41 protein-coding genes, 4 tRNA genes and 2 pseudogenes (1 of these 47 only partly in view) are annotated in these 57,671 nt (G+C 61.9%); 5 read left to right on the top strand and 42 right to left on the bottom strand.

The features are described from left to right. Window positions 1–71: 71 nt before the first annotated feature. From BMOU_RS08405 to BMOU_RS08370, 8 genes are all read right to left on the bottom strand, one after another. Complete coding sequence (locus BMOU_RS08405) at window positions 72–1,271, bottom strand: FAD-binding protein (protein ID WP_034876673.1); 1,200 nt, start codon at window positions 1,269–1,271, stop codon at window positions 72–74. Window positions 1,272–1,332: 61 nt separating this feature from the next. Then, window positions 1,333–1,503, bottom strand: a complete 171-nt coding sequence (gene rpmG, locus BMOU_RS08400; protein WP_003814458.1) for a 50S ribosomal protein L33 — start codon at window positions 1,501–1,503, stop codon at window positions 1,333–1,335. Window positions 1,504–1,554: 51 nt separating this feature from the next. Continuing rightward, window positions 1,555–1,628 (bottom strand) — tRNA-Met (locus BMOU_RS08395). Between the two features lie 5 nt (window positions 1,629–1,633). Beyond that, window positions 1,634–1,705 (bottom strand) — tRNA-Thr (locus BMOU_RS08390). 1 nt (window position 1,706) lies between these two features. Beyond that, window positions 1,707–1,788: transfer RNA gene (locus BMOU_RS08385), tRNA-Tyr, on the bottom strand. 284 nt (window positions 1,789–2,072) lie between these two features. Beyond that, window positions 2,073–2,366 carry a co-chaperone GroES gene (groES, locus tag BMOU_RS08380; protein WP_034876669.1) on the bottom strand — a complete coding sequence of 98 codons (294 nt, stop codon included), beginning with the start codon at window positions 2,364–2,366 and terminating at the stop codon, window positions 2,073–2,075. A gap of 217 nt (window positions 2,367–2,583) precedes the next feature. Next, entirely contained in the window at window positions 2,584–3,759 is a 1,176-nt protein-coding gene (locus BMOU_RS08375; protein ID WP_034876667.1) for a hypothetical protein, read from the bottom strand. A gap of 61 nt (window positions 3,760–3,820) precedes the next feature. Continuing rightward, complete coding sequence (locus tag BMOU_RS08370) at window positions 3,821–4,474, bottom strand: GNAT family N-acetyltransferase (protein WP_034876665.1); 654 nt, start codon at window positions 4,472–4,474, stop codon at window positions 3,821–3,823. Window positions 4,475–4,542: 68 nt separating this feature from the next. Here BMOU_RS08370 and BMOU_RS08365 point away from each other — a divergent pair, with 68 nt between their 5' ends. From BMOU_RS08365 to BMOU_RS08355, 3 genes are all read left to right on the top strand, one after another. Beyond that, the gene (locus BMOU_RS08365; RefSeq protein ID WP_034876663.1) at window positions 4,543–5,187 is read left to right on the top strand and encodes a 5-formyltetrahydrofolate cyclo-ligase; all 645 of its coding nucleotides are present in this window, start codon (window positions 4,543–4,545) and stop codon (window positions 5,185–5,187) included. Window positions 5,188–5,316: 129 nt separating this feature from the next. Then, complete coding sequence (locus BMOU_RS08360) at window positions 5,317–5,499, top strand: FmdB family zinc ribbon protein (protein WP_034876661.1); 183 nt, start codon at window positions 5,317–5,319, stop codon at window positions 5,497–5,499. A 112-nt stretch (window positions 5,500–5,611) separates the two neighbouring features. Then, on the top strand, window positions 5,612–6,253 hold the full coding sequence (locus tag BMOU_RS08355; RefSeq protein WP_034876659.1) for a flagella basal body P-ring formation protein FlgA: 642 nt from the start codon (window positions 5,612–5,614) through the stop codon (window positions 6,251–6,253). Window positions 6,254–6,321: 68 nt separating this feature from the next. Here the strand turns inward: BMOU_RS08355 and BMOU_RS08350 are convergent, their stop codons facing one another. From BMOU_RS08350 to rplJ, 6 genes are all read right to left on the bottom strand, one after another. Further along, window positions 6,322–6,525, bottom strand: coding sequence for a hypothetical protein (locus BMOU_RS08350; RefSeq protein WP_051428965.1), 204 nt, complete (start codon window positions 6,523–6,525; stop codon window positions 6,322–6,324). Window positions 6,526–6,590: 65 nt separating this feature from the next. Further along, window positions 6,591–10,214 (bottom strand): helicase, encoded by a 3,624-nt coding sequence (locus BMOU_RS08345; protein ID WP_034876655.1) that lies wholly within the window; start codon window positions 10,212–10,214, stop codon window positions 6,591–6,593. Window positions 10,215–10,222: 8 nt separating this feature from the next. Then, window positions 10,223–11,698, bottom strand: coding sequence for a variant leucine-rich repeat-containing protein (locus BMOU_RS08340; RefSeq protein WP_235143754.1), 1,476 nt, complete (start codon window positions 11,696–11,698; stop codon window positions 10,223–10,225). Between the two features lie 139 nt (window positions 11,699–11,837). Further along, the gene (locus BMOU_RS08335; RefSeq protein WP_171001997.1) at window positions 11,838–13,160 is read right to left on the bottom strand and encodes an MATE family efflux transporter; all 1,323 of its coding nucleotides are present in this window, start codon (window positions 13,158–13,160) and stop codon (window positions 11,838–11,840) included. Between the two features lie 248 nt (window positions 13,161–13,408). After that, window positions 13,409–13,789 (bottom strand): 50S ribosomal protein L7/L12, encoded by a 381-nt coding sequence (gene rplL / locus BMOU_RS08330; protein ID WP_034876649.1) that lies wholly within the window; start codon window positions 13,787–13,789, stop codon window positions 13,409–13,411. Between the two features lie 111 nt (window positions 13,790–13,900). Then, window positions 13,901–14,422, bottom strand: coding sequence for a 50S ribosomal protein L10 (rplJ, locus tag BMOU_RS08325; RefSeq protein WP_034876647.1), 522 nt, complete (start codon window positions 14,420–14,422; stop codon window positions 13,901–13,903). A gap of 451 nt (window positions 14,423–14,873) precedes the next feature. Between rplJ and BMOU_RS08320 the strand changes: the two genes are divergently transcribed. Next, a complete protein-coding gene (locus tag BMOU_RS08320; protein ID WP_034876645.1) occupies window positions 14,874–16,262 on the top strand; it encodes an NCS2 family permease in 1,389 nt (462 codons plus the stop codon). A gap of 124 nt (window positions 16,263–16,386) precedes the next feature. Here the strand turns inward: BMOU_RS08320 and BMOU_RS08315 are convergent, their stop codons facing one another. The 17 genes from BMOU_RS08315 to BMOU_RS08230 form a co-directional block, all read right to left on the bottom strand. Next, window positions 16,387–17,292, bottom strand: coding sequence for a metal ABC transporter solute-binding protein, Zn/Mn family (locus BMOU_RS08315; RefSeq protein ID WP_034876643.1), 906 nt, complete (start codon window positions 17,290–17,292; stop codon window positions 16,387–16,389). 213 nt (window positions 17,293–17,505) lie between these two features. Then, window positions 17,506–18,285: a phosphate ABC transporter ATP-binding protein PstB gene (gene pstB, locus BMOU_RS08310; RefSeq protein WP_003837442.1), complete on the bottom strand. Its 780-nt coding sequence runs from the start codon at window positions 18,283–18,285 to the stop codon at window positions 17,506–17,508. Window positions 18,286–18,356: 71 nt separating this feature from the next. Next, window positions 18,357–19,355, bottom strand: coding sequence for a phosphate ABC transporter permease PstA (pstA, locus tag BMOU_RS08305; RefSeq protein ID WP_034876638.1), 999 nt, complete (start codon window positions 19,353–19,355; stop codon window positions 18,357–18,359). Further along, window positions 19,352–20,305, bottom strand: a complete 954-nt coding sequence (gene pstC, locus BMOU_RS08300; RefSeq protein WP_034876636.1) for a phosphate ABC transporter permease subunit PstC — start codon at window positions 20,303–20,305, stop codon at window positions 19,352–19,354. The genes pstA and pstC overlap by 4 nt, the downstream gene beginning before the upstream one ends. Before the next feature lie 149 nt (window positions 20,306–20,454). After that, window positions 20,455–21,579 carry a phosphate ABC transporter substrate-binding protein PstS gene (gene pstS / locus BMOU_RS08295; protein ID WP_034876633.1) on the bottom strand — a complete coding sequence of 375 codons (1,125 nt, stop codon included), beginning with the start codon at window positions 21,577–21,579 and terminating at the stop codon, window positions 20,455–20,457. 161 nt (window positions 21,580–21,740) lie between these two features. Beyond that, window positions 21,741–22,445 (bottom strand): response regulator transcription factor, encoded by a 705-nt coding sequence (locus BMOU_RS08290; RefSeq protein ID WP_034876630.1) that lies wholly within the window; start codon window positions 22,443–22,445, stop codon window positions 21,741–21,743. After that, window positions 22,445–23,815, bottom strand: a complete 1,371-nt coding sequence (locus BMOU_RS08285) for a sensor histidine kinase (protein WP_034876628.1) — start codon at window positions 23,813–23,815, stop codon at window positions 22,445–22,447. Before BMOU_RS08285 ends, BMOU_RS08290 begins: the two co-directional genes overlap by 1 nt. 207 nt (window positions 23,816–24,022) lie before the next feature. After that, window positions 24,023–24,730 (bottom strand): 5'-methylthioadenosine/S-adenosylhomocysteine nucleosidase, encoded by a 708-nt coding sequence (gene mtnN, locus BMOU_RS08280; RefSeq protein WP_034876624.1) that lies wholly within the window; start codon window positions 24,728–24,730, stop codon window positions 24,023–24,025. A gap of 50 nt (window positions 24,731–24,780) precedes the next feature. Next, window positions 24,781–25,965 carry a 3-deoxy-7-phosphoheptulonate synthase gene (locus tag BMOU_RS08275; protein ID WP_034876621.1) on the bottom strand — a complete coding sequence of 395 codons (1,185 nt, stop codon included), beginning with the start codon at window positions 25,963–25,965 and terminating at the stop codon, window positions 24,781–24,783. A gap of 112 nt (window positions 25,966–26,077) precedes the next feature. Next, a complete protein-coding gene (locus BMOU_RS08270) occupies window positions 26,078–27,214 on the bottom strand; it encodes a 3-deoxy-7-phosphoheptulonate synthase (protein ID WP_034876618.1) in 1,137 nt (378 codons plus the stop codon). Between the two features lie 190 nt (window positions 27,215–27,404). Next, on the bottom strand, window positions 27,405–28,745 hold the full coding sequence (locus BMOU_RS08260; protein WP_034876612.1) for a C1 family peptidase: 1,341 nt from the start codon (window positions 28,743–28,745) through the stop codon (window positions 27,405–27,407). A gap of 131 nt (window positions 28,746–28,876) precedes the next feature. Continuing rightward, the gene (locus tag BMOU_RS08255) at window positions 28,877–30,337 is read right to left on the bottom strand and encodes a coiled-coil domain-containing protein (RefSeq protein ID WP_034876610.1); all 1,461 of its coding nucleotides are present in this window, start codon (window positions 30,335–30,337) and stop codon (window positions 28,877–28,879) included. 143 nt (window positions 30,338–30,480) lie between these two features. Further along, complete coding sequence (locus BMOU_RS08250) at window positions 30,481–31,170, bottom strand: pyroglutamyl-peptidase I (RefSeq protein WP_034876609.1); 690 nt, start codon at window positions 31,168–31,170, stop codon at window positions 30,481–30,483. A 57-nt stretch (window positions 31,171–31,227) separates the two neighbouring features. Then, on the bottom strand, window positions 31,228–32,085 hold the full coding sequence (locus BMOU_RS08245) for an IspD/TarI family cytidylyltransferase (protein ID WP_034876607.1): 858 nt from the start codon (window positions 32,083–32,085) through the stop codon (window positions 31,228–31,230). 82 nt (window positions 32,086–32,167) lie between these two features. Next, window positions 32,168–33,184 carry a polyphenol oxidase family protein gene (locus tag BMOU_RS08240; RefSeq protein ID WP_034876605.1) on the bottom strand — a complete coding sequence of 339 codons (1,017 nt, stop codon included), beginning with the start codon at window positions 33,182–33,184 and terminating at the stop codon, window positions 32,168–32,170. A gap of 55 nt (window positions 33,185–33,239) precedes the next feature. Then, window positions 33,240–34,784: a peptidase U32 family protein gene (locus BMOU_RS08235; protein WP_034876603.1), complete on the bottom strand. Its 1,545-nt coding sequence runs from the start codon at window positions 34,782–34,784 to the stop codon at window positions 33,240–33,242. A 164-nt stretch (window positions 34,785–34,948) separates the two neighbouring features. Beyond that, entirely contained in the window at window positions 34,949–36,478 is a 1,530-nt protein-coding gene (locus tag BMOU_RS08230; RefSeq protein ID WP_034876600.1) for an aminotransferase-like domain-containing protein, read from the bottom strand. A gap of 248 nt (window positions 36,479–36,726) precedes the next feature. Here BMOU_RS08230 and BMOU_RS08225 point away from each other — a divergent pair, with 248 nt between their 5' ends. After that, window positions 36,727–37,386 (top strand): LysE/ArgO family amino acid transporter, encoded by a 660-nt coding sequence (locus BMOU_RS08225; RefSeq protein ID WP_034876597.1) that lies wholly within the window; start codon window positions 36,727–36,729, stop codon window positions 37,384–37,386. 44 nt (window positions 37,387–37,430) lie between these two features. On the opposite strand, the gene BMOU_RS08220 is transcribed toward BMOU_RS08225, so the two are convergent. From BMOU_RS08220 to BMOU_RS11850, 11 genes and pseudogenes are all read right to left on the bottom strand, one after another. Continuing rightward, on the bottom strand, window positions 37,431–38,294 hold the full coding sequence (locus BMOU_RS08220; protein WP_034876594.1) for an aldo/keto reductase: 864 nt from the start codon (window positions 38,292–38,294) through the stop codon (window positions 37,431–37,433). Window positions 38,295–38,422: 128 nt separating this feature from the next. After that, window positions 38,423–40,711 carry a DUF2207 domain-containing protein gene (locus BMOU_RS08215; protein ID WP_034876592.1) on the bottom strand — a complete coding sequence of 763 codons (2,289 nt, stop codon included), beginning with the start codon at window positions 40,709–40,711 and terminating at the stop codon, window positions 38,423–38,425. 86 nt (window positions 40,712–40,797) lie between these two features. After that, complete coding sequence (locus BMOU_RS08210) at window positions 40,798–41,361, bottom strand: LemA family protein (protein WP_034876590.1); 564 nt, start codon at window positions 41,359–41,361, stop codon at window positions 40,798–40,800. Window positions 41,362–41,568: 207 nt separating this feature from the next. Then, on the bottom strand, window positions 41,569–44,211 hold the full coding sequence (locus tag BMOU_RS08205) for a polyribonucleotide nucleotidyltransferase (protein ID WP_034876587.1): 2,643 nt from the start codon (window positions 44,209–44,211) through the stop codon (window positions 41,569–41,571). Between the two features lie 231 nt (window positions 44,212–44,442). Then, window positions 44,443–44,712, bottom strand: a complete 270-nt coding sequence (rpsO, locus tag BMOU_RS08200; RefSeq protein ID WP_003807806.1) for a 30S ribosomal protein S15 — start codon at window positions 44,710–44,712, stop codon at window positions 44,443–44,445. A 157-nt stretch (window positions 44,713–44,869) separates the two neighbouring features. Further along, a complete protein-coding gene (locus tag BMOU_RS08195; RefSeq protein WP_034876585.1) occupies window positions 44,870–45,556 on the bottom strand; it encodes a hypothetical protein in 687 nt (228 codons plus the stop codon). A 133-nt stretch (window positions 45,557–45,689) separates the two neighbouring features. Continuing rightward, a tRNA-Gly gene (locus BMOU_RS08190) sits at window positions 45,690–45,763 on the bottom strand. 91 nt (window positions 45,764–45,854) lie between these two features. After that, window positions 45,855–47,669: an alpha-amylase family protein gene (locus tag BMOU_RS08185; RefSeq protein ID WP_034876582.1), complete on the bottom strand. Its 1,815-nt coding sequence runs from the start codon at window positions 47,667–47,669 to the stop codon at window positions 45,855–45,857. A gap of 149 nt (window positions 47,670–47,818) precedes the next feature. Continuing rightward, window positions 47,819–48,274, bottom strand: coding sequence for a holo-ACP synthase (locus BMOU_RS08180; RefSeq protein WP_034876580.1), 456 nt, complete (start codon window positions 48,272–48,274; stop codon window positions 47,819–47,821). Window positions 48,275–48,496: 222 nt separating this feature from the next. Further along, window positions 48,497–51,418 (bottom strand): annotated as a pseudogene (locus BMOU_RS11855) (beta-ketoacyl synthase N-terminal-like domain-containing protein); the annotation flags it as partial. 1,178 nt (window positions 51,419–52,596) lie between these two features. After that, window positions 52,597–57,671 (bottom strand): annotated as a pseudogene (locus BMOU_RS11850) (fatty acid synthase subunit beta domain-containing protein); its annotated part runs 152 nt beyond the window's last position; the annotation flags it as partial.

The raw sequence follows: 57,671 nt of genomic DNA, 5'->3' as shown, positions 1-57,671 counted from the left end.
CTTCCATACGGCCGGTCATTCCGGCCGCTCTCAACAAGGGGCAAGTATAGAACGATACCGTCACATTGACGTCATCTGAGATCCATACCGATGACGACCGGTTCGGGCACCAAGCGGATGCCATAGGCCGTTTCGACACCGTCCTGCACGGTTTTGGCGAGGTCCGCGATATCGGCCGCGCTGGCGCCACCCCGGTTGGTCAGCGCCAACGTATGCAGTGTGGACAGGCCCGCGGCCGCATCCTCGGCGGTTTTGAAGCCCTTGTGGAACCCTGCATGGTCGATGAGCCATGCGGCGGAGGTCTTGATACCCGGATCGCCGTTCGGCAAAGTCGTTTCGAAGCGAGGCGCATCTTCGGGAAGGCCCGCCGCCTGTTCGACCGTCAGCATCGGATTCATGAAGAAACTGCCGCAGCTATGGCGGTTGAAATCAGGTTCGTCGTTACCGGATTGGGTACGCTGTGCGTCATGGGCGATGGCGACCAACCCGGCCTTCTTGGTGCCTCGCATGGATTCGGCGAAGTAGCGGTGGGAATCCTCCAACATGCCTTTGGAGGCACGCACCCTGAGTACGGCGTTACGGATGTCTTTGGTGCTCATACGGTCTCCGACCCCGACGCCAAGTGCCTTGGCGAGCTGGCCATAGCCGACCACGCCGGTGTCGCTGTGATGCAGGGCGAAGGTGACGGAGAGCACCACGTATCGGGGGGTCGGGAAGAATTCGGCGGCGGGAGTGGCCGGAGCCGCATACATGCTGGCCTTGAGCGCACTCATGCGGTAGCCGAACCGCAGATTCTCGGCGGTGAGGTCGCAGGTGCGTTTCTCCTTGCGGTCCCAGACCTCCACGCTCTGTACGTTGGAACCGACCTCCTGGCCGTAGGCCCCGATGTTCTGCACCACCGACGCGCCGACGGTTCCGGGGATTCCGGATAATCCCTCCACGCCCTCCAGTCCGAGCCCTACGCAGAAATCCACGAAATCATCCCAGTTGCAGCCGGCCTCGGCATTGACATGCACGATTCTTTCGCCATTCTCCACCGGAGCGGCCTCGTCAAGCACGTTGACGGCGCGGCGCGCATCGCGGACGACCACGCCATTGAACGGCGTGTCGGCCACCAGCATGTTGGAGCCACCGCCGATCACGCATAGGGGCAGTCCCTTGGCATCCGCATCTTCGACGGCTTCGATGACGCCGACACGCGAAGTGGGTTCGAGAAAGATGGCGATAGGGCCGCCAACGCCGATGGTGGTGAGATCTGCAAAACTTGTCATAGTGCTCCAGAATAACAAAAAACCCGACCGAAGTGGTCGGGTTTGAAAGTGTTGAACTCGCTCAGCGGGTCTCGCGATGCACGGTCTGCTTGCCGCAGCGCGGGCAGAACTTCTTGAGCTCAAGACGATCCGGCGTGTTACGGCGGTTCTTCGTCGTGATGTAGTTACGTTCCTTGCACTCGGTGCATGCCAGCGTGATGCCCGGACGAATGTCGGCGCTCTTGCTTGCCATCTAGTTCACCTCTTGTGGTTCGTTGCTATACCGACATTCCGTCGGTCTTTGTAGCGAGAAAGAGACTCGAACTCTTGACCTTACGATTATGAGTCGTACGCTCTAGCCAGCTGAGCTATCCCGCCATGAGAGCCTCGAGTGAGAATCGGACTCACGACCTCTTCCTTACCAAGGAAGTGCTCTACCACTGAGCTATCGAGGCGTGGCGGATAGTGGATTCGAACCACTGAAGCACGAGGCGACTGATTTACAGTCAGTTCCCTTTGACCGCTTGGGAAATCCGCCGTGCTGCCTGTTCGGTTTGAACCCCAACCGGCAACCCGTTTAGTATGCCACGGACCCTCCAATAAACGCAAATACGGCGTGTCGCACATGGCCAAAGTCCTTATAAACGTTGGAATTCCGCCATTTTTCGCGGCCTGGCGCCCCTTTATTCCAACACGAAGGCCAACATCATCCTTCAGGTCTTCCAGTCAAATCCGGGAGCGGATACGCGAAAGGTCCCGGTCCGGATGGGAACCCCTTCGGACCGGGACCTTTCACAAGGCCTTTATGCGCTACGCGTATGCTCAGCCGAGAATGGCCAGAATGTCGCGGGCGGCCACGATGAGGTAATCCTCACCCTGGTAGCGCACTTCGGTGCCGCCGTACTTGGAGTACAGCACCTTGTCGCCGACCTTGACGTCGACCGGAATGCGTTCACCGGCGTCGTTGCGGCGGCCCGGGCCGACGGCCAGGACTTCGCCCTGCTGCGGCTTCTCCTTGGCATTGTCCGGGATGAACAGACCGGAAGCGGTCTGGGTCTCGGCTTCCGCCTGCTTGACGATGATCTTGTCTTCCAACGGTGTGAGTGAGATCGACACTGTGGACCTCCTCTTTCTTAAGAGAAATCAATACTTACCGCGCCGGGACCCGCTAGCAAGAGGCTGACGATCACTTACGGCGTCGTCCTTTTCGCGCTGGGATATACTCTAGCGCGATTATTAGCACTCTGCCAACTCGAGTGCTAATGCTGAGAGAGAAACCTCAAAGAAAAGCCTGAAACCACGCGGTTTCAGGCTTCGACACGTTTATGTACCCTTACGCGCCACGGCGGGCCAGAATGGCCTCCAAACCGGTGCCTAGGGAATCCGAGGTGGCATCGGGGGCCTTCACTTCGGCACTGACTTCCGTATCGTGAAAGTCCTTGACGCTGACCTCGTTGAGCTGCACGCCCGCCTCGACACGCGCCCCGCTCTCGTCTTCGTCCATGTCGCTCATGCCATCGGAGGGCACGATCAACGGTTCGACAGGTTCAACCGGCGGCACGGCCTTGGCGACCTGCCTGGTGGACTTGATCTCCATGCTTTCCGGCGCGGCCTGCTTGACCTCGACGCCGTTGCGCGGGGCGCCCAACGAGAAGGAAATCAGATCCTGCGCGGACTGGTCCAATACGGAAATCTCCGTGGAAATCGGCTTGTCTTCGACGCCTTCAGACACGTCCCGTCGCTCGTCGCGTTCGTCATGAATGGACAGACCGGCATTCTGTTGGTCCGCATCCTGCGCGGCCCCGGCTTTCGCCGTGGCTTCCTGCCTACGCTTATTCAGCGCTCGATCACGATCCGCCTTGCTTCGTTCGACGGCCTGTCGAATCTCACCCTCCGGCATCACATCGGTCGGCGCCTGCGCCTCGGCGATCCGACGGGCTTCCGCCAGTTCCGCATCATGCAATCTCTTACGCTCCGCCTGTTCGGCACGTGCGCGCTCACGTTCGACGGCGGCCTTCTTCTTCATTCGGGAACGATACCGGGCGACTTTCCGCTCCCAATCCCTCGCCTGCTTGGACGCACGTACGCCAAGGGCCATTACCCCGGCCAGAGCGACCGCAGGGATAAGCGCGAACCACGCGCTGAAACGCAACGTAACCGCTGCGACGATCACTACGATCGTCGCCACGGCCAGTGCGATGACGATGATCCGGCGTCTGCGAACCGCGGCTCGGCGAAGGGCGCGCACCTGGGCGATATGCTCTTCGGACATCTTGCCCTCCTGAGCTTCGGAAGACTGCATTATAGCCCCTTTCGCCTGCGGTGTGTTCACGTCGGAGAACCTCGTTCCGCTGTCGGCATCCACAAGATGCAATGACGGCGAAAACCGGTCTTCGCGATGTTCGATCACTCGCTTCATGCCCTTGACCGTCCGTCTGGGCAGCCATCCAACCATGAGAATCACGACGATCGCAAGCACGACCACCGTGCTCAGCGACTCGTAACCCATAGGTCACAAGAATAGGTGACTTTCTGACAATCCGGCCACATCCGTTTCGGGCGTGTCGAATCTATGCGGCCATCACTCTGGCCGTGAAGCCGTTAGGCGCATCCTCGGACGTCAGGGCGTAGGTCTCATGGTCGCGCCACCGGCCGTTGACATACATATAGGCACGGCGCACCCCCTCGAAACGCGCCCCTACCTTGATGGCGACCCGTCTGGAGCGAACGTTTTCAGGCAACAGTGCGATTTCCAACCGGTGCAAATGCGGCCCATCGGGATTGAACATGGCCCAATCCGCCAACAATGCCACGGCCATTGGCGTGAATCCACGGCCTGCATAACGTTCATCTACCCAATATCCGACCACTCCGGTGCGCATCGCACCATAACAAATCGCTCCAAGCGAAATCTGTCCGACGATCCGTTGCCGATACTCCATGACAAACACCACTCCGGTGCCGTCGCGTTCGTTGTCGCGCAACCGTCGTATCCACGTATCGAACGACATCGGCTGGCCATGCAGCGGATCACCTGACTCCCAGGGGCTCAGCCAGGCATCATTGCGCCATCGCACCTCACTCCACTCGTCGCCGTCCTCCACGGTGAGCGGACGCAGCCTGATCGGCACCTGAAGGGCCCGTGACTGTATGAACTGCGGCACAGCGATGGCATTGGCCCGTGCGTGGCATATCATGTCGCGGAATGCTTGGAAAACGGTCACGCCCCTATTGTGCCACCACCGCACCGCCGCCACGGTTCACGCAACCATGCCGTGGTACAACAGGCGGTATGAACACGACCGAAACAACCGAACCCTCGAAGACAGACGAACGATTGCGCGCCGCGAAACGGGCCATGCGTCATCAGGCCATCGCCGAACGCCAACGGACCACGCCTGAAGAACGCCTTGAGGCAGGCCGGAGCATCGCCCGACACGCCCGTGCCGCAGGTCTGATCCATTCCTTCGGCACGGTGGCCGCCTTCGTTTCCATGGGCAGCGAGATCGCGATGGCCCCACTGCTGCAGACGTTGCTCGACTCGCAATGCCGAGTGCTGGTGCCCCGATTGGGATCCGGCATGGACATCGGCTGGAGCGAACTCGATAATCTGGAGGGATTGCACGGCATCAGCCACGATGACGGTTCACCGAACACGCGCCGCCCGCAGGAGCCGGATAATCCTCCCAACGGTCCTGAGGCGCTCAACGATGCCGGATTGATCATCGTGCCGGCCTTTGCGGTGGATGCCTCCGGCATTCGCCTGGGCCGTGGCGGGGGTTGGTATGACCGCGCACTGGGGTACAAGGCGGTCGGTGCCCGAGTGGTGGCGGTTTGTTGGCCGTGGGAGGCCACGGGCGCGCCGGTGCCGTACGAATCGCACGATGTTCCCGTTGATGCCGTGCTTACCCCGGACGGCTATACGGCCATCCGTTGAAACGCCGTATCCATACGCCCACCGCGCATATTCCGCGAGATGCCCCGTCAAACCGTCTCAGGGCGCGTACTAGGATATGGTCACGTTACGAAACCGTGTGAACCTCATCTGAAGTTGTGGAGGGAAACGTTGCCTACCTATCATTACCGTTGCAAGAACTGCAACTACGATTTCACCGAACAGCAGTCGTTCAGCGACGACCCGATCACCGTGTGCCCGAAGTGCGGCGAGGAGCAGGTGCGTAAGATCTACTCCGCCGTTCCGATCGAGTTCAAGGGTTCCGGCTTCTACCGTACGGACAAAGCCAAGTAGACAGGTCCCGGAATCAGGCGCGACACGCCGAGGATGTGGATAACCCACGTCCTTCGACCACAACCCCTGATCCGGCTTGCATAATCATATTCCCGCAGGTCATCATGCTCGCATGATGACCTCTTTTCATGATCTGGCGGACCGGCTGAACGTGCGTCGCCCGCCCAAAAATCCGCTGAGGAGTGCGCAACTGCGCCGCCTCTTGGCCGCATTATGCGCCGGATTGGCGGTTTTCATGGGATTGCAGTGCCTACGATCGACAATCGCGACCCGCCCCGCGGTCGTGGCGACGCAACACATCCACCGTGGCGGCACGATCACGGCCTCCGCCATCGCCATGAGGAACATCCCATACGATGCCGCTTGGGATAACGCATTCCATACAATCGATGACGTCACCGGCATGGTGGCGCGGATCGACATTCCCAGCGGCGGCATCGTCACGACAACGATGGCACGCGCCTCCCCCACGGTCCCGCAAGGATACACGGCGGTCGAAGTACGGCTGGCCAGTGCCATCGACGGGCTTGACGTCGGCGATGAAGTGACGCTCTCCAGTGCCGTACTTGCCGAAGGAGACGCCCACAATGATGGCGAGGCCTTGTGCGAGCTTGCATTACAGGCGGTTATGTTGGGCAAACCCACCAAAGATGCCAATGGCATGGTCACGGCGACGTTCGCCATGCCGCCGGCCGAGGCCGCCGCCGTACTACAGGCCCAGGAGTACGCCGCCATCATCGCAGTCATCCGGTAGCCCGGCCTCGCATGCGCCGAACCTTCGCTCGCGTGGAGGCTCGGAACGCCGCGGGCAGGCGATCGGAATCAGCGACCGCGTTCGGAGAAGACGGCCCAATGAGGGGGCAGCTCGGTGAGAATGCGTTTGTCGTCATCGGCCGCGCGCTGACGGTCGGTGAGCACGTCCGAGGGCTCGAGCTTCACGCCATCGGCATCGAAGAGCTCAGTGCCCTGCCGCACCACGCGCCTATGCTTGCGCGGGGTGTGACGAGTGGCGGAATAGCCGGACACCACCCGCACGGCAGGCTCGTCGACGGATCCCTGCCCGGAATGCCCCTTGCCCGAGACCTCCTCGTTCACTTGCCCTCCTGGTAGATGTCGCTCAGACGTGCCACGATGCGATCGACTTCCTTATCGGGATTGACGAACGCACCAACGCTCCACACGGTCATCACCGACCATCCCAAGGACTCGATGTCCTGCAGCAGCACACGGTGGCGCTGCCTGGTGGACTGCAGCCCCATGAACTGCGCGTCATCGGTCAGCACGGCCAGCGAGAACGGCTTATCGGGCAATCCTACGACCAATGGCAACCTGGTGCCGCGTTCGAATCCGTAATCGACGGCGACCTTCAGACCGCGGGCACGGATGCGATCGGCCAGATCGTTGAACAGGATGTTGGCGCCGGACTCGCTTTCCGACGGGCGCACCGGGCGATCATCAAGCTGTTCGGCCCAACGCAGCACGGTTTTGAGCATCTTCGGACCGGATTGATGCAGACGTTCGTCATCCATGTCCGCCGAAGAAAAGGCGGAGACGATATCGACATGGCGATCGGCAACGGCCAGCGCGTCCAACAACAGGCCGCGTCCGCCTTCGGCTTCAAGTGCGCCGAATTGCTGTAGCAGACGACCATGGGAGGTCTTTGCATAGCACATCGACACGATGGCGTCGGTGGTGTGGGCTCCGGCGACATCGGTGATGTCCACGATACGCACATGGCGCAGGAACAGCCCCATCGCCTTGTTCCTGGTGGCCATTGCCTTGAGCTCGGCCCCCAGTCGTGTACGGAACGTGTGGGTAAGCGCCACCACCGTCAGGGTGTAGGAGGCGGGCACGATGGTGAACGAGGAGGCACGCTGTATGATGATGCGGACCACCTCGTCGATCTCCTGCTGGCTGCTTTCCACCAGTCCGGAGGCCATGACTGGCACGCCATTGGCATCTTCGATGTGATGATAGGCGACTTCGCCCTGGGAACCTTCGCGGGCCACGTCAAGCGGCACCGATCCATAGCCTTCGGATTCAAGGAAGGCGCCGAGCTTCGGCGCACGACGAACCGGCCTGTCGGCGATCTTCACACTCGGCAACAGTGCAATCAGCAACCGTACGCTGTCGGAGGTGACGGTCTCACGATGCGCGATTACCACGACCTGCTGCGCACGGCAGACGATGCTCATCAACTCCACGGACGGAATATGCGCACCTGCGTCGATGATCACCACGTCGGCAAGCGGAGTCGGATCGGTGACCGCGGCGAGCGTGGCGGGGGTGGCCATAAGAATCGGCTTGGCCGCGGCGAGAATCTGGGCATGCTCCTTGTGCAGGCGATTCAGCGAAACGCTACGGGATCCGGCAAGCGTGGTGTGCAGCAGGTTGGCCTCCTGCGTACGGGAGAACAGCATGTCGCACAGTCGGCGCATGGACTCCTGCGCCACCATGGGTCCAACGGAACGCACATGTTCCACGTCGACCTGCGCGAAACGTTCCGCGGCGGCCTGCAGGGCCGAACCATCCTGATTGGAAATGATCGCGGAGGAACGCACGATATCTTCGAATACGGTGGTCCACCAGGCCAATTGCAGTTCGCCGGCCACGGCATTGTTGTCGATGCCGCGATTGCGTAGATCCTCCACCAGCTCATCCAGTCCGATGTCGTGGAATTCGCGTTCCAAACGCGCTCGCTCCGGCAAGGTGTCGAGCGACTGATGGTCGTCATAGAGGGCCTTGAGACGCTCTTCGACCTGATTGAAGTCCACGGTTTCCAGGCTGCCGCCCATCGGGGTGGTGGCCAGAACCGTATTCAGCGCCGTCATGTCACGGGTCAGTTCGTCCTGGGTTTCCAGAATGTCGTCAAGCTTGGCGGGCAGCACCGGCCAACCACCGTGCGGCACGAACATGTGCCACTGTTCCGACTGTTTGGCCACCACCTGCAGTGCGTCATGCAGGTTCTCCACCTGTGCGCCGACGCGCAGCAGGCCCTTGGCCTCCTTGATATGGCGACGACGCTCCCAGAATCCCATGGAGCTGCCTTCGGCCTTGCGTTCGGCCTTCGGCTTGGTGGCCTCGATCATGGAGGCGATATCACGTTCGAAGATCTCCGGCTGGAACACATCAAGCACTCGACGCAGGTTCTTGAGCACCATGACCTGCCGGCCCCACTCCTGCGCGGTGGTCGGAATCGGGAAGCCGCAGGTCTGCACGGTGCTGGACACCTGCTCACGGGTGGCGGGAAGCACCTTGCGCAACAGCTCGACCACACGCTGGTGGGCGCTGACGGCCTCTTCCTCGGAATAGATGGAAGCCTGGAACCATGCGGTATCTTTCTCGGTGATCGTATACTCGCCAAGCTCGCCGGCACGCTGCAGTTTGGCGGCCCAATCCTCCATCCTGTCACTGATGGCGTGGGCGGTCTGCTTACTTAGGCGTACATGCGTGGTCGGGTGCGTGGGCAACACGGCGATCTGCGCCAGATTCTGAATGGTCTGGTAGGCGGAGACGCCCCACTCCTGACTGACTCCGTGCAGGTCGCCCAGATACCTGGTCAGGCGGGAACGCACACCCACCAGTTCATCCGCCAACTGGTCGAAACGGGAGGTGGCGACGCCAGACTGGAACCCGACCGCCGCAATCAGCTGGCGGTCGATGGTCTCATTGGCACCCTCATCGGCGATGTCAAGCAATTGCCCGCCCATCTCATTGGCGTTGATGGCCTGCGCAAAACGACGCCGCTGGTCGGTGACGCACGGCACGTACAGCACGGACCGGCCGCTCATCACGCACCGCGATGCGATGGCGGCGGCCTGTTCGGCGGTATTGTTGCCGATGGAGCTGTCGACGAACAGCGAATGTCCGGAAGCGGCGATCTGCGCGGCATAACGAACGGTATTGCTGACGTCGCCGACCTCATATTCGCCGTGAGGGTCACCATCAAACGGGCTGTATTCGGCGATATCGGCGTTATTCAAAGCCTCGCGGGCGGCCTTGTCTCCGGCGAGCGCGTCCAGCACGGTATTGCCGGTGGGTCCCTGCGCCAGCTGGTCGATGATCTTCTGGCTTTCCACCAGCATCTGCGCGGACGGATCCATGAAGCAGCCGAGAATGATGTGTCGCTCGATCTCGAAATCCGGGAACGCCGAAGTCGCGCGTGCGGTGATGGCCGCAAAGACAGCCGAGGTCTCAGGGGTGCCGCTCTCATAGTTGGAGCCATCAAACAGCTTGGCCTCATCCAGGGTGACGTTATGTTCGCGCATGACGGCGGCGAAGGAGGCATTCAGGCGTACACGACCGGTAAAGGCGATGGTGGTGCCGCTTTCGGCGGTCTTACCGGTCCGTCGCACCTCAACCGGGTACATGAGCACCGGCACCTGGTTGCCCTTCCATGTGGCCACGCCTACGACCAGCGACAATTCGCCCACGCCGCTGATACGGCTTTTCGTCTCACGGTCGTCAATCACTCGTTCCACACGACGGCCTGCCGCACGGAGCATGCCATTGTCGCGAAACAACGAATCCAAAGCGACATGTCCGCTGGCAAAGAGTTGCGCGATGCCGGAAGGATGGGCGTGCGTCAGATCCAACTGCGCGGTCAGCTGCGTCACATCTTCAAGCGCCGAAGGCGACAATCCCAGACGATACTGCTCACGCCAGCCGCGAATGCGGTCCAGCGCAGTGGTGGACCGCTCATTGCTTTCGCTCATGTGTTGACTCACTTCCCTACCGCTTTGCGGTACTCCGCATACCCAGGATTGCGAGACAGGGCTGCGTCGATATCTTGATTGCCCAATGCCGACAGCCATGCGTACAGATCGTCGTACAGCGACGGGTTCATGGCGAGGAACGGCAGCAGCTGCGGATGGCGCGCCATCTCGAACTGCACGGTGAAATCATCAGTGCGCTTGGCCTCGTCGGAGGTCAGGCCATCAACCTCGATGGTCTGTTCCTGCTTGGCGAAGCCGCCCTTGGACACACGATCGAAGACGGATCCCGGTTCGAATACCGGCGTGAAGGTCACGGTCTCGTCAACGGACGGTTCGGCATCACCCTGCGGTTGCGACGCCGACGGGCGGAATCGCTCATCGTCGGCACCCACCTGAGGCTGCGAATCATCGGATTGTTCGGATGATTCTGTCTGCTCGGTCCGCTCAGGCCGCTCGGCAGCGGCTTCCTGCTCCGGCTGCGGCCGTTCAATGGATTCGGCCGATTCCTCCTGACGTTCCTGAATCGGCTCGTCCCGCTCTTCGGCAGGCGAACGTTCCGGCAATTCCGGCTGGAGGTCGGTCTCCCCCTGCCGTCGATCGATGGCTCCGGCACCGAACAGGTCATTCACCGCAATGGTATCGGACTTCAGTTGCGCGAGCGCATCCGACTTCGCGGCATCGGCCGCCAGCGCCTCGTTGATGCCCTGCACGGTGGCGGCCTGCGCCTTGGCACGGTCGATGGCGTCGGTCAGTTCGACATCCTCCCGCTCCTGCTCAGCCTGCGCATCGGCCTCCGCCTGCGCATCGGCGAACAGGTCTCGCGGCGCCTCGTCGCGCGCGTCATTCTGCGGCTGCACCAGCGACACCGACGGAAGGTCCTCATATTCGGACTCACCGGCACGCACCGGTGCGAAGGACTGCCGCTCGGCCCTGTGCAGCGCGTCCACACGGGCGGACACATTACGGGCGTTGAACAGCGCGGTCGGCTCTCCGGCGCGCAGATTCAGAATGTCATCCACCGACATGTCGGCGGCATCGGGTTCCTGCGGGCCCTCATCGGCAAGCGCATAATCAAACAGATCGGCCACCGACGGCTTCGTCTTGGCATCGCCGGAGACCCGCTCACGGCGGAACGTGACCTTCACATCGCCGAACTGCATGGTGATCGGCGAGCTTGGCAGCATGAAATCGACGCCGGAAGGCAGACGCATCAGCTCACCGTTCGGGCGCACCACGAACGAGCCATTGGTGGAGTTCAGATCGCGGATGGTCGCGGTGCCGTTATCGTCCACGGCGAACACCGCATGGCGTTTCGACATCGACTTATTGGCATCCGTGATATCGAGACGGGAATATCCGTCATCCGCCAGCGGCCGTAGCGGCTTGCGCCCAAGTTCGACGCTTTCGCCGGATTTCACCGTTTTCAGGTCATTTCCATCGACCCCGACGATCCACTGCTGCGCCGTTCGTTGATCTTCGCTCACCGTTCCGGCCTTCCTTTCGCACACAACACTACTGCCATTGTGTCATGCTTCACCATGTTATGGAGGATTATGACGCGTCAAATCGACAACTTTCGCCTATTTCCCCCATTGTAGTGGCGATCATCGGCCTCCGGGCCGCCTAGGCTCCGATTTCCTCCCTGTTCAGGCCATCAAGAATGCGCCTATGCACCGGAATGGTGCAGATCAACGTCAGCACATCGGAGACGCATTGGGCGCATTCCACTCCGACGATGCCCAGCATATGCGGCAATATGAGCACGGCCGGCGCAAGGAACAATCCCAAGCGGCAGAAGGCAAGGAAGGAAGCGGCCACGGTTTTGCCGATGGTCTGCTGCATGGTGTTGGCCATCATGTTGTACCCGTTCAATGCCAACGTGTAGCACTGGAACCGCAATGCGGCGGTACCGATCAGCACCACCGCGGTGTCATCGCGGAAAATGCGCACCAGATCGGGTGCCGTGATCCATATGATTGCGGCGAAGGCGAGCATCGCGATGGTCGCGACCTTCACGCAGAACCAGAAGCCTTTCAGCACCCGCTTGTAAAGACCTGCGCCGTAGTTGTAGCCGCACACGGGCTGGAAGCCTTGGCCGAGACCGATCATGATGGAGTTCGCGCCGAGCATGATGCGCATGACGATGGCCATACCGGCGATGGCCGCGTCGCCGAACGGATTGGCGGCGATGTTCACGCAGGTGACGGCGAGCGTACCGGCGGCGTTGCGAATCATGGATGGCAGTCCGCCGCCGGCGATCTCGCGGGCAAGCGGAACGGTGAGTCTGCATTGCCTTAGCGAGAAATGCACCACACCATGCATCATGCTGAGCACCGCAAGAATGACGAAGCTGATGGTCTGGCAGATCGCCGTCGCCAACGCGGCGCCGAACATGCCCATGTGCAGCAGGAAGATGAATACCGGTTCCAGAATGAGATTCAGCGCCGAACCGATGACCAATCCGATCATGGCAAGCGAAGCAAGGCCCTGATAACGCAACAGACAGTTCAGGGCGAAGGAGCCGCACATCATCGGGGCCGCGATAAGCAACGGTATCAGATATGTCACGGCGTACGGCTCGATCGTAGGCGTCGCCCCGAGCATGCGCACCAGCGGATGCAACGTGGACAGCCCCACAAGAGTGATGGCCAGGCCTGAGGCAAGGGCACCGATGAAACCGATGGACAGCAGTCTGGCCGCACGCGTGTTGTTATGTTTGCCGAGCTCGCGGCTCATGGAATTGCCGGCACCGTTGCCGAAGAAGAATCCCATGGCCTGAATCACGGTCATCACACTGAAGGCGATGCCCATGGCGCCGGATTGCGCGGTGCCAAGCCGTCCGATGAAGAAGGTGTCGGACAGACTGTAGATGGTGGTTACGAGATTGGAGATGATTGCCGGGATGGCGAGTCTGATGATCAGTGAGCGGAGCGGGCCCTGCGTCATTTCCGCATATTCGGCATCAGCGTCCTTCTTGGTTTTGGTTTTTTGGGATTGCTTGTTTTTCACGTCGTCACACCATACTCACCCACGCTTCGACGACTCTGTGTTTCCCCGACCGGCGAACAACCGCCGGGCGCGATCCGGTTCCCGGCAACGATGCCAGGTGTGGGCATATATAGCGGAAAACCCCGCTGCCATATGGCAGCGGGGTTTTCTCCAAGCATGGTGACTGCGGCTTGAAGCCGCGCGAATCACTTGAGCTCGACGGTGGCGCCGGCTTCTTCGAGCTGGGACTTGGCCTTCTCGGCGTCTTCCTTCTTGGCCTTCTCCAGAACGGCCTTCGGAGCGCCGTCGACCAGAGCCTTGGCCTCGGCCAGACCCAGGGAGGTGATGGCGCGGACGGCCTTGATGACCTGGATCTTCTTGTCGCCAACGGCGGACAGGATGACGTCGAACTCATCCTTCTCTTCCTCAGCGGCAGCGCCGGCAGCCGGAGCGGCAGCGACGGCGGCGACCGGGGCGGCAGCCTCGACGTCGAACTTCTCTTCGAAGGCCTTGACGAACTCGGAGAGCTCAACCAGGGTCATCTCACCGAAAGCTTCGAGCAGCTCATCGTTGGTGTACTTAGCCATAATGGCTTCCTTTCATTCTTGGTGACGGGGTCAGATTGAAGAGGTAACCGTCACCTGAAAATTTGTTCTTTTCTTTTCAGTTGTCGATTCACGCGGCGGGCCGCAGTGAAATCAGGCAGCCTTTTCCTGCTTCTCGCGCAGCGCATCGATCGTACGCACGGCCTTGGTCGGCAGAGCGTTGAACAGGTACGCGGCCTTGGACATCGTGGCCTTGATGTCGCCGGCGAATTCGGCGAGCAGCTGCGGGCGAGACTTGAGGTCTGCCAGCTTCTGGGCACCTTCAGCATCGTAGACGGTGCCATCAGCATAGCCGCCCTTGACGATCAGTGCCTTGTTGGTCTTGGCGAAGTCACGCAGGGTCTTCGCAGCTTCGATGAAGTCACCCTTCACGAAGGTCACAGCGGTCGGGCCGGCGAGGATCTCATCGAGACCTTCGATGCCAGCTTCCTTGGCTGCGATGCGAATCAGCGTGTTCTTAGCCACAGTGTAGGAAGTATCGCGGCCTAGCTTTTCACGCAGTTCAGAAATCTGCGGAACGGTAAGCCCGCGGTACTCGGTCAGGTAGATAGCGTCAGCGTCACGGAACTTGTCCGTAAGCTGAGCGACCACCGCTTCCTTTTCGGGCCTCTTCATGGCGTTCCTTCCTTAGTCGGCCATTGACTGTGAGGTTCGGAACGTCTCGCCGGGCAACAAAAAAGCCCTGCGCGCAGGCAGAGCAACATTCGACCGCTAAGCGGCATACCCTTGACGGGCGTATGTTCTTCAACCTGCGTTGGCTTGGCGAACCAAACTTCGTGAGTGCTTGCACACTCCAACCAACGGTCTGTGGTTTACAGATAAATAACTTACGGATGGCGCTGGACTAACCCGTCTCGGGCGTGTTGCGACCGGTCGGCCTGATCGAACGCGGACGAAGGGCGAAGAGCCCCTCGCAAAAGATTCACGCAATATTCATGACTTATGGGAGTGCTACGGTTGGCTCGTTCGGAATCCGACGATTCCAGGCGAGTCGCGATTCTCGCCGGAACGCGCCGGCGCAAGTCGGCATGTTCCTACCAACCCAAGAAAGATAGAGATAGAGAATATGGAAAAGTTCTTCCATCTGGAGGAGAACGGCACCACCGTATCCACGGAAATCGTGGCCGGTCTGACGACGTTCTTCGCCATGTCGTACATCATCATCGTCAATCCGCAGATTCTTTCGCAGACCGGCATGCCGTGGGGCGGCGTGTTCCTGGCCACCATTATCGCGGCCATCATCGGCACACTCGTAATGGGCCTGTTCGCCAACGTTCCGTATGCACAGGCCGCAGGCATGGGTCTGAACGCCTTCTTCACCTACACCGTATGCTTCGGCCTCGGCTTCTCCTGGCAGCAAACGCTGTGCATGGTGTTCCTGTGCGGCCTGATCAACATCATCATCACCGTCACCAAGATCCGCAAGATGATCATCAAGGCCATTCCGGAAGTGCTGCAGAATGCCATCGGCGGCGGCATCGGCCTGTTCGTGGCCTACGTCGGCTTCCTGAACGTCGGTTTCTTCACCTTCACCACCAAGGCCGACGCCAAGAGCGGCGACACCGTGGCGGCCACCCCAGGCCTGGCGGTCATGAACAACACGACCATCTGGCTGTTCCTTATCGGTCTGCTGCTCGCCGTGGTCTTCACCGTGCTCAAGGTGCGCGGCGGCATGCTGCTCGCCATCGCCCTGACCGCCATCATCGGCATCCCGATGGGCCAGACCACCATGGCCAACTCCGTGTCCATCTCCGAGACCTTCGCCCAGCTGCCGCAGACCTTCGGCGTGATCTTCACCGCCGACGGCTTCCCGGCACTGTTCTCCGACGTAGCCAAGCTGCCGATGATCATCCTGACCATCTTCGCCTTCTCCATGTCCGACACCTTCGACACCATCGGCACCTTCATCGGCACCGGCCGGCGCACCGGCATCTTCTCCGCGGCCGACGAAGCGGCCCTCGAGAACGGTTCCGGCTTCTCCTCCAAGATGGACAAGGCCCTGTTCGCCGACTCCATCGCCACCTCCATCGGCGCCATCTGCGGCACTTCGAACACTACCACCTACGTGGAGTCCTCCGCAGGCATCGCCGCGGGCGGCCGCACCGGCCTGACCTCCGTGGTCGTGGCCGTCTGCTTCGCCCTGTCCGCATTCCTGTCCCCGGTCATCTCCGCCGTGCCGAGCGCCGCGACCGCAGGCGTGCTCGTCGTGGTCGGCTGCATGATGGCATCCTCACTCAAGGAAGTCGAGTGGGGCGACATCTGCGAGGCCATCCCGGCGTTCTTCGCCTCCGTGTTCATGGCGTTCAGCTACTCCATCTCCTACGGCATCGCCGGCGGCTTCATCACCTACTGCATCGTCAAGACCTGCAAGAAGCAGGCCAAGGACGTGCACCCGGTGATCTGGATCGTGGCGATCCTGTTCATCCTGGACTTCGTGGTGACTGCGATTCTGTAGTCCTCCGAGGACCTTCCACGGTCCCGGACGACCCCGGGTATACGAATGGGCGACCCCACCGCACGGCGGGGTCGCCCATTCGTATGCACGCACATACAGCGGTGCTCGACGAATCTTCGGCGAATCAGCCGGCCTTCTGGATGGCCGCGCTGAATTCGTCGATCAGACCCTCCATCCAAGCAGTCAGCGAATCATACTTGTCCGGCATCTGTTCGGTGAGTTCCACTATCGGCACGTTCGCGGACTTCGCCGCATCCGTGATTTTGCCGGTCAGGTCGGTCTCCTCCTGAGTATTGACGACCAGCAGCTTGATCTCACCGGATTCCAGCGCATCGGTGAACTGCCTGATGTCGGTCGGCGTCGGCTCGCTTTCATTGGCGGTGGCCTGCGCGTACCCCGTCGGCGTAACGTCCTTCAGCCCAAGATCATTCGCCAGATAATCGGCCACGGATTCGGTCGCCGCATAGGTCAGTCCATCGGCGGATTTCTTGACCTCGGCGATTCTCTTCATAAGGTCGTTCTCCTTGGACTGCCATTGCTCATACAACTTGTCGAAATCATCGGCCTTGCTCGGAGCGACCTTCTTATAGGCCGCGGCGATCGCCTTGGCCGTGTCTTCACGTACCTGCGCGGAGAACCAGACATGAGGATTGTCGCCGCTCTTCTTACCGCTCACCTCGGCCGCGTTGACGACGTCCGCGTTGGTGGATTTCGCCGCCTTCACGGCCCATGAGTCGTAGCCGGCGCCATTGACGACGATCACCTGCGCCTTCTGCAGCTTGGCGATATCCGCAGTGGTCGGCTCATAGTCGTGCGCCTCCACGTTCGTGGAGTTGATGATGCTGGTCACGTTGACATTGCCGCCGCCCAGGGCCTTCGCCACGGTGCCCCACTGATTGACGGAGGCTACCACATTGATGGTGCCTTTGGCGGAACCATCCGCAGACTGCCCGCCGCCGCACGCACCCAATGCCGAAAGCATGGTGATCGCCGCAACAACCGCGACCGCCCTTTGTACCATTCGCTTCATGATGATCTTCCTGCTCAAACCTGTATATCGCAATCATCATAACGCAAAATGAGAATGATTCTCAAAAATGCGTGTCGCCGGGGATGCATGCCTTCCCCAACGATTGTTGGGTATGCCCGGATCAGGGATGGAAACCATCCGGGAAACAGGCACGTATGACAAGGCTCCCGCAGGTGGGATTCCTGCGGGAGCCTTGCGAATCGACTGCGTCGATCAGCCGAAACGTCCCGAGACGTAACGCTCGGCCTCTTCGTTCTGGGGGTTGTTAAACATCGTGGTGGTGTCGGTGAAGTACTCGAGGTGGCCTGGCTGGCCGACGGCCTTCAGGTTGAAGAAGGCGGTGTAGTCGGCGATGCGGGCGGCCTGCTGCATGTTATGCGTCACGATCACGATGGTGTAGTCGTTCTTCAGCTCGTTGATCAGGTCCTCGACGGCCAGGGTCGAGATAGGGTCGAGTGCGGAACACGGCTCATCCATGAGCAGCACCTGCGGGTGAACGGCCACGGCGCGGGCGATGCAGAGCCTCTGCTGCTGACCGCCCGACAGGCCAATGCCCGGGTTGTCGAGACGATCCTTGACTTCGTTCCACAGATTGGCGCCACGCAGGGCCCACTCGACCAGGTCGTCCGCATCGGACTTCGAGATCTTGCGGTTGTTCAGACGCACGCCGGCGAGCACATTCTCACGAATCGACATGGTCGGGAACGGATTCGCACGCTGGAACACCATGCCGACGTCACGACGCACGGCCACCGGGTCGATGTCCTTGTCGTACAGGTTCTTGCCTTCGAGCAGCACCTCACCTTCGCAGTGGGCACCCGGAATGATCTCGTGCATGCGGTCGAGCGTGCGCAGCACGGTGGACTTGCCACAGCCGGAAGGCCCGATGAACGCGGTGACCTTGTTGGCTTCGATGTTGATGTTCACATCTTCCACGGCCAGAAAGTCGCCGTAGTAGATGTTCAGATGATTGACATCAATACGTTGTCCCATTTGAGTTCCTTATGGTTTGTTTGCTAAGTTTCAGACTACCCTCAGCCGCGCCTCGCGCGAGCGCCCCGAATTCAGCGCTCCGACTTGACGGCGAAGATCCTCGCCACGAGACGGCCGATGAGGTTGAGGATGAGCACGATGAGGATCAGCACAAGAGCCGCGGCCCAGGCGCGTTCCATCGGGATGGTGGTCACGCATGAGGCGTCGGCGGAGGCCGGGCAGTTCGCGTTGAGCTTGGAATACTCCTGGTAGACGTACACCGGAAGCGTGGTCATCTGACCGGAGAAGAGGTTGACGTTCGTGGAGGCGATGTAGCCCGCAGTCATCAGCAACGGTGCGGTTTCGCCGATCACTCGCGCTACGGCGAGGATCGCGCCGGAAACGATGCCCGGCAGTGCGGTGCGCAGCACGATCTTCGTAATCGTACGCTGCTTGGTGACGCCCAACGCGTAGGAGGCCTCGCGCAAATCGTGGGGCACGATCTTGAGCATTTCCTCGGACGACTTGACCACGGTCGGCAGCATCAGCAGCGAGAGGGCGACGGAGCCTTCGAAACCGTTGATGGTGCCCGGTCCGATCAGAATCGTGAACATCGAGAAGGCGAACAGGCCGGCCACGATGGACGGAATGCCGCTCATCACGTCGACAAGCAGGGTGATCACGCGCGCCAGCGTGCCGCGGTTGGAGTATTCCACCAGGTACACGGCGCACATCAGACCGATCGGAATGGAGATGACCATGGCGCCGAACGTGATCTCCAGCGTGCCGATGACGGCGTGCAGGATGCCGCCGTAACCGCCGGACGGAGTCGGATTGCCGCCGACCACACCGGTCATGTTGTAGCTCAGGAAGTTCAGGTTCAGACGTTTGATGCCGTTGACGATGGTGGTGATCAGCACCGAGAACAGCGGGATCAGGGCCACGATGAAGGCGAGGGCGATGAGGATCCTCATCATGAGGTCCTTGCGCTTGCGTGCGGCGGTGAAGGATCGGGTCGGCTTGAACTTGTCGAAGTCGATGACGGGAGCGCCGTCCATCGGCGAAGCGTTGTTTTGCGCGGCGGACATCATGCACTCGCTTTCTCGGTGAGCTTACGTGCGATGAAGTTCACCACGAAGGTAATCAGGAACAGGACCAGGCCGGTGCCGATCAGCACGGAGACGCCAAGATCGTTGGCCTCCGGATACTGGGCGGCGATGTTCGCGGCGATCGTCTGGTTCTGCGAGGCCTGCAACAGCTTGATGGAATAGTTGAGTCCCGGGGAAAGAATCATGAGCACCGCCATCGTCTCGCCAAGCGCACGGCCCAGACCCAGCATGGAGGCGGACACCACACCGGACTTGCCGAACGGCAGTACGGCGAGCTTGACCATCTCCCACCTGGTGGCGCCGAGGGCGAGGGCGGCCTCCTCCTGCAGGCGAGGGGTCTGCATGAAGATGTCCCTCGACATGGAGGTGATGATCGGCAGGATCATGACGGCGAGCACCACGGCCACGGTGGCGACGGTGCGGGAAGGATTGGCGGCGGGACCTGCGAACAGCGGAATCCAGCCAAGATATTTGGCCACCCAGTTCCAGAACGGGTATATGGCCGGCACCAGGATCAGGCCGCCCCACAGGCCGTAGATCACGGACGGGATCGCGGCGAGCAGATCGACCACATAGCTCAGCGCCGTGGCGAGCTTCTTGGGTGCGTAATGCGAGATGAACAGTGCGATGCCGACCGACACGAAGAAGGAAATCAGCAGTGCCAGGGCGGAGATCAGTACGGTACCGAACAGCAATGGTCCGACGTAGCCCCAGAAGCTGGAGGCCTTGCCGCCGGTGAAGTTGCTGATGGTGGCGCTGTTGGCCTCCTGGTCGCCGCCGATCAGCGGCCACGCACGGAACAGCAGGAACAGCGCGACGGCGGCGAGCACCACGAGGATCAGGATGCCGCAGGCGTAGGCCACGCCTTTGAACACCTTGTCCGCGTTCTTGCCGCTTACCGGCTGCTGAGCCGTTTTGCTTTGCGAACTCACGGGTTCTCCTTAACTTGCGATTGTTGTCAGGACCTTACGATTGGTTCCCGGCCGATGCGCCATAAGTACCGCTTCAGGCCGCAGCCACGTTGTACTGCGGCTGCGGCCTGGATTACGCGGTCATCTGTCGTTCACCGAGAACCGTTCGCTCACTTGGTCTCGATGGCGTCGATGGACTTCATGACCTTCTGGCGCATGGTGTCGGACAGCGGTGCGGAGCCGGCCGCGGAGGCCGCGGTCTGCTGGCCTTCGTCACTGACCACATAGTTGAGCCAGGCCTTGACGAACTTGGCGGTGTCGGTGTCCTTGTATGCCGGGCAGGCGATGTCGTAGGAGACCAGCACGATTGGATAGGCACCCTTTTCGGTGGTGTTGTGGTCGAGCTTGACGACCACGCGGTTGTCGCCCTCGGCGGATTCGTCAAGCGGGGAAGCATCCACCACCTTGGCTGCGGCCTCGGCGGAGAATGGCACGTAGTCATCGCCGACCTTCACCGCCACGGTGCCGAGATCGCCGGCCTGGGAGGCGTCGGCGTAGCCGATGGTGCCATCGGCCTGCTGCACGGTGGAGATCACGCCGGAGGTGCCCTTGGCGCCCTGGCCGACCTCATTCGGCCAGTTCTCACCGACCTCGTAGCTCCAGGCATCGCCGGCGGCGTCCTTGACGTAGCTCAGGAAGTTCTTGGTGGTACCGGACTTGTCGGAACGGTGCACGACGGTGATGTCGAGATCAGGCAGGTCGACCTTCGGGTTCTGCTGCTTGATGGCGTCGTCGTTCCACTTGGTGATCTTGCCGTCGAAGATCTTGGCGATGGTCTCGGCATCCATGTTCAGGGTCTTGCCCTTGCCGGAGATGCCGTTGAGATTGAACACGACGGCGATCGGGGAAATGTAGACCGGGATATCGAAGGCGGTGCCGGAGGCGCATACGCTCTTGGACTGCTCGACCTCGTCATCGCTCAGGGCCGCATCGGAACCGGCCCATGCGGTGGCGCCCGTCAGGAAGGTGGAGACACCGGCGCCGGAACCGGACGGGTTGTAGGCGACCTTGGCGTCCGGGTTGGAGCTCTGGAAGCCGGCGATCCAGGCTTCGACTGCGGCCTGCTGGGAGGAGGCGCCCGCACCCTGGAAGTTACCGGAGATGGCCTCGGTTTTGGTGTCGGACTTGGCCGAGGAGGAATCGGTGGCGACGTTGTCGCCGCAGGCCGCGACGGAAGCCAGCATCACGATGCCGGACACGGCGGCGATGGAGCGTACGAGAATGGAGTTACGCATTGTTCTTTTCCCTCTGTCAACATTCTGATGGCGTACGTTGCTGTTTTCGTTGTCTGTTGCCGCCATCGTTCTTCATGACAGTTTCAAGCCTATTGGCCGTTCGCAGTGCCGAAAACCAAAATCGGTGAACGGTAGATGAACAGTATTCGTCTACTCGCCCTTCACTCGGCGGGGGCGTCGATCTTGTACCCCAGTCCACGCACGGTGGTCAGGTATTTCGGATGCGCCGGGTCCTCCTCTATCTTGGAACGCACACGTTTGACATGCACGTCCAACGTCTTGGTGTCGCCGACGTAATCGGAGCCCCAGATGCGGTCGATGAGCTGATGGCGGGTCATCACGCGGCCCTTGTTCTGCATGAGATATTCCAGCAGCTCGAATTCCTTAAGCGGAAAGAACACGTTCTCACCGCGTACGCTCACCTCATGCTGGCCGATCTTCATGGAGATGTCGCCGCACACGAGCGGAATATCGTCGTCGGAGGCGTTGTCGGATTCGGCGACCATCTGATTGCGGCGCAGCACCGCACGCACGCGAGCGAGCAGCTCACGGAAGGAGTACGGCTTGGTCACATAGTCATCCGCGCCGATCTCCAGACCGACCACCTTGTCGATCTCCGCGCTTTTGGCGGTGAGCATGATGATCGGCACACGGCTTTGCTCGCGGATTCTGCGGCACAGCGCGGTGCCGTCGAGGCCGGGCAGCATCAGATCGAGCAGCACCAGATCGATACCGCCTTGGGTGAACAGTTCCAGCCCTTCCTCACCGGTGGCCGCGGCCGACACGTCATAGCCCTCACGAGTAAGCTGATAGACCAGCGGTTCCCGATACGATTCCTCGTCTTCGACGATCAGAATGCGTGTCATCAGTGGTTCTCCTCCATGTTCCCTGTAATGTTCGGATTCTTCTCTTCGGTCCTGGCTGCCGCGTTTTCCTGCGGTTCCGGCGTTTCCGTGGCCTCTGGCAGGGTGATGGTAAACGTGGACCCCTCCCCCTCGCGCGACCATACGGTGATGGTGCCGCCGCAGTCCCGCACGCAATGCTTGGTGATGGCCAGACCGAGCCCCGTACCGCCGGTTTCGCGCGAACGCGCCGGATCCACGCGGTAAAAGCGCTCGAAGATGCGGTCGAGCGAGGCGGCCGGAATGCCGATGCCCTGATCGACCACACGGATGGTGGCCTTGCCTCCTTCATGCCCTATGCCGACCGCCACGGTGGTGTTAGCCGGCGAGTAGTTGACGGCGTTCTCCACAAGGTTCTTCACGGCGGTCTTGATGGTTTCGTGGTCGGCGTTGACGAACACGTCGCCATCGCCGCCGGATGCCACGACGGCATCGCCTGCCATACCGGCGTGCAACGGCACCGGCCTGCCGTTCAATGACAGCGCCAGATTGATGTGTTTCGATTCGGCCTTCACCTGGTTCTCACCGATCGCCTCGCATGCGATCCGTAGTACGGAAAGCCGTTCGGCATTCAGCATGGCCGACGTGCTCTGCGCCTTCTGCAAGTCGATGAGACGATGCACCAGTTCCGTCAATCGCTCGGATTCCTTCGAGATACGACCTGAGAAATACCGCACCGCATCCGGATCGTCGGCGGCATCGCCGATCGTCTCGGCAAGCAGCGAGATCGCGCCTGCGGGAGTCTTCAACTCATGCGAGACGTTCGTGACGAAATCGCGCCGCATGATTTCGAAACGTCGCTGCTCGCTCATGTCGGACAGGAAGATCGCGAAACGGTCATCGGCTATCTGGCCGACGCGCACATGTAGGTACAGGGTGTCGGCAGGCAGGGTCTTGCCGGCCTCCAATCCCTTGCCGTTCGTGTTCTTCGCGGCGGCGAGGGCGGTGCGGTCGAGCGGAATCGCCAGCTCGCGTTCACGCACCACGCTATCGGCGGCGACGAGTTTCAGGATGTCCCGGATCTCGGCAAGCGTCATCGCACTGTCTTCGATCAGACCGAAACGCTGCGCCCCTGGCGAGACGTATTGCACCGAGGCGAGCGCATCGGTGACGATCAGCGCCTCCGGCATGACGGCGATCAGCTGGCGCTCCGTCTGCTGCACCGGCACGCGCGGGCCGAACAGCGACGTGTTCCTCGAAGCGCCGAACGTACTCGGATCATTCGGCACCGGGCCATCTTCGAAAGTCCGGCCGAGGCGATACGCGATCGCCGCAACCGCCACGATCACAATGACCGCCACAACGGCGAGGAGCGTCCATTGCCCTGACGTCATGCGTTAACCCTCCGATAATCCATTATTCTTCTTCAACAGTAGCGGGTTGACGGGTGCGTTCGCGCCTGTGATTCCCGCATGCCACCGGAAGTTTCCTTACCGTTCATCTTCGTGGAATCGACGATTCCGGAATATGAGACGGCCCGTCTCCACGCCGATACCGGACTGGATGACGGGCCGCATGCGACCATACGGAGGGTTGCCGGACTACATGCGTTTGATGATGTTCACCGTCAGCTTTGCGGCGGTGTCGGCATATTCGGAGATATCGAAGGCCTTGAATTCCTCATAGTCCGTATCGGCGTTGTCGGACAGCGCACGGATGACCAGCGCCGGCACGTCATTGCGGGCGGCCACATGCGCCACGGCGGCGCCCTCCATCTCAACCGCGTCGGCGCCGGTCTCGCGCACGACCTGTTCGACCTTGGCCGGATCGTCGACGAAATAGTCGCCGGTGGCGATGATGCCGACGATATGCGTGATGCCGAGATCGGTCAGTGCCTGGTCGGCGAATTCGATCAGACGATCGTCGGAATGGAACTCCCGCACCGGATCGTCGGCGGTACCGGGCTTCCACTGACCGACCAGACGCATGTCGGTATCGAGGTAGCGCAGGGTGCCGCCGAGCACCACGTCGTTGACGTGCAGGGACGGATTGAGATTGCCGGCGATACCGGAGAAGATCACGGCATCCGGACGGCTTACGTCGATCAGATGCTGCGTGGTCGCCGCGATGTTCACCGTTCCCATGCCGCCAACGGTGGCGATGATGTCGAATTCGTCACCGTTGTCGGTTGTCAACGTACCGCGTGTGATGGTGAGACCGGCTTCGCTGGTGACGGTGACATCGTTCAGAGCGGCCGCGACGTGCGCGACCTCCTCATCCATGGCGCCGATGATGGCGATTGCAGGCATGTGTGTCCTTTCCTTGCGATCCTCCTTCCATCGGGAAGGAGGTTGACGGATCATTTCCAGCGACGTTCGCCCACGGCGTGGGCGAGCTCACGCAAAAGACGTTCGGTGACGTCCCAACTCAGGCATTTGTCGGTGATGGACCGACCATATACGAGCCGGTCGAGCGGAGCCGCCTTCTGGTTGCCGCCTTCGATGAAGCTTTCCATCATGATGCCGGTGATGCCTTCTTCACCTTGCGCTATGCGACCTGCGATATTGTGCACGACTTCGGCCTGGCGGTGTTCGTCCTTGCCGGAGTTGCCATGCGAGCAATCCACGATCAGGCCGTGCGCGGCCGCGGATTCGGACGGCATTTCATTTCGGATGGTTTCCATGGCCCTGGCGATCGAAGCGGCATCATAGTTCGGGCCGCCGCTTGAGCCGCGCAGCACCACATGGCAATCCGGATTACCGAGGGTTTTGACCACGGCGGCCCGCCCCAGATGATCGATGCCGAAGAAGGTGTGCGTCTGCGCGGAGGCGAAGCAGGAATCGGTCGGCGCCTTGATGGAGCCGTCGGTGGCGTTCTTGAAGCCGATCGGCATGGACAGGCCGCTCGCCAGCTGGCGATGCACCTGGCTTTCGGTGTTGCGCGCGCCGATTGCGCCCCAGCTCACCGCGTCGGAAATGTACTGCGGACTGGTCGGTTCCAGGAATTCCGTGGCGGCCGCCAATCCTTCGTCGAGCACGCCAAGCAGGGTATGACGGGCCAGAAGCAGCCCTTTTTTGATATTGCAGGAGCCGTCGATGTCCGGATCGTTGATCAGACCCTTCCACCCGACCGTGGTGCGGGGCTTTTCGAAGTAGACGCGCATCACGATCAGCAGTTCGCCGCCCAGCTCATCCTTCAATCGGGCGAGACGACGGGCGTAATCAAGCGCGGCCGCAGGATCGTGCACGGAACAGGGTCCGACGATCACCAACAGACGGTCATCCTGGCCATACAGGCAGGCGCGAATCTCGTCGCGCGAATAGGCGACGATCTCCTGTGCCTTCTCACTCAACGGCAACTCCCCCAGCACCTGGGCCGGGGTAGGCAGCACTTCGAATTCAAGCACACGACGGTTCACGATGCGGCTAATGCCGACCTGATCCTCCCAACGTGGCACGTCAGTGGCGACCAGCGGGTTCTTGCCCTCGTCCATCGCCTGCCTGATGGCGCGAAGCTCCTCCGGCGTATTCAGCTGCTGCTGCATGTGTTTCTCCTTGGGTCACTATCTTCCCCCAAGAATAGCAATCACGGTGCAAAACAACAGGATTCCCAATCTGCCGACGATGACGGACGGCGTCGGCGGTTTGAAGGAACGATTACTTGGTGAGATTACGGCGGGCGGTGACGGCGTCGGCGAGGGTATGCAGAAGCTGATCGGTGCGTTCCCACGGCACGCAGGCGTCGGTGATGGACTTGCCGTATTCGAGTTGGCTGAGCGGGGCGGGCTTCTGATTGCCGGCCTTCAGGAAGCTCTCCATCATGATGCCGAGGATGCCCTGCTCGCCGGCTGCGATACGTGCGGCCACATCCTCAACCACCTCGGCCTCACGCACTTCATTTTTGCCGCAATTGCCATGGGCGGCATCGATGATCAGACCATGCTCGCTCGGACCGGATGCCTTCGAAGCCTTCAGATCGGCCAACGCCTGCGCCACGGATGCGGCATCGTAGTTCGGGCCATGCGAGGAACCGCGCAACACCAGATGGCAGTCGGGATTGCCCTTGGTTTCGGCGGAGATCACGCGGCCGTCAAGGTTGATGGACAGGAAATGGTGTTCGAAGGCGGCGGCGAAACAAGAGTCGGCGGCCGGTTTGATGGAGCCGTCGGTGGCGTTCTTGAAGCCGATCGGCATGGACATGCCGGAGGCGAGTTCGCGGTGCACCTGGCTTTCGGTGTTGCGCGCGCCGATCGCGCCCCAGCTGATCAGATCGCAGATGTACTGCGGGGTAATCGGGTCAAGCCATTCGGTCGCGGCCGGCAGACCGAGACCCAGCACATCGGTGAGCACTTTGCGGGCGAGCCACATGCCCTTGCGAATGTTGAACTGGCCATCAAGATCCGGATCGTTGATCAGACCCTTCCAGCCGATGGTGGTACGCGGCTTCTCGAAATACACACGCATCACGATGACAAGACGATCCTCAAGCTCCCGTTTGACGACGGCCAGCTTTTCGGCGTACTCGTGAGCGGCTTTCGGATCATGGATCGAGCAGGGGCCGACGATGGCGAGCAGGCGGTCGTCGCGACCATGCAGCACATCGCGAATCTCCTGACGGGATGCGAGCACAAGGTCGCTCATCTCGTCGGTGAGGGGCAGTTCCTTGAGAAAATATCGAGGGGCGGGAATCGGGTCAAGCTGTCGAATATTGACATCCACGGTCTCCGGAAACACGGCGCGGTCATCCAACAGCTGTGCATCCTTTGAACTATCCGGACCGCGAAGACCTGACATCGCTTCCACTCCTCCTTGACTAACCTGCGCGTGAATGAACTCATATGAGTTACCGAAGTCAGATTAATGGATGGGCCCGGAATATGAAAAACGCCGACTGCATGGTGGAACAGTCGGCGTCTTCCTTCGCGGCGGAAGCCACCGGGCTTCCGCCGTTCGTTCGGCGCGTGTTGGCTGCGTGCGCCTTGCGCTACCTAGCCAATGCGCCCATCGGATCCCATGCGGGAAGCATCTGGGCGGGCTCCTCAAGCGCCCTGAGGTATGCATCAGGCAGAAGCGCCTTCGGCACGGCGACCTCATAGACGTACTCGGTGAACCAGTCGTCGCTCATGGTGAAATAGCCCTTGTCGGCGATCTTGTCGCCCCAGGAGTTCTCCACACGCCAGCGACGGGTGGTGTGGCCATCGTCAGCCACGTCCACGCCGACGAACGCCATGGCGTGGTTCATTGCGGAGTCGGCGTAGCGTACACGCGCCTCCTTGTCGAGGTCGAAATCGACGTCATACACCTTGCCGTATTCGAACAGGTCGGTGGCCCAGGCACCGTTCTCACGGTCCATCATCGGGTGGCAGTCGGCTCCGAACCACACCGGAATGCCCTGCTCCTCGAGAATCCGGCGCACGCAATCCTTCATGAACCGGTTCGGCACATTGAGATATTCGGTCGGGTCTCCCCCGGCCACGTTGCCCAGATGTTCGATGCCGATCTTCCTGCCCTTGGCATGCTCCTGACGAGGATCGTCCACCAAGCACACATAGCTCTCCAAATCGGCCGAACCCACGTACTTGTTCCAGAACTCGACCGGCGTGATCTCGCCGTCACGATGGAATTCGCCATCCTGGTCGGTCCACTCCCAATCGAAGCTCTTCGGCGGCTCACCCAGATGAATCGTCAGAATACGATGGCCGGCGGCCGTGGCCGAAGCGATGACCGACCCGATCGAAGCGGGGTCGGCGTACATGTGGGCCACGGCGGTGTGCAGCATGCGGCGCAGCTGCGTGTTCATCTCGCCGGTGTTCTTGGAGGATTCGGTCTCCGGGAACAGATCCTTCGGCACGGCACCGTACTTCTTGTATACGTTCATGGCCATGGTCCACTGGCCGCCGTCACCCATCACGTCATGCAGCAGATGCTGCACAAGGCGGGAGTCGGCCGGCTCGCCGGCCTCGATCAGCGCGGCCATGTCCTTCAGGAAATAGTTGACGCGCTCGAGCTTGTCGTAGTACATGGCATAGTTCTGGGAGAACTCGAATTCCTTCAGACCCATGTTCTTCTTGGCCACGAAACGGGCCACATTGAGCGAGCTGAACAGCCAGCAGCGGCCGGAACGGTCCTGATGCGTGGCGGTGCCGTTGTCCACGACGGTGGAGAAACGGCGTTGCAGCAGCCGTGCGCGATCGTAATTGCGCGCCACCTTGTCGATGCCCGCCGCGGTGACGGCGTTCATGGCCATGTGATTGTGGTCGCAGACCTTGAAGTCGGCGTCGAGCTTCGCCAACGCATCATGATCCAACGGCGTGATTTCAGTCATTATGCTCCTTAGTCGTATTGCTGCCGATATGCAGCATGTTCATTCCAGGAATGCATACGGCACCTGTCATCATGAACAGGTGCCGTACCTTCATCATCGAGTGTAGTCGACAATCCGATTGCGTCGAGCGATCACTGCTCGCCATGCTCCTCGGCGGCCTCGCCATCCGTGCGATCGTCGGATTCGACGGATTCGGAGGCGTCGGAGGATTCCGTAACATCGTCACCTTGCTGTGGCTCATCGACGATATCCTCATCGAACGTCACCGCCGGCTCCGTCTGATCGTCGGGGGAATCCGCGGAGGCATCATCGGCGGCCTCGCCGTCCACGGCATTGACCACGGACAAGTTGGATGCGCCGAATCCGGAGAAGGCGTTGGCGAACATGGCACGCAGTTCGCTCACACGCTGCGTGATCTGCGCCTCGCGGGTCTGCAGATCGGAGATGCGCTTCTGCACGCCATCAAGCTCGGCCTTGGCCGCCTCACGACGTTCGTTGATCTGCTCGTCGGCGTCTTCGGTGGCCTGCTTGACGATGCTTGCCGCCTGGGCATCGGCCGTGTTCCGCCTGTCGGATGCATACGTATCGGCTTCCTCGCGGGCGTTCCTCGCCTCGGCGATCAGTTCGTCGGCCTGCTGCTTGGCGGACTCACGGCGTTCGGCCAGATCGGCCAGCAGCTCATTGACCTTCTTGGTGGCATCATCCTGCTGGGCGGAGATGTCGGCGCGAATCTGTTCGACTTCGGCGTTCACCTGGCTTATGGTCTTGGTGCGATGCACTTCGGCCTCGTCGGTGATTTCCTGCGCCTTGGCCTTGGCGGTGTCGGTGATTTCGGCCGCACGGCGTTGCGCATCGGTCATCATCTTGGAAACCTGCTCGCGCACATCGGCAAGCTTCTTGTTGGCATCGGCCAACGCGGCTTCGATCTGGTCGTTGGTCTCGCTCTTGAGACGGGCGATCTCCTCATTGGCGCTTTTGCGCTGCTCGGCGATCTGTTCGGTGGCCTCGGCGCGCATATCGGATATCTCGCGCTGCTGGGAGGCACGTTCGGAGGCAAGGCGCTTGTCGTGTTCCTCACGGGAATTCGTCAGCTCCAGATCAACGGTCTGGCGCTGTGCCGTCACGGTCTTCTGCGCCTCGTTGCGCAGACGGTCGGCATTACGCTGTGCGCTGGTGGTGATGGATTCGGCGTCGGCCTTGGCCTTGGCAAGCACAGAGGCTGCCTTCGCGTTGGCATCGTCCATGATGCGCTTGGAATCAAGCTTGGCGTTGTTCAGCAAGGTTTCAGCCTGCAGCTGAACGGTGGCTCGAGCCGCTGCGGCGTCCTTCTTGGCGCGCTCGAGCAGTTCGGCGCTCGTCTGCTCGGCGGAGCTCAGCATCTGCTGCGCATTGGCGCCCAACGACGCGAACGAATTCGGATTGGCCTTGCGGTTCTTCTCCTCCTGCAGCTGTGCCTGAAGCTGCAGAATGGTCTGGTCGTCCGCCTGCACCTGCTCGCGAAGACGGTTCACCGTCTCCTGGGCGGCGGCGAACGCCTCATCGACCCTGTCTTTGTCATACCCCCTCAACACGATTGGGAACTGGTCCACCATGGTGCTTTCCTTTCGCGAATTCCCTCTTTGTGCTCACCTTTCGAGCGCTGTCCGTTTGCACTTTAGCGCACCTGGAACGCGAAACTCACGGCAGTCGCATAATTCTCACACAGAGAACAGGAATCTCCCGGAAATCGTCCATGTCATCCCAACAGAATGTCGCCGGATGAGGGTTGCAGATAGTAGCGCACGGTTTCGCGGATCACATCGCGGCCGGCGGCGATCTGCTGGGCGAGCGGCAGTCCGTGCTGCGGATGCGGCTGCTCGTTGACGACCGGCAGGCTGACGAAACCCGACAGAATGCGTCTGTCCTGCTGCGCCGACCAATCCAGCAGATGGTAGAACAGCGAGTTGCACACGAAGGTGCCGGCATCCGAGCTCAGGGTCGCGGGAATCTCATGTTTGGCGAAATCCTTGAGAATCGATCGCAACGGCAGGCGCGTCCAGTAGGCGGCCGGCCCTTCAGGATTGATCGGCCGACGGCTGGGGATCACGTTATCGGCATCGGGCTTTGCCGCATCCATGAGATTCGTGGCGCAACGCTCCAAGAGAATGCCCCGGGACGAACGCTTCAGACCGGTCGCGATGATGATGTCCGGCTGCGCCTTCTCGATGGCCTCCAGCAGTGCGGGCCACGCATTGGCGAAACTGACCGGCAGCATGACCGTCGAAATGGCCATGTCGATGCCCTGCAGGGAATCGTCATGGTCCGTTTCGCCCGCTGATGGGCTCCGCCACTGCTCCGCAAGCGCCTGAGGCACCAGCATGGCCGGGTTCACGTCGACGCCTTCGTACGGATCGAAGCCGGAGATGACGATGTTGATCTGCTGCATGGTATTCAAGTGTACGTGTTCCGGATGTACGGTGTTGTTCGCCTACGGCCGGAACGTTCAGTGACGGCGCATTTCGGCCGCGGCCTCGGCGAATACGGCGCGCATGCGCGCCTTGGCCTCCTGTTTGGCAGCCTCCTCGCCCGCAGCGGCTGCGGAACGTCCGGTCAGCTTGGCCGCGATGCCTTCGGCGATCGGCATATCGGCCTGCGTGGTGATTTTGAGGTTCGTTTCGGAGCCTTCCACGATGGCGACCGGAGTATCCGGCAGGTAGTCCACGACCACCCGGGTGTCGTCGGTCGGGTGGAAGTCGGGGTCGGCCGCGGCCAGTTCATATGCCTTGTTGATGGTGTCGAAGCGGAAGGCCTGCGGGGTCTGTGCACGGAAGGTGTCCGGTCGGTCGGGCACGGCGCGTACCACCTTGCGGTCGCCGAGATCCTCGGTCAGCAGCACGGTGTCGGTGGAGGCGAAGGCCACGGTTGCCGCTTCGAACCGATCAAGCGCGTCGATGCAGCCGTCGATGGATGACCGGGCCACGAACGGACGCACGGAGTCATGGATCAGAATCTTCGCATTGCCCGGAACCCCTGCCTGCTTCAGCAGTTCCAACGCCGCCAACGTACTGTCCACACGCTCCTCGCCGCCGGGGACGATGGCCCTCACCTTGCCGTAGCCGTTCTCGTCGATCAGGGTGTTGACCATGTCGTTCACCCGCGCGTTCACCACGACGATGATGTCGGAAACGCGCGGATTGCTCTCGAAGGCCTCGATGCTCCAGCATACGATCGGCCTGCCGCCCACCGATACGAGCTGCTTGGGGTTGTTCTCGTCAAAACGGGTGCCGAAACCGGCGGCCAATACCACGGCCACCACAGGCGCGGACTGCGCCTTCGTTTGATTCTGTTCTCTCTCTGTCATAGATTCCACCGTAAAACCAAGGGGCGTCGCGGCAACGCCCTCCATTCATCTTCTGCACGCAATCCGCAACAGCGGCATATGGCTATTCACGTACGATCAGCGCCAGCATGCGTCCTTCGTGCCGCTTGCCGGCGAGTGCGGCACGGCGATGCGAGAACCATAGCGGATTCTCGAGCGTGCATAGGCTGCGGCGGATGTTCCTGAAGCGTTCGGACAGTTGCGGTTCGCCTTCGCCGTCGCTCTGGCAGAGCACGGCGAGCTCCTCGTCTTCGCTCAGGTATTGGGTGGCCGCGTTGACGCGCGGGCGGGAGGAGACGATGTTGTCGGCCGGTACGCCCGCCCTGGCTAGCTCCTGCAGGGCGGCCGCGGCGATGTCGATGCCCGGCTGTCCGAAACGGCTCAGCGTGAAGGTTCCCGGGAACTGTGCGTCGAATTCGTCGGCGATGTCACCGCCGACTTCATAGCAATCGCCGCAGATGCAGGGTCCGAGCGTGGCGATGATGCGCTCCGGCTTCGCCCCCTTGTCGGCCATCACGTCGATGGTGGCGCCGATCACGCCTTGCTGCAGGCCGCGTCGGCCGCAGTGCGCGGCACCGATCACGCCGGCTTCGGGGTCGGCCATGAGTACCGGCAGGCAGTCGGCGGCGAACATGCCGAGTGCCACGTTCTTTTGGGAGGTCACTTGGCCATCGGCTTCGATTACGGCCGGTTCCCCTGCGGTGTCGTCAACGGTTCGCGCGGTGTCGGCCTTGGTACCGGACACGTCGAATCCGAACGGACGGTTCAGCACGAATGCCGCGTCCACATCCACCGCGTCGCCGGAATGCACTTGGCTGACGAGGCTGATCTTCGCGCCGAGCGTGGCGGCGAGCGCCATGCGGTTGGCGAGTACGTGTTCCGGGTTGTCGCCGGTTTTGCCGCCGAGGTTGAAGTGTGCGAAGTCACCTTCGCTGGCACCGCCGAGTCGTGTGGTGTAGGCCACTGTGATGCCGGGGGCCAGCATGATTGGGATGGTCACCGGAATCGGGTTGCCGTCTTTGTCGGTGGGGTCGATGGCGTTGGAATTGAGAATCGCGTCATCGTACTGTTCGTTACTCATGTCACATTCCTTGATCACTTGCGATTGCTGGGCTTACTACCGTTTTTTCGGCCGATTATTCGGCTTTGAGCGTCGGTTGTTTCGTACGCGAGCGGATGGCGGCGTTGACGGGCACTTCCTGCGGGCATGGCATGGAGAAGACGTGCGCCGGATTGTTGATGGCTTCCACCCATTGGCCGTCGGCGTCGCGGAATCCTCCCGCGGGCACGGTATAGGCGAGGGGCGCGGCCCCGGGTAGCACGAATTCGACGTTCTGGCCTGCCTCGATCTTGTTGCGGCTCATGATGGTCACGCGTCCGCCGTCTTGCGGACTCCAGGAGAGCACCTCGCCGACGACGAGCCATGCGCGGAAGTAGGCGGAACGGTCGGTGCTCTGCCGCACCTTGTGTTCCGGATAGTAGAAGCCGGTGGAATAGTCGCGGTGGGCCACCTTGTCAGGTTCGTCGAGCAACCAGTCCGGCAACGTGATGTGCCCCGCCGGGCGCACGCCGGCATGGTACCAGCCGTCCGGCAGCACTTCGGCCGCCGTGTTCGACTTGCGGCGCGTGCTGCGCGCGTGGTAGCTCAGGTCTTCCGGCTCGGTCGTGATGGCGCCGGCGACCGGAACGGTATCGATATCCGGCTTGCCCGCGAACGCGCCATCGGCATTGCGCATGATCGCATCGTTGATTTCCGGCTTGCCGTACTCCGGATCCGAAGGGCGGATCACGCGGTCGCGGAAGGGTTCCAGCACATTGCCGTCCGCATCCTCGAAACCGCGTTGCACCATGTATTCATTGACGGCCGTCTTGTAGGCGTTCGTCATTGCGGCGATGTAATACGCGCTCTTGGAGCGGCCTTCGATTTTGAGGCTCGTCGCGCCGGAGTCGATGAGATCGTCGATATGGGCGAGCATATTCATGTCCTGCGAGTTGAACAGGTACGCGCCCTCTTCGGTCTGTTCGATCGGGAAGTACTGGCCGGGGCGTTTCTCCTCCACGATCGAATACTTCCAGCGGCATGGCTGCGCGCATTCGCCATGATTGCCGTCGCGGCCGGTCAGATAGTTGGAGAACAGGCAGCGGCCGGAAAACGCCATGCACATGGCACCGTGCACGAAGCATTCGATGTCGAGGTCGTCGGGGATGCGTGCACGGATGTCGCGCACGGCCTGCAGGTCCATTTCGCGGGCCAGTACCACTCGGCGCGCACCCAGCTCGTAAAAAGCGTTCGCGGCCTGATAGTTGGTCACGCCGGCCTGCGTGCTCACATGCAGTTCGAGGTTCGGAGCAATCTGCTTGGCCATGAGCATTACGCCGATGTCGGAGACGATCAGCGCGTCCACGCCGGTGTCTTTCAGCTGGCCGAGATATTCGCGCATCGCCTCGACCTCGTTGTTGCGCGGCAGCACGTTGAAGGTCACGTAGACGCGGGCGCCACGCTCATGCGCATAGCGTGCGCCTTCTTCGAAATCCTCCAAACTCAGGTTCTTGGGCGCCGAACGCATGCCGAACGCCTTGCCGCCGCAGTAGACGGCGTCCGCACCGTAGTCGACGGCCGTTTTGAGCCCTCGCAGGTTGCCCGCCGGAGCCAATACCTCAGGCTTGTTTCTTCTTTGCACGAATGTTCCTCTTACTCGCCGCCTACGCGGTTTCTTTCGATTCAGACCATCTGTCATTCTCGTAGATTCACGGGACAGGTAGCCGCAAGGCCATTACGCCACGGATTCCCTTGCGGCAACACCCGCACATGCGTCAATCAACCGGAAAATCGCGTCATATCGTCTCATCCCAACTCGCGGGCGACCGCCGCCAGTACGTCCACGGCGGCGGCGAACTCCTCCGGCGTGGTGTAGGAGTAGCTCAGGCGCAGGGAATTGTCGGCTGCGAAATCGTAGATGTCACCCGGATTCAGCAGTACGCCGCGTTCCGCGGTCTCCTGGAACAGGCGATTCATGCGCATCGGACGGTCGAAGGTGAGCCAGATGTAGAAGCCGCCATGCGGCGTGGTCCAATGCGCGAGGTCCGGCATCGTCTTGCGCAACGTCTCCAACGCGCGGTCACGCCGCCGACGAAGCTCGATCTTCAATCCCGCAACGTATTCGTCGTACAGACCGGAACTCAGGAAGCGGGTGAACGTCCACTGGCTCAGGACGCTCGCGCCGTAGTCCATCTGCATCTTCACATCGGCGAGGCGTTGCACGATCGGCTCGTTCGCCACGATCCAGCCGATGCGCAGTCCCGGAGACAGCGCCTTCGACGCACTGCCGAGCGTGATCACCATGCCGGTCTCGTCAAGCGCCTTCAACGGCAGCGGCGCCTCACCGTCAAATACCAGGTCGCGGTAGGCACCGTCCTCGATGATCGGCAGACGGTTGGCCACGCAACATGCGATCAGCTCATGCCGGCGCCGCTCGCTCATGGTGATGCTCGTCGGATTATGGTTGGTCGGAATCGTGTACAGGATGGCGTTCTCGGCATGTTTCCTCGCCGTGACCGATGGCAGATGGTCGGATGGCAGTCCGGAGGATGACGTTACGACATCCCGCCCCAGCAACAGACGCTGCAACGCGCCCACATCCAGGCCGTCGGCATCCATCGGCACGCCTTTCAGCCGCATGCCGGCCGACTGGAAGATCTGCAACGACTTGACGTAGCTCGGCGATTCCGCGTAAACGGTGGAATTCGCCGGCAGCAGGCTCATCGAGATCATCTGCAACGCCTGCAACGCGCCGCTCGTCACCAGCACCTGCGCCGGCGTGCATTCGACGCCCGTGGCGCACATGTGCGCGGCAATCGCCTCACGCAATGCGGGCAGTCCTTCCGGCGGCGGGTAGCCGAGCGAATCGATCTCGTTCGCCGCCTCGCCGAGCACCTGCCTCCACATGGCTTTGGGAAAGAGCCGCGGATCAAGTTCGCCGGTGCCGATGCGGGTCATGTTCGGCACGAATTCGTAACGGTTGATGGCTTGGATGGTGGCGTTGTTCGCCCTGAAAAAGCCTGAGCTCACATAGTCGGCCCAGTCCGGCGCACCCGGCAGCATCAGCGACCACGTATTGCTCACGATTCTCGTGCCCGCGCCATGCTGCCCTTCGACGATGCCGTAATCCGACAGTTCGTTGATGGCCGCAATGATGGTGGAGCGGTTCACTCCGAACCATTCGGCCAGGGCGCGCTGCGACGGAAGCCTCGATCCGATCGGCCAGTTGCCGCTCGACACCTGTTCGCACATGTAGTCGACGATCTGCTCGGTGATGGGTCTGTCGGATTCACGACTCGGCTTCCAATCGATGTTCAGCGAAGCGATGCGTGCCATGACCCTCCTTGTGACGTTCCTGCGATCTCATTGCGGTCAATTCAGCCAGATTGGTCGCTTGGCTGGACCAAATTCAACACTTTGGCTGGTTGCCTATTGTAGTTACGCCTCTACAATGAATAACAGTTTACGTGTATATCTTTGCAATATAAAGATGAAACACCCTTTATGTGATGTTGGTTTGGCTGGAATTGGTTGGATGAAAGAAAACCAGCCAAACATTTTTGGATGAGAATGCTGAGGTTGTTATGGGATTTTTCCTGCAGGGTCTCACGCTGGGATTGGCGTATACCGCGCCGATCGGCATGCAGAATCTGTTCGTGATCAATTCGGCGCTGACCAAACCGCGCCGCCGCGCGTTGCTGACGGCGCTGATCGTGCTGGCCTTCGATATCTCACTGTCGCTGTCATGCTTTTTCGGCATCGGCAGGCTGATGCAGCGCTATGACTGGCTGCGCCTGGGCGTCCTGGCCGTCGGCGGCCTGGTGGTGATCCATATCGGCGCGGGGCTGCTGTTCGCCAAAAAGCAACGGCAATCCTCCGACAATATCGCGCAGTCCCGCAGCACGGCGCATCAGGTGGCATCACGCTTCGGCGGCGACAACGAACTGCTGGGCACCATCATCACCGCCGGTGTGGTGACGTGGCTCAATCCGCAGGCCATCATCGACGGTACGCTGATGCTCGGCGCCTTCAGCGCCACGCTCACCATGTCGCAGTCCACACCGTTCATCACCGGCGTGGAAACCGCCTCCGCGCTGTGGTTCCTCGGGCTTACGCTGCTGATTTCGGTGTTCAGCCATAAGTTCAGCCCGAAGATCATCGGCTTCATGAACCGGGCGTGCGGCGCCGTGGTGATGCTGTACGGCGCCAAGCTCCTTGTGGACTTCGCCATCGCCGTGCTCTAAGGCCCGCCCGCTTGCTTCCGGCGGGAAGCCGGAAGCGAGCGCAGTCAGCCGAGGAAGGCGAGCTCCTCATCGGTGAGTTCAAGTTCGTCGGCCTTCAACGAGTCGAGAATGGTTTCGGGGCGGTGCGCGCCCGGAATCACGAACATGTGCTCGCCCTTGGCGAGCTCCCAGGCGAGCACCGCCCGCTGGTAGCTCACGCCATGCTTGTCCGCGACCTCGCGGAACGGATCGAACAGGTGCTCGTCATACGGATGACGGTAACCGCCGAGCGGACTCCAGCACACGAACGCCAGACCGGCCTCGGCGCAGTAGTCCAGCGTATCCTGGGTTTCCAGATGAATCGGGGAATACTGGTTCTGCACGGCCACGAGCTTGTCACCGAGAATCTCCTGCGCGATCTTCAGCTGCTCGATGCTCACGTTGGAAACGCCCGCCCACTGGGCCACGCCCTGATCGAGCAACGCCTTGATGCCCTCGCAGGACTCGTTGTACGGCACTTCGGGATCATGGCGGTGCAGGTACAGCAGGTCGATCGAATCGACGCCGAGCGCCTGCGCGGACTGCTTGCCGTATGCGATGAGATGCTCCGGCCTGCCGTCGCGCGGCCACACCGGCTTGTTGCCCTCCCACGCACGGCGCAGACCGACCTTGGTGGCCACGGTGACCTCGTCCCGCGGGCCGTTCCAGGTTTCCAGAGCCTCGCGCACCAGCTTTTCGCCGGTCTGTTCCTCCTCGCCCGGAGTGTAGTAGGCCCAGGCGGTGTCGATATGGCGACAGCCTGCATCCAGTGAGGCGTGCAGCGTTTCGATGCCGACGTCATGCCCACGGTTGTTTTCGATGGTCAACGGCATTTCACCATGGCCGATGGCGGTGGTGCGGAACGGTCCGAGATTGCGGAACAGGGTCATGTCTTCTCCTTCAAAGAAGCCTTGTCTTACAGCACGGGATCCCTACGGAAATCCTTGCCTTCCAACAGCAAAGCCTACCAATCGCCCTAGGCGAAAGGCAGGCTTTCCCATGCGGCCGGGATGGCCGGTCAGCGTCCGCCGAACGAACCGCCACCGCCGCCACCGGACGAACCGCCGAAGCCGCCACCGGAACCGCCGGAGAAGCTGCCGCCGGAGCCACCGCTGGACGACGATGGCGCGGTTGCGGCCATGGTGGTGCGAATGTCGGAGAAGCTGGAACTCAGCTGTGCTCCGAAATCGCCATAATTCGCGCTGAACGCCGACGCATCGAACGATCCGCCGGCCGCCGAGGCGAAAGCGGATCCCGACGTGAGCGAATACGAACGGCATGGCCAGTACAGGTACGAGGACGCGGCATTCTGGTCCAGCCATTCCGGATCGGTCACTTCGGGATAGGCCCTGGCCAGTTGTGCGGCGGCCTTCTCGGAAATGCCGAACGCCGTCGCATACACCATGTAACGGCCCCATAGGGTCAGGTCGAGCACGCTACGGTCGGTGAAATCGCTGAAATCCTCAAGATAGTTCTTCAGACCCTGCACCTGGCCGGCATACCGCTGCCCCACTTCGGTGATGGCGGTGCCCCGCGTGATGTTCAGAATGAATATCGACATCAGCATGATCGGTAGGCATTCCACAAACACCAATGCCAGCTCGCTTCCCGAACTGATGAATCGGAACTCCATGACAATGCTGAGCAGAATACCAAGCACACCGCATACACGTGCGCCAAAGCCGGTGCTCTGCGTGGCGCCGAGCCTGCCGAATTCGTTGTCACAAGCGGTATCGAAGGCATTCTGCAGTGTGTAGGCCTTGCTGTAATCCCCCAACGCGCTCTTCATGGCTTTGAGGTCGTAGACCCTGCTGCCGATTAGCTCCGAGGCCTTGACCAGGATATCAAGCGCGGCCCGCTCGGATTGGCTGAGATTCAATGACCCGATGTCGCCGTAGACCACCGGCAGAATCACCAAGGTGCTGGACTTGCGCAGCTCCGATTCCTTGCCGTTCGAGGCGATCATCGCCGCCAACGTCGATGCGCCGGTACTGGACATGTCATAGCCGGCATATAGTTCGGCAGGTCCGGGGTAGATGGCGATTGCCCCCTTGGAAGCCAACGACATGACGGTCGAGCTCATCTGGCGGTTACGGACGCTCGCGCCCTTCCTGCCGACTCCGGACGGTCCGGCCAATATCCCCATCATTTTGGCCGCGCTGGCCGGAGACATGTCCGGCGGGTCACGCCAATACTCGATGCCGCCGTGGTATTGCGACGCCTTGATGCTGCGAACGGCGCCGATCATGCCCAATACGCACAATACGATGCCGATCACGCCTGCGCCCACCCAGACCAATACGCGCAATCTGGCGGAATGACGTCGTTCGTCACGCCATTTCGTCTCATCCTGCGTTTCGATCTTCATGAACGTGCTCTTGGCGTCCTTGTCCGACGTGCGCGCCACATTGCCGGCCAATGTGGAATCGAACATGGCCACGATGTCGAGATAGTCGCCTGCCCGTATGTCGTCGGCGGAGAGCACGAGCGAGCCGTTCTTGCCGCGGTCGGTCGAGTTCGCACGTGTGACGTGCAGCCAGCCCCACGTGTTCTTGCGGGTGGCGCCGTCGGGGAAGGTCAGCGTGCAGGTCACTTTGCCGATCGGAATCTGGTTCTTCTTGCCGAACGGTTCCCACTGCATGACGGTGACGTCATTGTATTTCGTGACCGCATTCTTGAATGTCATGCTGATGTCGAACTTCAGGCCGCTGGCTGACGAGACCGCGGGAATGTTCCAGCCGATTTCCACGGTGCGGTGCTGTGCCGAACCGGCGGAGGCGTCGGATTTCAGCTCCTTTTCGGCACGGGCCGTGGTCGATTCGCCATCGCCGTCGGAGTGCTTCGCCGAAAATCCCTGGGTCTGCGGGTCATAGGGCTGCAGATTGGAATCGCCCTGTGTCACGTCGGCGATGTACCACTGACCGGCATGCTGTTCGTTCCATTCCTGATTGGAATAGTCGCTTGGGGTGGCGATGCTTCCCTGCGGGTATTCCTTGCCAGTGAACGGATCGGACACGCTGATGTCGGTGATGTTGGTGAATGCATCCTCGGAAAGATCGTACTGCTGATACAGCTGCTTCCACGGACGCTCATGGTCGTCATCGCCGCGATCACGAAGCGTCACGTCGATATGCTGCGTGACCTTCAGATCGCCATCGGCCGTGATCTGCGCGTCCAGATCGAGTGTTTTGTAGCTCATGTCGGGTTCGTCGCCGTTGGCCTCGGCAACCACGATGATGCCACCCACCACCATCACGCTGATGATTATGGCGGTGATGGCGCCGGTAAGCACCTGTTTGAACTTCATCGGCGTTCCTTTCCGTGTGAAGCCCCGAAGGGCGGGGCGGACGCAAAAGCCTCATCCATGCTGCGGATGAGGCTCAGGGGCATCGGTCAGAACTTGACCTGGGGAACCTGGCGATCGGCTTCGTCGACCTGGAAGTACGTTGCCTGCTCGAAGTGGAACAGACCTGCGATGATATTCGTCGGCACGACTTCGATCCGGGTGTTGTACTTCTGTACCACATCGTTGTAGAACTGGCGTGCGTAGGCGATCTTCTCTTCGAGGGACTTGAGCTGGGACTGCAGATCCATGAAGTTCTGATTGGCCTGCAGCTGCGGATACGCCTCGGCGGTGGCCTGCAGATTGACCAACGCACGGCTGAGCTGGTTTTCGGCCTGGATCCGCTGTGCCACGTCGCCGGACTGAGCCGCCTGCATCACGCCCGCGCGGGCCTGTGTCACCTGGGTGAACACCTCGGATTCATGGGAGGCATAGCCTTTGACGGTCTCGACGAGATTCGGGATGAGATCGGCACGTTGCTTCAGTTGCACGTCGATCTGCGCCCAGCCGTTCCTGACGCGATTACGCAAGGTGACCAAGCCGTTGTAGGCGGAAATAGCCCACAGCGCAATAAGAACAATTACGACGATCGCAATAATAATGCCAACATTCATCGTCAATCCTTACTTTTAACTTATTATTTCCTCGACCATCTTCGCATGGACCCTACACATTGTACTATCTTGTCCTATTTCGCCTCAAATGGCACCCTCTTCCGATGGGCGTCGGACATTGTGGCAATCGGCAACGAAAAACGCGTGGAGGGCCACCCCGAACCGGATGGCCCTCCACGCGTTTGCTTCGACTAGACGTCTACGATATCAGTCCTCGAACGGATCGAAGTCACGGCGCACGCGGCGACGCGGACGTTCGGAACGCTCTTCGCGATCGGCGCGGTACTCGTCGTAGTTCTCGTCGGCCACGTAGCGCGGGTTGCGGTCGTCACGGCGGCCACGGCCACCACGACGGTCGGAACGGCGATCATCGCGGTCGTAGTCACGGTCATCACGATCGGAACGACGGCGACGCGGACGATCATCATAATCACGATCATCACGATCGTCATAGTCACGCTCACGACGGCGACGCGGACGATCATCATAATCACGATCATCACGATCGGAACGACGGCGACGCGGACGATCATCATAATCACGATCATCACGATCGGAACGACGGTCGTCACGGCGGCCACGGCCACCACGACGGTCATCGCGGTCGGAACGGTCACCGCGCTCACGGCGCGGGGCGGAGGATTCCTGATCCTCGAAGCCCGGGACGGCGAGGCTGATCTTGCCACGATCGTCAACGCCCTGCACGATCACCTCAACGGTGTCGCCTTCCTTGAGCACGTCTTCAACGGCGTCGATGCGCTCGCCGTTGGCCAGATTGCGGATCTGGGAGATATGCAGCAGGCCGTCGGTGCCCGGGGTCAGGTTCACGAAGGCACCGAAGGAGGTGGTCTTCACAACCTTGCCGTTGTAGGTCTCGCCGGCTTCCGGCACATGCGGGTTGGCGATGGAGTCGATAATCTCCTTGGCCTTCTCGGCGCCCTCGCCACCTTCGGAGGAGATGAACACGGTACCGTCATCTTCGATGGCGATCTCGGCACCGGTCTCTTCCTGGATCTGGTTGATCATCTTGCCCTTCGGGCCGATGACCTCGCCGATCTTGTCGACCGGAACGGTGGTGGTGATGATGCGCGGCGCGAACGGGCTCATCTCGGCCGGGCCGTCGATGCACTCGTTGATGACCTCGAGAATGGTGGTGCGGGCTTCCTTGGCCTGCTGCAGGGCGGAGGCCAGGATATCGGCAGGAATGCCGTCGAGCTTGGTGTCGAGCTGCAGGGCGGTGATGAATTCGGAGGTGCCGGCGACCTTGAAGTCCATGTCGCCGAAGGCGTCTTCGGCACCGAGGATGTCGGTCAGGGTCTTGAAGATGTGCTGGCCGTCGACGTCACCGGACACCAGGCCCATGGCGATGCCGGCAACCGGGGCCTTCAGCGGAACGCCCGCGGCGAGCAGGGACAGCGTGGAGGCGCACACGGAGCCCATGGAGGTGGAACCGTTGGAGCCGATGGCCTCGGAGACCTGACGGATGGCGTACGGGAACTCCTCGCGGCTCGGCAGCACCGGCACGAGGGCCTTCTCGGCGAGGGCGCCGTGACCGATCTCGCGGCGCTTCGGGGAGCCGACGCGGCCGGTCTCACCGGTGGAGTACGGCGGCATCTCGTAGTTATGCATGTAACGCTTGGACTGCGGTCCGGACAGCGCGTCGATCTGCTGCTCCATCTTGAGCATGTTCAGTGTGGAGACACCCAGAATCTGGGTTTCGCCACGCTGGAACAGGGCGGAACCGTGCACACGCGGCACGATGTCCACTTCGGCGGACAGGGTGCGGATGTCGCGCAGGCCACGGCCGTCGATGCGATAGTCCTGGGTCAGGATGCGGCGACGCACAATCTGGCGCTGCAGCTCCTTGAAGGCGTTGCCGATTTCCTTATCCTTCTCGGCATCGTCCATGTCGGTGAACTCTCCCGCGAGGGTGGCTCTGACACCTTCCTTGATTTCGTGGATGCGGTCCTGACGCGGCAGCTTTTCGGCGATGGACAGAGCCTCGTCGAGGTCGGCGTGCGCGATTTCGTCGATACGGTTGTACAGATCCTCGGTGTACTCCGGGAAGAGCTGGAATTCCTTGGTCTCCTTCGCAGCGATCTGCTTGAGTTCGGCCTGGGCCTCGCAGATCACCTTGATGAACGGCTTGGCGGCCTCAAGACCACCGGCGACGACCTCCTCATCCGGCTTGGTCTGGCCCTCGTCGTAGATGAGGTGCCAGGCGTTCTTGCCGGCACCGGCTTCGATCATGGCGATGGCGACGTCGCCGTTTTCGACGACGCGGCCGGCGACCACGATCTCGAACACGGCACGCTCACGCTCGCCCCAACGCGGGAATGCGACCCACTGGCCATCGATCAGGGCCAGACGCACGCCGGAGACCGGGCCCTCGAACGGCAGACCGGAAATCATGGTGGAGGCGGAGGCGGCGTTCAGCGCGATGACGTCATAGGCGTCATCCGGGTTGACGGCGAGCACGGTCTCGACGACCTGCACTTCGTTGCGCAGGGTGTGCGGGAACAGTGGGCGCAGCGGGCGGTCGATGATACGGCAGGCGAGAATGGCCTCGGAGCTCGGGCGTCCTTCACGGCGGAAGAACGAGCCCGGGATTTTGCCGGCGGCGTACATCTTCTCCTCCACGTCGACGGTCAGCGGGAAGAAGTCGTAGTTCTCCTTCGGGCTGGAGCCGGCGGTGGTGGTCGACAGAATCATCGAATCATCATCAAGATAGGCGGCGACGGCGCCATCCGCCTGCTGGGCGAGACGACCGGTCTCGAAGCGCAGCGTGCGCTTGCCGAATGAACCATTATCGATAACGGCTTCTACAGCCTTGATTTCGGGACCCTCCATAGGGTTCCTCCTTTTTCCTTGCTTTTACTTACCAACTATCGGCTGTCCTCTTCAGCGGACTTCCACCGATTTCAACATGCGTGACGCGACGGTACCTTCGTCGCTTTCCTCAATCCTTGATTCTAGACCTCTTACGCCCCAAACCGTTGGGCCTTCATACTGTCTTTCCTCATCGCGGCTGTCATGCAAAAACGCCCGGGCGCCGTATGACGCTCGGGCGGAAGAATTATACTATCGGCGCAGACCCAGACGCTCGATCAGGGAGCGGTAACGATTGATGTCAACACGCTTGAGATAGTCAAGCATACGACGACGGTCACCGACCATCAGCAGCAGACCACGACGAGAGTGGTGATCGTGCTTGTGCTCCTTGAGGTGCTCGGTCAGATCAGCGATACGCTTGGTCAGCAGGGCAACCTGGACCTCCGGGGAGCCGGTGTCACCCTCGTGGGTAGCGTAAGTCTTGATGATTTCCTGCTTTTCCTCAGCCGTAAGTGCCACGGCTTCCTCCTTATGTTGCTGCGCGGTGCTGCCGGCCCAATGCCGACGCGCTCTCTATCCGCGGGCGAAACACGCCAAAGGGCAATCATACACGAAGCCCGGACCAAATCATTGTCCCATTCCGCCGAGCTCGGCAGGGGACTCAGTCGAACGCATGTCAGACCGCGGTAAGCAGGCCACCGAACAGCACCACGCCAAGCGCGACCAGTTCGATCACGAAGAACAGGATGAACGAGGCCCAGCTGCGTGTCAGCACGTTCAGCTTCGATTCCTTTTTGATGCACACCAGCAGACCCACCCACAACACGGCGTAGACGGCCACGCCGAAGCCGGCCGCGATGATGCCGAGGTTGGCGGCGTTCGCAAGCCCGGAGGCATTGCCGTACATCACGTAGGTGGCGTTCCAGAAGTTGAAGCTCAGCAGGCACAGGCCCGCCACGAACTGTTCGGCGGCCAGGCCGATGATGAAGATTGTGCCCCACAGCCACTTCTTCGCGTCAGCGACCATGAGGCCCAGACCCGCCATCGCCATGATGGTGACGGTCCACGAGATCAGCGCGACGCCGCGGGGATTCAGAAAGCTCAGATGCGCGACCAGCCAGGTGGCATCCTTCACCGCAATGGCGCGACCCCACCAATAGGGCGCGATCATGGCCGCCAACACCAGCACGATGAACAGCACCCAACGGCCCGTATGCGATTCACGGCGCTCGATATCGGCCAAAGACAAGTCGGATTGTTCGATGGATGCGGTCGGATGTTTGGAGACGTCGACCGTCTCGACCACACCGTCAACGACTTCCGTGGCCTTGTTGCTTTCCGCCTGTGCCATGTTTCGCTCCATTGATAGAGGTCCCTGCGATCATCGCGCCGCTTCGCGGCAGCTACAGCATACCCGGCGCGCCGCGCCGCCGCACGGCCGGTATGCAAAAAGGCGTGCCGCTAAGCACGCCTTGCTTCTTCTCTTGAGCCCGTTATGGAGCGGATGACGGGAATCGAACCCGCGTAATCAGTTTGGAAGACTGAGGCTCTACCATTGAGCTACATCCGCGCACCGCCCTGCATCGGCCCGAGCCGACACGAAACGACTCGAGCCATTATACACACTCCCCCCAACAATCGCAAGTCTGCCAGCGACCAGCCTACGCTTCGGCGACGTGGACCTCATAGGGCTCGAGGGCGACCTCGGCGGGCAGCATGATGTCGCCGTCGGAATCGAGGCAAGCGGTCTGGCGTGAGGACGAGAAGTTGAACAGCCCCAACACCGTACGGCCTTCCACGTGGCGCACCATCGCCAGCACGGCATCGTTGTGCGCATCCCACGTGGTGACCCATGCGTCCGGGCCGAAGCACGGATCGTCGCGCATCTCACGAATGCCCTTCAGACCATCCCACATCCGCTTCTGCAGGGTGCCGGCCGTTTTGCGCTTCTCGGCGTTCTCCCAGTCGAACGGACTGCGGTGCAGGTTGCGGGAATCCTCCACCCGGTCCGGATCCTCCTTGTACTCCCAGCCGTTGAGCTGCACGATTTCGTCGCCGCAGCTCAGCATCGGGAAGCCGCGCAGGAACGCCATCGACGAATGCATCATCAGGTCACGCTTCATGGAAATGTCCAGCAACGGCTTGTCGTGCGTAATCAGCGCACGTTCCACACCGCACATACTTGCCGTGGTGCCGCAGCTGCGTGCGTCCTTCGAGGCCTCGTCGTAGTTGTACAGCTCGCCCATGGCCCAGCTGCCCGGCACGGAACCCTCATAGAAGTGGTACAGGAACTCCTTATGCTTCAACGGATCGATGCCGAGCCGAATCTCCTCCGGCTCATCGAGGCCCCAGCCGACATCGTCATGGCAGCGCAGGTAGTTCACGAACCAGCAGTTCTCCGGCAGCGAGTCGAGCTTGTCGAGCTGGTCCTTCAGCAGCCGTACGTCGCCGCTGGCGAGCGCGCTCCACAGGTTCACCATGATGGACACGTTGTACAGCATGTGGCATTCGGGATGCTCCGGGGTTCCGAAATAGGCGGCAAGCTCCTTCGGGGCCATGACCACCTCGCCCTTGAGCACCACGGCCGGGCAGACGCATTCGAGCACGATGCGCAGCATGCGTACGATGGTGTGCACCTGGGGCAGATTGCGGCAGTTGGTGCCGAGCTCCTTCCAGATATATGGCACGGCGTCGATGCGGAACACCTCGACACCGAGGTTCGCGAGTCCCAGCACGCTTTTCATCACGGCGATGAGCACCTTCGGATTGCGGTAGTTCAGATCCCACTGGAACGGGTAGAACGAGGTGAGCACCCATTTGCGCATGTCTTCGTTCCATGTGAAGTTGCCGGGTGCCGTGGCCGGGAAGACCTCCGGGACGACGGCGTCATACTGATCGGGAACGGTGCGGTCGTCGTAGCAGTAGTAGTAGTCCTGATATTCGGGATCGCCGGCCTGTGCCGCCTTGGCCCAGCGATGGCTGGAGGCGGTGTGGTTCATCACGAAGTCGAGGCACAGGCTGATGCCGGCGCGCCGCAGCTTCTTGGTGAGCGCCGCAAGATCCTCATTGGTGCCCAGGCTCGGATCGACCGAATCGAAATCCTCCACCGCATAGCCGCCGTCGTTCTGCGGGTGCGGCATCTTCAGCAGCGGCATCAGATGCAGGTAGGTGAGCTTCTGTTCCTTGAGATACGGCACCTTTTCGGCGAGATTCTTAAGGTTCCCGGCGAACAGGTCGGTGTACATGGTCATGCCGAACATGTTGCCGCGCTTGTACCATTCCGGATCGGCCACGCGCTTGGTGTCAAGACGCTTCAGATCGGCCGGTCGGGCCGCATGGGCTTCGTTCATGAGCTCCCGCAGGCTTTCCAACGCTTCGGCGTCGCCATACAGGCTTGTGAACAGCTCTTCCAGCTCTTCGTCATGTTGTGCGAGACGGTTTGCAAATGCTTCATCGGACTTGGAACGTGCCGCCATGTGTGGACTCCTTCAGGAAACTTCATTGTTGCGAGTCTTCACGCGGCTCCCATCGCCGCGTTGCCACTCAGTGTAGCGCGGTCCATTTCTTTCACCAAACCGGTTCGATGCACCGATTTGCCTACTATCAACCGTTTGACGATGGCCTTTCACCCCCTGTCGGTCGTGATATGCACCACCGCCGACGCGACGGGTCCGTCGTGACTCAGGGAGATGTGTATCGCATGGGATTGCGGCGATCCCAAGGATTCACTCAACTTGCGCCGCATCTCCAAAGGCAGGACGACATGGGGGACGCCATGCGAGTCGTCGAGGATTTCGACGCATGGCCAGGGGAAGGTATCGATGCTGTAAGGGGGATGAAAAGAAACGTCATCACGTTCCGACATGAAGGACAACGCCTCGCACCAAGCCTTGAGAAAGGCCTCCTTGCCGGCCCAGCGGGCGGCAAGATGCACCGCTTCGCCGTCGTTTTTGACCTTCGCGCGTTGCGCCGACTGGCGCAGTTCGCGTGCGGAGAACAATCCGCGCATACGCGAGCCGGGCGATCCCAACTGCTCGCCGAACGCACGCACATCGACCACGTCATGCCCCAAGCCCAGCATCGAGCGATCCTTTCCGTACCACAACCGCAACGTTCCGACGACGATCGCCGCAGCACACATCAATCGTACGGAATCCCAATCCCGAACCGTTGGGATTCCCATACGACAGGGGGATTCCCGCCGTCCGCGGACCGTCACGATACCGGGACGGTCCGCGGACGGCGGCCTTCATCGATCACCTGCGGGACTGGACGGGCCTGCCGCAGCAAACCCGACCTTTTTCTATGCCTCGAAGTAGCCGGAGGCTCCTAGGCGGGCGCCCGGATCGAGCAGCATGGCCTTCTCGACCTCGTGGGCGTCGTAGCCGTGACCGTTCTCATGGAAACGACGGTTGTCGATCGGCTCGTAGAGCGAGGCACGGCCCATCATGCCCTCCTCGAGACGGCGCTGACCTGCGGCCAGACGTGCGTTGGCGCGTTCACGCCATGCGTCCAGCGCTTCGCCGCCCGCGGTGCGCGCCACGGCTGCTTCGAAGGCGCCCGGATTCACGATCGCGGCGAAGCCGGACACGTGGCCGAAGCCCAGCGAAGTGGCGAGACCGGCCTTGACCGCACCGACCTTCAGCGGCTCCCTCAGCCAGACCATATGATCGTCGCGCATGAGCTTCGGATCGACGCAGTCGAGCGCCGCGTTCGCCGGAATCACGCCGGACTTGAACAGCTGCGTCAGGCCGTTGACCTGGAAGATGCAGGCTCCGCCCTTGGCATGGCCGGTAAGCGACTTTTGCGAGATCACGAACAACGGATTGCCGTCCGTACGTCCGATGGCGTGGGCCAGCGTGTTATGCAGCTCGGACTCGTTCGGATCGTTGGCGTTGGTGGAGGTATCGTGCTTGGAGACCACGGCGATGTCGTCCGGGGTCACGCCGAGCCTGGCCAGATCACGCACCAGCTTGGAATCCTTGCCACCCATGCCGGCGGCAAGTGCGCCAAGGCCCGGGGCGGGGATGGAGGTGTGCGCGCCGTCCGCATAGGAATGCACGAAGCCAATCACGCCGGCGACCGGCAGGCCGAGCTTCAACGCGATGTCACCACGGGTCAGCAGGATGGTGCCGCCGCCCTGGGATTCCACGAAACCGCCGCGGCGGCGGTCGTTGGCGCGCGAGAAGAAGCGTGCGTCGATGCCCTTGGCATACATCTCCTCCGAATCGGCGGTGGCGTTCATGTTGCCGAAGCCGATCACGGATTCCACGCCGATGTCGTCGATTGCGCCGGTGACCACGAAGTCGGCCTTGCCGAGGGCGATCTTGTCGGCGCCCTCCTCCAAGGAGACCGCGGCGGTGGCGCAGGCGGAGACCGGCTGGATCATATTGCCGTAACCGCCGATGTAGGACTGCATCACGTGGGCCGCGACGACGTTCGGCAGGGCCTCCTGCAGGATGTCGGTCGGGATCTCATGGTTGAGGAAGCGGTCCAGGTAGAGCTTTCTCATGGAGGCCATGCCACCGAAACCGGTGCCCTGCGTGGAGGCCACCATGGACGGATGCACGGCTTCGAGAATCTCCGTCGGCGTGAAGCCGGCGGATAGGTAGGCATCGACGGTGGTGACGATGTTCCACAGCGCAATCTTGTCGACGTCGCCGACCATGGAGGCCGGAATGCCCCACTTGACCGGGTCGAAGCCCTTCGGGAACTGGCCGCCGACCGTGCGGGTCATGGCCGCACGCCGGGGTACGCGGATCATGGAGCCGGCGTGGCGGGTCACATTCCACTCGCCCGACTCGGCGTCGGCCGCGATGGAGGTGTGAGCCTCGTCAAGCTTGACGTACTCTTCGGCGATCTGGCGGGTCGGCACCGCGAAGGTCACATCGTGATCGAGGAATACCTCGGCCTCCTCCTCGTCGGTGCCGTTCCGGTAGTCTCCGCCCATGCCCTCGTCGAATGGGCGGATGCCCGAGCGGGCCACGACCTCGTCATGGTAGCGTTCGGCGATATCCTCTTCGGGCACGAGATTGCCGTCGGCATCGTACCAACCCGGTTTCGGGCTGTCGTTCCAGGTCAGCAGGCCCATGTTCCAGGCGAGTTCGAGCACCGCCCCCGCAGACAGATCGACCTGGCCGTCGGGATGGATGCCGAGTTCGGCTTCGAAACGGGTGCGGCCGGAGCCCCACGGTCCCAGCTCGCCGATGGAGACGATGACGATCTCATCTTCCGGGCGTGCGGTGACGTTCCGCCAATCCTGCAAATCGACCGCCGCCTGGCGCGGGGCGCGCGGGGAAGGCAGCGCCTTGATCGGCATGGTCTTTTCGGAAGTGGAATCGCCCTCGCCCTGCGATTCGGCATGCTCCGCGGTCTTGGCTTCGGCATCGGCCATGGCCTCGGCACGAAGCGCCTTGATATCGATTGGCTCGGAGCCCAGGCCCCCGGTCAGATCCACGTCAAGAGGGGACCTGACGGCCTCCTCACGGGATTCGCGAGTGGCCAGATCAAGCAGTTTCACTGCGATCTGCGCGGTGGAATAGGTCTTGAGTCCATGGCGCTCCACCACCGCGACCAGTGGATCGTTACCGCCCATCAGACCGGTGCCACGCACCCAGCCGATCTTCGGATGAGCGAAGGTGACCCGACCCGACCACACCTTTTCGGCGCGGGCGCGATTCACGATCGCATCGAATGCGCTCTTCACCTCGCCGTATGCGCCGTCGCCGCCGAAGATGCCACGGTTCGGCGAGCCCGGCAGAATCACATGCAGCCTGTGCTGCACATCGGTGTCGGCACCGATTTTGGCAAGTCCGGAAATCGCACGTTCCACACCCCACAGCATGAGGCGGGCCTGGGATTCGAACAGTTCGCCGGAATCCGCCAAGGTGCCGTGCACCGGTGGTGCGGCGAACGGGAAGAACAGGCTCGGCTCGTAGGCGGGCTTGAGGATGGTGGTGGTCGCGCCGGAGGTCTTCTTCTGCACGTTGCCGATCCACTGCACCAGCGCGTCCACGTCACGATAGCTGGAAAGGTTCGCCGGAACCAGCCACAACCTGGCGCCGCCCGTGGCATGTTCACGATAGGTCTGCTTGGCCCATGCCTTCACGCTCGGCTTGAAGCTGTGCGAAGTGGCGACGACCGTCGCACCGCCGGCAAGCAGGCCGTTGACGACCTGTGCGGCGATGGAGTTCGGGGCCACGCCGGTCACGACGGCGATATCGCCCGTGAATCGGCTGGCGGAGGCATCATCGGAGACGTTTTCGAGCGCTTCGGCGGCAACGCGGCGGAAGGCGGAGGCGAGGGCGGATCGTGCGGCCCCCTCCTCGGATGCGATTTTGCCCGCGTACCAGTCGGCTTCGGCGGCAACGGCCTTGCCGAGACCGACGAAGCCGCCGTCCAGGGCGGAGACGTCGTCGTTGTAGTAGGCACGGGCGAGATCCTCACGTGCGGAGGCCCAACGGTCGTCGAACAGTATGGCCTTGCGGGCATCGAAACGCGGTTCGACCTGCTTCGGCCAATCGGATCCAAGCTCGGCTTCGACGGCGGCGACCACCGCGGCGTTGTTATCGGCGGAATCGTCGGCCGACGGAGCGGTGACGCCCAGCTGGTTCAGTACGAACCTGGCGGTGGAGGCAAGTACGCCGTCGGCACCGGTCACCTTGGCCGCGAACGCATCCAGAGCGGCGGAGTCGACCACCGCACCGCCGGCCGCGCCACCGGCATTCGGCATGGCCACGGCCACGCCATTGTCGGAGGCGACCTTCTGCACGGCCGCATCGATCAGCGCATTGGCCGCGGCGGCATTGGAAACCGCATCGGTGGCCAACGAGGCGAGGTCGCCGCCACGCGAGCTGGCACCCTCACGGGTTTCGAGCACGAGCGCGGCCACCACATGGCCGGACCAGCCTTCGCCAAGCTGCCAGGTATCGGTCACGCGCTTGGTGATCTGACCGAGCTTGACGCCGGCGGCACCGAACAGACCACGCACGCGATCGCGCACGATGTCGGCAAGCACCGGGCCGAAGGCCTTATAGTTCGGGGCCACCTTGTTCACCAGAGCGCTCAGTGCCTTGACGGTCGCCTCGGCGGCACCGTCGATCGAGGCCACGCCCAGTTCGGAGCTGATGTCCATCAGCAGCTGGTTACGGCGGGAGGAAACGCCATTGGTCAGGGTGTCGGTGGTATCGGAATCACCGATCTGATCCGGGCGCACCTTGGCGGAATAGGCCAGCAGCATGGCGATCGCATCGGCGGCCTTGAACGGGATGTCGGCCACTGCCGCACCGGACGGGGCTCCGGCGGGAACCGACGGAGCGGCTGCAACCGGGACGGACGCAGTGGCGGCGACCGGGGCGGAATCCTGCACGGAGGCCCCGGCGATGGCGGAATCATCGGCATCCTCTTGCGGCACCAGCGAATCGGAATCGGTCATGTACACACGGCCCTCGTCACGACCGACGTTATAGACGGTCACGTCACGACCGGAGAACTGCGGCAGTCGCAGGGTCTTGGCTCCAAGATTGGCGAGCGTCGGGGCGTTGCCGAGGCCTACTTCGACATATTCCTCGATGCCGCAGCCACCCTGCTCCGCGGAGGAGAACAGCAGGTGCTGCGTCTCGATCCAACGCACCGGCGAGGCGAACTGCCACGACAGCAGTTCGGTGAGCAGCAGTCGGCCAAGCTTCTGATCGTCTTCGGCATAGGAATCCCACACCTGCGGATCGTCGAGCGCGGCCTTGATCCGTTCGGACGGCACGACCTCGAGAATCCTGGCCGCAAAATCCCTCGTCATCTCGAACGGAGCGGCGACCAGATTCGGAATATAGCGACCGACCAGTCGGCCACGATAGTCGATATGGGCCGGCAGCAGTGCGTCGAGTTTGTCACGGAACTCCGGCACGCCCTTGCGCAGCAGCGTGGAATGGAACGGCACGTCGATGCCCGGCACCAGCATGAACGCCGGCTTGCCGCCATATTCGGCGACGCGGCGTGCGGCATCGGCCTTCAGCGCCTTCAGGCCGGCGATCGTACCGGCCACGGCGTACTGCTGCCCGGCAAGGTTGTAGTTCACGATCTCAAGGAACTCGCCGGAGGCTTTCGCGATGGATTCGACGTACTCGCGCACGCCGTCATCGCCCACGCCGAATTGGTTCGGACGAAGCGCGCCCATGCGGTAGTTGGAGCGGCCTTTCTCATCACGCGGGATGAGATGATGCATGGTGGAACCGCGGTGGAAGACGAGCTCAAGCACGGTCTCCAGCGGGATCACGTTCGCGAAGGAGCTCAACGCATTGTATTCGCCCAACGAATGGCCGGCGAAATAGGCGGGCCAGATATCGGCGCCAGCCTCGCGCAGCCGTGCGGTCTGGGCGAAGGCCACGGTGGCGAGCGCCACCTGGGTGAATTGGGTGAGGTTGAGCAGACCTTCCGGATGACGGTAGGTCACACCGTTGGCGGTCAGCTCCTTCGGATTATCGCGCACGACGGCGAGGATCGAGAAGCCGAGCCTGTCGCGGGTGAGCCTGTCCGCACGCTCCCACACATCGCGGGCCGCCGGCGATTTGGCGCGCTCGTCGAGTACCATGCCCTGCTTCTGGATGCCCTGGCCTGGGTAGACGAAGGCCGACTTCGGCGCGCGCACGATCGCGGTCGCACGGGAGACGATGTTGCCGTCGATGCGGCTGGTCACCTCCAGCACCATGCCGGAATGGGCCACACGGCCCACACGTTCGATGGAAATCTCCACCTCGTCGTCGAGCTGCACCATGCCGTACATGTTGTAGGTCCAGCCGGCGATCTCGTAATGCGCGCCCTTGCCGTCGAGCGCCTGCACCGCATGCTGTGCGGTCGCGGACAGCCACATGCCATGCACCAGCGGAGCCGCAAGGCCGGATACTGCCGCGCCCCGGTGGGAGGTGTGGATCGGGTTGAAATCGCCGGAGGTGCGTGCGAAGGCGGTCATCTCATGAGGGGCGGTCACCTTGACGCGGCGCAGCAGGCGACGCGGGGTGCTTTCGATTTCGGCGTCGATGCCGCCGTACTCCGGCGCTTCCGGCGGCAATGCGTCGGAGTATGCGCGGCCGCGGATGGCGAAACGTTCGGTTTCGTTGGCCAGCAGGGTGCCGTCTTCGGCGGTATGGGTGACGTGGATGGTCACGACGCGGCCGGAGGCGGATTCGAAGTAGTCCTCGGCCCAGCTGGTGAGGGCGATCGTTTCACCGGTGTGGTCGAGGAGCTCGTTGTCGTTCACCTCGAGTTCCACGAGATGGTCGAGATGCACGGCATTGAGCAGGCCTTCGATGACCGGGAAGCCCTTGACGTACACGGAGCCGAGGGCCGCGTAGATGGCCGGCCATGCGGGTCCGACGAGTGCGTCGGGGGCGATGCGGGACGGTACGAGGTCATTCGGCAGCGCACCGCCGGTGGCCGCCTCATGGTCGAAGCCGAGGTTGGCCGACAGCGTATAGGTGGTGTGCGCCTCGCCGAATGGCCGGTCCGCATCGGAGGGGCCGTCGACGATCCGCGGCATGGCGGTGAGCCGGTCTCCGGTGATGGCGGTGTTGCCGATGCCGGCGGTGTCGGCAAGCATGCGGTACACGTGTTCCGGCAGGCGATCCCGGTCCACGACCGGGAACAGGCCGGATTCGGTGCCGTCGACGTTGAGCGGGATCACGATGTCACGCACGGCGTGCTTGGATGCGCCGCCATCCGGATCATGGTCCCAATAGGTGTCAAGATGGATGTCAAGATCGTACCGCTCGACGTTGCCGTCCGTACCGATCCTGCGGATCTCGTAGTCGGCATCGCCATTGCCGGTGCCGTATGCCGGATTGGCCATGAGATGGCCGACCCAGTAGATGTTCGGCGACTTGCGGATGAACTCCTCGGCGCTGGCCGCGGCGCCCAACTGCGCGAAGGCATTGAGGTCCTTCGACCCGCCGTCCGCAGCGACGCGACGCACCATGGCCGATTCGAATCGGCCGAGGATGTCGGCCACCGGCTCATCGACGGTGGTGATGCCGGCAACGGAAATCGGTCCCGGAATGATACGCACCGAATCGGCGGAGTAGCGGGAATCCTCCGACTGCCACAGCTGATCCTGACCCCACCAACGCAACAGTTCGTTGTCGATGACCGGTACGAACGGCATGGGCTTCGGGTATTCACGAACAAGGGTCGGGAACCAGGCCTCATCCATCGGGGTGACGGTCAGCTCGCTGGCCTGCGGATAGGTTCCGGCCAACTTGGCGATGGCGACGTGCGGATCGGCTTCCACGTCGGCACGCGAGGCGAACAGCGACATGAATTCGCCGCTTTCCTGTTCGGTGACACGCGCCTCGATACGCTGCAGCAGGTGCAGGAATCGGTCGGCATAGGTCTCGTCGGCCCACGGGAAGGCGAGGTCCGCGAAACGCTGGGCCCACCCAAGGTAGGTCATGCTCTTCAGATCGCCGAAATATGGCTTGGCGGTGGCGTTCAGTGCTTCGATGATCTCCTCGCGGCGGCTTTCCAGCTCCTCCGGATGCTTCATGACGCGTACCAGCAGACGGCCGCAACGGGCGGATGAGTTCTCAAGCTCGTAGATGTCGGCATGCAGGTGGCTCAGGCCGGAAGTCACGCCACCCAATGCCTGACCGCTCGGTACCCACTGCTCGCCGAGCGGGGCGAACGGATCGTTGGCGGCGCCCTTGGCTTCGATGCCCGGGGTGTTGACGAGCATCCGCTTGACTTCCGCACTGGTGTGGGCTTCCCTTGCGGTCATGACGGCGGTGCCGACGAGCACGCCGTCGACCGGCATAAGCGGGCGGCCGTATTCGGCGGACCATTCGCCGGTGATGTAGTCGGCGCCGCGTTCCGGCGTACCGATGCCGCCGCCTGCCACGAGCACCAGATTGGCCTGCTCACGCACTTCGGCATAGGTGCTCAGCAGCAGATTGTCGAGGGACTCCCAGGAATGGTGCCCGCCCGCGGAACCGCCTTCGACCTCGATGAGCACCTTGGTGGGTGCCACCGCCTTGGCGATGCGGACGACCTGGCGGATCTGGTCGACGGTGCCCGGTTTGAAGCTCACATATGGGAAGCCGTCGGCGTTGAGGGTATGGATGAGTTCCACTGCCTCATCGAATTCGGGAATGCCGGCGGAGATGACCACGCCGTCGATCGGAGTGCCGCTGGCACGCTTCTTCGGTACGATGCGCTGGGAGCCGAACTGTAGGTTCCACAGATAGCGGTCCATGAACATGGCGTTGAATTCGACGGTGCGTCCTTCCTCGAGTTCCTCCTCGAGTTTGGCCACATGGCGGTCGAATACGCTGGCGGTCACCTGCCCACCGCCGGCAAGTTCGGCCCAATATCCGGCATTGGCCGCCGCGGCGACGATTTCCGGCTCCACGGTGGTCGGGGTCATGCCGGCGAGCAGCACCGGGGCCTTGCCGGTGAGTTCGGTGAACGCGGTGCGTACCTTGTCGCCGGCGGCGGTGTGGATGATGCTCGGCGCGAAACGGGCCCAGTTCTGGGTGCGCTCCGGTGAGGTCTCCAATGTGGACAGCGCACCGCGATCAGCCGTGGTGGAGGCTTCCACCACGCCGACGCCCGTCCCCTGGGCCACGGTGGAGAACAGTTTGCCCACGGTGGTGCCCGGGCCGAAGTCCAGCACCCACAGGGCACTTGGATCGGTGGACTGCATCAAGGCGCTCACGCGGGCGGCCCAATCCACATGATTGAACAGCACTTCGGCGGCGAGCTCACGGGCATGCTCGGCATCGATGCCGCAGGATTCCGCCCATGAAACGGCCTGTGAAACAGCGTCGGCCATCAGCGGGCTGTGGAATGGCAGGGTCACGTCGAGGTATTCGAGCACCGGACCGAACACACGGCCACCGCGCACCTTCTCCTCGCGCAGCTTGGCCTGGCGCTTATGCTCCTTGGCGACTTCCACGCCGAATGCGGCGAGGTCTTCGGGATAGCCGGAAAGCACGTAATGCGTGGCGGAATTGGTCACGGCCACGGCGATCGGGCCGCAGGCGCCGGGAACGCGTGCGATCAGCGCGTCCACTTGGGCGCGGGTGATGTCCTTGACCGACAGCATCGGGGTCGCCTCGCCATGGCGGGAGGCGAGGCCCAGTTGACGGGCCTGACGGGTTCCGGCAACGCCGATCAGCGTGGCGATCGCAAGAATCTCATCAATCTGCGCAGCGGCGGCCTCGATGGAACCGGCCTGTTCGATGGCCTGGACCATATGTACGGCAAGCACGCCCTGTGAGTGGCCGAGCACTGCGATCGGCTTGGCCTTGGCCGGATTGTAGCCAAGTTCGGCGGCGTCGATCAGCGCGCCCAGCTGGGTAAGCGCGATACCCGGAACGCTGGCCGCGGCGGCACCGGCGGCACCGAGACGAGCCGGATTCGCCTCGAAGCCGAACAGGTCGACCGGGCGGCCCGTGGTGGCCAGCAGATCGGCGGCCACCGGGTAGAGCAGG

The organism is Bifidobacterium moukalabense DSM 27321 (assembly GCF_000522505.1).
In the GTDB taxonomy this organism is placed as follows: domain Bacteria; phylum Actinomycetota; class Actinomycetes; order Actinomycetales; family Bifidobacteriaceae; genus Bifidobacterium; species Bifidobacterium moukalabense.
The sequence above is the reverse complement of the archived record's forward strand: the minus strand, read 5'-3'. Positions and strand labels throughout refer to the sequence as shown.

Excerpts from the sequence above, each read along its gene's own strand:
- BMOU_RS08225 (WP_034876597.1), top strand. The coding sequence starts at position 36,727 with ATGGGATTTTTCCTGCAGGGTCTCACGCTGGGATTGGCGTATACCGCG.
- rplL (WP_034876649.1), bottom strand. The coding sequence starts at position 13,789 with ATGGCTAAGTACACCAACGATGAGCTGCTCGAAGCTTTCGGTGAGATG.
- pstB (WP_003837442.1), bottom strand. The coding sequence starts at position 18,285 with ATGGGACAACGTATTGATGTCAATCATCTGAACATCTACTACGGCGAC.
- BMOU_RS08245 (WP_034876607.1), bottom strand. The coding sequence starts at position 32,085 with ATGACAGAGAGAGAACAGAATCAAACGAAGGCGCAGTCCGCGCCTGTG.
- rpmG (WP_003814458.1), bottom strand. The coding sequence starts at position 1,503 with ATGGCAAGCAAGAGCGCCGACATTCGTCCGGGCATCACGCTGGCATGC.
- BMOU_RS08195 (WP_034876585.1), bottom strand. The coding sequence starts at position 45,556 with ATGGAGCGAAACATGGCACAGGCGGAAAGCAACAAGGCCACGGAAGTC.
- BMOU_RS08250 (WP_034876609.1), bottom strand. The coding sequence starts at position 31,170 with ATGCAGCAGATCAACATCGTCATCTCCGGCTTCGATCCGTACGAAGGC.
- BMOU_RS08275 (WP_034876621.1), bottom strand. The coding sequence starts at position 25,965 with ATGCAGCAGCAGCTGAATACGCCGGAGGAGCTTCGCGCCATCAGGCAG.
- BMOU_RS08355 (WP_034876659.1), top strand. The coding sequence starts at position 5,612 with ATGATGACCTCTTTTCATGATCTGGCGGACCGGCTGAACGTGCGTCGC.
- pstA (WP_034876638.1), bottom strand. The coding sequence starts at position 19,355 with ATGATGTCCGCCGCGCAAAACAACGCTTCGCCGATGGACGGCGCTCCC.
- BMOU_RS08315 (WP_034876643.1), bottom strand. The coding sequence starts at position 17,292 with ATGAAGCGAATGGTACAAAGGGCGGTCGCGGTTGTTGCGGCGATCACC.
- BMOU_RS08240 (WP_034876605.1), bottom strand. The coding sequence starts at position 33,184 with ATGAGTAACGAACAGTACGATGACGCGATTCTCAATTCCAACGCCATC.
- BMOU_RS08405 (WP_034876673.1), bottom strand. The coding sequence starts at position 1,271 with ATGACAAGTTTTGCAGATCTCACCACCATCGGCGTTGGCGGCCCTATC.
- rplJ (WP_034876647.1), bottom strand. The coding sequence starts at position 14,422 with ATGAAGAGGCCCGAAAAGGAAGCGGTGGTCGCTCAGCTTACGGACAAG.
- BMOU_RS08255 (WP_034876610.1), bottom strand. The coding sequence starts at position 30,337 with ATGGTGGACCAGTTCCCAATCGTGTTGAGGGGGTATGACAAAGACAGG.
- BMOU_RS08270 (WP_034876618.1), bottom strand. The coding sequence starts at position 27,214 with ATGTCAGGTCTTCGCGGTCCGGATAGTTCAAAGGATGCACAGCTGTTG.
- BMOU_RS08210 (WP_034876590.1), bottom strand. The coding sequence starts at position 41,361 with ATGAATGTTGGCATTATTATTGCGATCGTCGTAATTGTTCTTATTGCG.
- BMOU_RS08335 (WP_171001997.1), bottom strand. The coding sequence starts at position 13,160 with ATGACGCAGGGCCCGCTCCGCTCACTGATCATCAGACTCGCCATCCCG.
- BMOU_RS08220 (WP_034876594.1), bottom strand. The coding sequence starts at position 38,294 with ATGACCCTGTTCCGCAATCTCGGACCGTTCCGCACCACCGCCATCGGC.
- pstS (WP_034876633.1), bottom strand. The coding sequence starts at position 21,579 with ATGCGTAACTCCATTCTCGTACGCTCCATCGCCGCCGTGTCCGGCATC.
- BMOU_RS08285 (WP_034876628.1), bottom strand. The coding sequence starts at position 23,815 with ATGACGTCAGGGCAATGGACGCTCCTCGCCGTTGTGGCGGTCATTGTG.
- BMOU_RS08180 (WP_034876580.1), bottom strand. The coding sequence starts at position 48,274 with ATGCTGGGCTTGGGGCATGACGTGGTCGATGTGCGTGCGTTCGGCGAG.
- BMOU_RS08345 (WP_034876655.1), bottom strand. The coding sequence starts at position 10,214 with ATGAGCGAAAGCAATGAGCGGTCCACCACTGCGCTGGACCGCATTCGC.
- BMOU_RS08205 (WP_034876587.1), bottom strand. The coding sequence starts at position 44,211 with ATGGAGGGTCCCGAAATCAAGGCTGTAGAAGCCGTTATCGATAATGGT.
- BMOU_RS08375 (WP_034876667.1), bottom strand. The coding sequence starts at position 3,759 with ATGGGTTACGAGTCGCTGAGCACGGTGGTCGTGCTTGCGATCGTCGTG.
- BMOU_RS08260 (WP_034876612.1), bottom strand. The coding sequence starts at position 28,745 with ATGACTGAAATCACGCCGTTGGATCATGATGCGTTGGCGAAGCTCGAC.
- BMOU_RS08290 (WP_034876630.1), bottom strand. The coding sequence starts at position 22,445 with ATGACACGCATTCTGATCGTCGAAGACGAGGAATCGTATCGGGAACCG.
- BMOU_RS08320 (WP_034876645.1), top strand. The coding sequence starts at position 14,874 with ATGGAAAAGTTCTTCCATCTGGAGGAGAACGGCACCACCGTATCCACG.
- BMOU_RS08230 (WP_034876600.1), bottom strand. The coding sequence starts at position 36,478 with ATGGCACGCATCGCTTCGCTGAACATCGATTGGAAGCCGAGTCGTGAA.
- BMOU_RS08185 (WP_034876582.1), bottom strand. The coding sequence starts at position 47,669 with ATGGCGGCACGTTCCAAGTCCGATGAAGCATTTGCAAACCGTCTCGCA.
- BMOU_RS08365 (WP_034876663.1), top strand. The coding sequence starts at position 4,543 with ATGAACACGACCGAAACAACCGAACCCTCGAAGACAGACGAACGATTG.
- BMOU_RS08215 (WP_034876592.1), bottom strand. The coding sequence starts at position 40,711 with ATGAAGTTCAAACAGGTGCTTACCGGCGCCATCACCGCCATAATCATC.
- mtnN (WP_034876624.1), bottom strand. The coding sequence starts at position 24,730 with ATGCCTGCAATCGCCATCATCGGCGCCATGGATGAGGAGGTCGCGCAC.